Annotated in this window: 38 protein-coding genes, 2 tRNA genes, 3 rRNA genes and 2 pseudogenes (2 of these 45 cut by a window edge); 13 read left to right on the top strand and 32 right to left on the bottom strand. The window is 64.5% G+C overall.

What is annotated here, in order from left to right; genetic code table 11:
* From LU688_RS03245 to LU688_RS03220, 6 genes are all read left to right on the top strand, one after another.
* Positions 1–297 carry the final stretch of a bifunctional alpha/beta hydrolase/class I SAM-dependent methyltransferase gene (locus LU688_RS03245; RefSeq protein WP_094010342.1) on the top strand. Its footprint begins 1,458 nt before the window's first position, so the window shows 297 of its 1,755 coding nt (coding positions 1,459–1,755); the start codon falls outside the window, past its left edge; the stop codon is at positions 295–297.
* Positions 297–1,643, top strand: a complete 1,347-nt coding sequence (locus tag LU688_RS03240) for a phosphatase PAP2/dual specificity phosphatase family protein (RefSeq protein ID WP_094010343.1) — start codon at positions 297–299, stop codon at positions 1,641–1,643. Before LU688_RS03245 ends, LU688_RS03240 begins: the two co-directional genes overlap by 1 nt.
* Entirely contained in the window at positions 1,640–2,059 is a 420-nt protein-coding gene (locus tag LU688_RS03235; protein WP_094010344.1) for a hypothetical protein, read from the top strand. Before LU688_RS03240 ends, LU688_RS03235 begins: the two co-directional genes overlap by 4 nt.
* Positions 2,060–2,064: 5 nt before the next feature.
* Positions 2,065–2,685, top strand: coding sequence for a lysophospholipid acyltransferase family protein (locus LU688_RS03230; protein WP_094010345.1), 621 nt, complete (start codon positions 2,065–2,067; stop codon positions 2,683–2,685).
* Position 2,686: 1 nt separating this feature from the next.
* On the top strand, positions 2,687–3,619 hold the full coding sequence (locus tag LU688_RS03225) for a phosphatidate cytidylyltransferase (RefSeq protein ID WP_023631694.1): 933 nt from the start codon (positions 2,687–2,689) through the stop codon (positions 3,617–3,619).
* Between the two features lie 130 nt (positions 3,620–3,749).
* Positions 3,750–4,094, top strand: a complete 345-nt coding sequence (locus LU688_RS03220) for a cupin domain-containing protein (protein ID WP_023631693.1) — start codon at positions 3,750–3,752, stop codon at positions 4,092–4,094.
* 100 nt (positions 4,095–4,194) lie between these two features.
* Here the strand turns inward: LU688_RS03220 and mmsB are convergent, their stop codons facing one another.
* Together mmsB and LU688_RS03210 are read right to left on the bottom strand one after the other, a co-directional pair.
* Positions 4,195–5,085, bottom strand: coding sequence for a 3-hydroxyisobutyrate dehydrogenase (gene mmsB / locus LU688_RS03215; protein WP_038707314.1), 891 nt, complete (start codon positions 5,083–5,085; stop codon positions 4,195–4,197).
* Positions 5,086–5,095: 10 nt separating this feature from the next.
* Positions 5,096–6,622, bottom strand: coding sequence for a CoA-acylating methylmalonate-semialdehyde dehydrogenase (locus LU688_RS03210; RefSeq protein WP_038707313.1), 1,527 nt, complete (start codon positions 6,620–6,622; stop codon positions 5,096–5,098).
* A 133-nt stretch (positions 6,623–6,755) separates the two neighbouring features.
* On the opposite strand from LU688_RS03210, the gene LU688_RS03205 reads away from it, so the two are divergent.
* Complete coding sequence (locus LU688_RS03205) at positions 6,756–7,706, top strand: LysR family transcriptional regulator (protein WP_031316500.1); 951 nt, start codon at positions 6,756–6,758, stop codon at positions 7,704–7,706.
* A gap of 40 nt (positions 7,707–7,746) precedes the next feature.
* Here the strand turns inward: LU688_RS03205 and yfiB are convergent, their stop codons facing one another.
* The 12 genes from yfiB to LU688_RS03145 form a co-directional block, all read right to left on the bottom strand.
* A complete protein-coding gene (gene yfiB, locus LU688_RS03200; RefSeq protein ID WP_231867455.1) occupies positions 7,747–8,247 on the bottom strand; it encodes an outer membrane lipoprotein YfiB in 501 nt (166 codons plus the stop codon).
* Between the two features lie 3 nt (positions 8,248–8,250).
* On the bottom strand, positions 8,251–9,522 hold the full coding sequence (gene dgcN / locus LU688_RS03195; protein ID WP_023632751.1) for a diguanylate cyclase DgcN/YfiN: 1,272 nt from the start codon (positions 9,520–9,522) through the stop codon (positions 8,251–8,253).
* Positions 9,519–10,094 (bottom strand): regulatory sequestration protein YfiR, encoded by a 576-nt coding sequence (gene yfiR, locus LU688_RS03190; protein ID WP_031316726.1) that lies wholly within the window; start codon positions 10,092–10,094, stop codon positions 9,519–9,521. Before yfiR ends, dgcN begins: the two co-directional genes overlap by 4 nt.
* Before the next feature lie 69 nt (positions 10,095–10,163).
* A complete protein-coding gene (gene recD / locus LU688_RS03185) occupies positions 10,164–12,239 on the bottom strand; it encodes an exodeoxyribonuclease V subunit alpha (protein ID WP_094010346.1) in 2,076 nt (691 codons plus the stop codon).
* Positions 12,236–15,907: an exodeoxyribonuclease V subunit beta gene (gene recB, locus LU688_RS03180; RefSeq protein WP_094010347.1), complete on the bottom strand. Its 3,672-nt coding sequence runs from the start codon at positions 15,905–15,907 to the stop codon at positions 12,236–12,238. Before recB ends, recD begins: the two co-directional genes overlap by 4 nt.
* Positions 15,904–19,386, bottom strand: coding sequence for an exodeoxyribonuclease V subunit gamma (gene recC / locus LU688_RS03175; protein ID WP_160290878.1), 3,483 nt, complete (start codon positions 19,384–19,386; stop codon positions 15,904–15,906). Before recC ends, recB begins: the two co-directional genes overlap by 4 nt.
* A 155-nt stretch (positions 19,387–19,541) precedes the next feature.
* Positions 19,542–19,657, bottom strand: a 5S ribosomal RNA gene (rrf, locus tag LU688_RS03170).
* Between the two features lie 134 nt (positions 19,658–19,791).
* Positions 19,792–22,685 (bottom strand): 23S ribosomal RNA (locus LU688_RS03165).
* Between the two features lie 245 nt (positions 22,686–22,930).
* Positions 22,931–23,006, bottom strand: a tRNA-Ala gene (locus LU688_RS03160).
* Between the two features lie 24 nt (positions 23,007–23,030).
* A tRNA-Ile gene (locus LU688_RS03155) sits at positions 23,031–23,107 on the bottom strand.
* 86 nt (positions 23,108–23,193) lie between these two features.
* Positions 23,194–24,730, bottom strand: a 16S ribosomal RNA gene (locus LU688_RS03150).
* Together the 16S, 23S and 5S rRNA genes with 2 tRNA genes alongside form the textbook arrangement of a ribosomal RNA operon.
* A 489-nt stretch (positions 24,731–25,219) precedes the next feature.
* A complete protein-coding gene (locus LU688_RS03145) occupies positions 25,220–26,776 on the bottom strand; it encodes an MFS transporter (protein ID WP_232888220.1) in 1,557 nt (518 codons plus the stop codon).
* Positions 26,777–26,927: 151 nt separating this feature from the next.
* On the opposite strand from LU688_RS03145, the gene LU688_RS03140 reads away from it, so the two are divergent.
* The 3 genes from LU688_RS03140 to cysC are packed head-to-tail and all read left to right on the top strand — an operon-like array spanning position 26,928 to position 29,438.
* Positions 26,928–27,800 carry a LysR family transcriptional regulator gene (locus LU688_RS03140; protein ID WP_038707308.1) on the top strand — a complete coding sequence of 291 codons (873 nt, stop codon included), beginning with the start codon at positions 26,928–26,930 and terminating at the stop codon, positions 27,798–27,800.
* Entirely contained in the window at positions 27,790–28,806 is a 1,017-nt protein-coding gene (locus LU688_RS03135; protein WP_232888219.1) for a hypothetical protein, read from the top strand. The genes LU688_RS03140 and LU688_RS03135 overlap by 11 nt, the downstream gene beginning before the upstream one ends.
* A 56-nt stretch (positions 28,807–28,862) precedes the next feature.
* The gene (gene cysC / locus LU688_RS03130) at positions 28,863–29,438 is read left to right on the top strand and encodes an adenylyl-sulfate kinase (RefSeq protein ID WP_023631771.1); all 576 of its coding nucleotides are present in this window, start codon (positions 28,863–28,865) and stop codon (positions 29,436–29,438) included.
* 32 nt (positions 29,439–29,470) lie between these two features.
* Here the strand turns inward: cysC and LU688_RS03125 are convergent, their stop codons facing one another.
* The 15 genes and pseudogenes from LU688_RS03125 to LU688_RS03060 all read right to left on the bottom strand — a co-directional run bounded on the left by LU688_RS03125 (position 29,471) and on the right by LU688_RS03060 (position 50,784).
* Entirely contained in the window at positions 29,471–30,967 is a 1,497-nt protein-coding gene (locus LU688_RS03125; protein ID WP_038707307.1) for a TolC family protein, read from the bottom strand.
* A 63-nt stretch (positions 30,968–31,030) separates the two neighbouring features.
* Positions 31,031–32,506 (bottom strand): annotated as a pseudogene (locus tag LU688_RS27840) (Ig-like domain-containing protein); the annotation flags it as partial.
* Between the two features lie 303 nt (positions 32,507–32,809).
* Positions 32,810–35,659: pseudogene (locus LU688_RS27835) on the bottom strand (beta strand repeat-containing protein); the annotation flags it as partial.
* Positions 35,660–36,213: 554 nt separating this feature from the next.
* Positions 36,214–38,424 carry a DUF4347 domain-containing protein gene (locus LU688_RS03115; protein WP_232888217.1) on the bottom strand — a complete coding sequence of 737 codons (2,211 nt, stop codon included), beginning with the start codon at positions 38,422–38,424 and terminating at the stop codon, positions 36,214–36,216.
* Between the two features lie 138 nt (positions 38,425–38,562).
* Complete coding sequence (locus LU688_RS03110) at positions 38,563–39,153, bottom strand: phage tail protein (RefSeq protein ID WP_028692046.1); 591 nt, start codon at positions 39,151–39,153, stop codon at positions 38,563–38,565.
* 75 nt (positions 39,154–39,228) lie between these two features.
* On the bottom strand, positions 39,229–39,537 hold the full coding sequence (locus LU688_RS03105) for a DUF6916 family protein (RefSeq protein WP_094012599.1): 309 nt from the start codon (positions 39,535–39,537) through the stop codon (positions 39,229–39,231).
* 12 nt (positions 39,538–39,549) lie between these two features.
* Positions 39,550–40,044 carry a GNAT family N-acetyltransferase gene (locus tag LU688_RS03100; protein ID WP_094012598.1) on the bottom strand — a complete coding sequence of 165 codons (495 nt, stop codon included), beginning with the start codon at positions 40,042–40,044 and terminating at the stop codon, positions 39,550–39,552.
* 175 nt (positions 40,045–40,219) lie between these two features.
* Positions 40,220–41,203: a sulfotransferase family protein gene (locus LU688_RS03095; RefSeq protein WP_094012597.1), complete on the bottom strand. Its 984-nt coding sequence runs from the start codon at positions 41,201–41,203 to the stop codon at positions 40,220–40,222.
* Positions 41,191–41,991 (bottom strand): aspartyl/asparaginyl beta-hydroxylase domain-containing protein, encoded by an 801-nt coding sequence (locus LU688_RS03090; RefSeq protein WP_038707305.1) that lies wholly within the window; start codon positions 41,989–41,991, stop codon positions 41,191–41,193. The genes LU688_RS03095 and LU688_RS03090 overlap by 13 nt, the downstream gene beginning before the upstream one ends.
* An 87-nt stretch (positions 41,992–42,078) precedes the next feature.
* Positions 42,079–44,175 carry a site-2 protease family protein gene (locus LU688_RS03085; protein ID WP_094012596.1) on the bottom strand — a complete coding sequence of 699 codons (2,097 nt, stop codon included), beginning with the start codon at positions 44,173–44,175 and terminating at the stop codon, positions 42,079–42,081.
* Positions 44,172–45,491, bottom strand: coding sequence for an efflux RND transporter periplasmic adaptor subunit (locus tag LU688_RS03080; RefSeq protein ID WP_094012595.1), 1,320 nt, complete (start codon positions 45,489–45,491; stop codon positions 44,172–44,174). The genes LU688_RS03085 and LU688_RS03080 overlap by 4 nt, the downstream gene beginning before the upstream one ends.
* Positions 45,488–46,264, bottom strand: a complete 777-nt coding sequence (locus tag LU688_RS03075; RefSeq protein ID WP_038707302.1) for an efflux RND transporter periplasmic adaptor subunit — start codon at positions 46,262–46,264, stop codon at positions 45,488–45,490. The genes LU688_RS03080 and LU688_RS03075 overlap by 4 nt, the downstream gene beginning before the upstream one ends.
* A 156-nt stretch (positions 46,265–46,420) precedes the next feature.
* A complete protein-coding gene (gene gabP / locus LU688_RS03070; protein ID WP_094012594.1) occupies positions 46,421–47,815 on the bottom strand; it encodes a GABA permease in 1,395 nt (464 codons plus the stop codon).
* Between the two features lie 353 nt (positions 47,816–48,168).
* Positions 48,169–49,185, bottom strand: a complete 1,017-nt coding sequence (locus LU688_RS03065) for a magnesium transporter CorA family protein (RefSeq protein WP_160291380.1) — start codon at positions 49,183–49,185, stop codon at positions 48,169–48,171.
* 12 nt (positions 49,186–49,197) lie between these two features.
* Positions 49,198–50,784, bottom strand: a complete 1,587-nt coding sequence (locus LU688_RS03060) for a RimK family ATP-grasp domain-containing protein (protein ID WP_023629757.1) — start codon at positions 50,782–50,784, stop codon at positions 49,198–49,200.
* Between the two features lie 92 nt (positions 50,785–50,876).
* On the opposite strand from LU688_RS03060, the gene LU688_RS03055 reads away from it, so the two are divergent.
* Complete coding sequence (locus LU688_RS03055) at positions 50,877–51,974, top strand: peptidase C39 family protein (protein WP_160291381.1); 1,098 nt, start codon at positions 50,877–50,879, stop codon at positions 51,972–51,974.
* A gap of 104 nt (positions 51,975–52,078) precedes the next feature.
* Here LU688_RS03055 and gudD read toward each other — a convergent pair whose 3' ends face one another.
* Both gudD and LU688_RS03045 read right to left on the bottom strand, forming a co-directional pair.
* Entirely contained in the window at positions 52,079–53,434 is a 1,356-nt protein-coding gene (gene gudD / locus LU688_RS03050; protein ID WP_038707300.1) for a glucarate dehydratase, read from the bottom strand.
* 16 nt (positions 53,435–53,450) lie between these two features.
* On the bottom strand, positions 53,451–54,779 hold the full coding sequence (locus tag LU688_RS03045) for an MFS transporter (RefSeq protein ID WP_160290989.1): 1,329 nt from the start codon (positions 54,777–54,779) through the stop codon (positions 53,451–53,453).
* Between the two features lie 318 nt (positions 54,780–55,097).
* Here LU688_RS03045 and LU688_RS03040 point away from each other — a divergent pair, with 318 nt between their 5' ends.
* Together LU688_RS03040 and LU688_RS03035 are read left to right on the top strand one after the other, a co-directional pair.
* On the top strand, positions 55,098–55,769 hold the full coding sequence (locus LU688_RS03040) for a FadR/GntR family transcriptional regulator (protein ID WP_038707298.1): 672 nt from the start codon (positions 55,098–55,100) through the stop codon (positions 55,767–55,769).
* Positions 55,770–55,861: 92 nt separating this feature from the next.
* A complete protein-coding gene (locus LU688_RS03035) occupies positions 55,862–56,755 on the top strand; it encodes a GNAT family N-acetyltransferase (RefSeq protein ID WP_160290988.1) in 894 nt (297 codons plus the stop codon).
* Positions 56,756–56,809: 54 nt separating this feature from the next.
* On the opposite strand, the gene LU688_RS03030 is transcribed toward LU688_RS03035, so the two are convergent.
* Positions 56,810–57,671, bottom strand: the 3' portion of a protein-coding gene (locus LU688_RS03030; RefSeq protein WP_160290987.1) for a zinc-dependent alcohol dehydrogenase family protein. Its footprint extends 149 nt past the window's final position; only the last 862 of its 1,011 coding nucleotides appear in the window; its start codon lies beyond the right edge, outside the window; its stop codon occupies positions 56,810–56,812.

Below are 57,671 nucleotides of genomic sequence, written 5' to 3'. Positions count from 1 at the left end.
TCGGGGCTCTACGAGCTGTTCGCCAGCAACGAGCTGGTCGGCAATTCACTGGCGGGCTTGGCCGATGCCGTCGAGGACGGCGGCTACCTGGTCTACACCGGCCAGCCCTGGCATCCGCAGCTGGAGATGATCGCCCGCGCCCTGACCAGCCACCGCGGCGGCCAGGCCTGGGTTATGCGCCGACGCAGCCAGGCAGAGATGGATCAGTTGGTCGAGGCCGCAGGGTTCCGCAAGATCACCCAGCGCATCGATGAATGGGGCATCTTCAGCGTCAGCCTAGCGCAGCGGGTGCGCTGATGGCCCGTGAAACCGGGCTGATCCGCCGCGGCGTGCTCTGGCTGTTGCTGCTCGGACCGTTGTTTTTCCTCAGCTACGGCCTGGCCAACTCCTACACGGCCGGACGCGACGATATCGGCAGCCTGGTGTTCGCCTGGGAACGGCACATGCCGCTGTGGCCGTGGACTATCATCCCGTACTGGTCGATCGACCTGCTGTACGGGTTGTCGTTCCTGCTGCCACGTACACGTCGCGAGATGGACCGACATGCCTTGGCATTGCTCACGGCACAGATGATCTGCGTGGCCTGCTTCCTGCTCTGGCCGCTGCGCTTCACCTTCGAGCGTCCCGAGCTGTCAGGGCTGTTCGGCTGGCTGTTCGATGTGCTGATGGGCTTCGACAAGCCCTACAACCAGGCGCCTTCGCTGCATATCGCGCTGTTGGTGATCATCTGGACGATGTTCGCCCGCCATGCGCGGCATCCCGCCTGGCGCTGGCTGGTGCACGGCTGGATGGGGCTGATCGGGCTGTCGGTCCTGAGCACCTGGCAGCATCACTTCATCGATGTGCCGACCGGGGCGTTGGCCGGGTTCGTCTGCCTGTGGCTGTGGCCGCAACAAGGGCCGTTGCCCTGGCAGCAGGCACGCCTGGCACGCGATCCCAAACGCTGGCGGCTGGCGTTGCGTTATGGACTGGGCGCGCTGCTGCTGGCCGTGCTCGGGTTCAAGCTGGGGCACTCCGCCTTGTGGCTGCTCTGGCCTGCGTTTTCACTGCTGCTGGTAGCGTTGAACTACGCACTGTTCGGAGCGCAAGGTTTCCAGAAAAGCAGCGATGGCCGGCTGTCGGTCGCGGCGACGGCATTGCTGGCGCCTTACCTGATTGCTGCCTGGATCAATTCAAGGCTGTGGACCTGGCGCCATCCGCAGGCGGATGAGGTGTGCGAGGGGGTGTACCTCGGGCGTGTGCCGGGCGCGGGTGATACGGTGCAGTTCCCGGCGGTGATCGACCTCAGCGCGGAGCTCGCCTGCCGGGTCCGCATCGCGGGGCAAGCGCGCTGCCACGAGCAGACGCCACAGGCTTCGCAGTCCTACCTGAACCTGCCGTCACTGGACCTGGTCGCCCCTGACACGCAGACCTTGCAGCAAGCTGCCGAGGCTATCGAACACCTGCGCCGGCACGGCCCGGTACTGGTCTGCTGCGCACTGGGCTACTCACGCAGCGCCAGCGCAGTCGCCGCCTGGCTGGTTGTCAGCGGTCGCTGCAAGGCAATCGCGCATGCCGAAACACTGATCCGCCAGGCGCGCCCCGGCGTGGTATTGCATCCAGCCCACCGCCAGGCCCTGCAGCCGCTGGAGACACAGCCATGAACCTGCTCGTCGTCGCCAGCCTGCTCGCCCGTGGCCGCCAACTGGAGCGCTGGTCGGACGGCATCACCTTGCTGGCCCTGGCCTGCAGCCTGGCGCCCATGCTGGGCGTGCCGCTGCCAGCGCTGCCCCGGGTGTTCTGCGCAACGTTGCTGGCGCTTGGCCTGGCGCACAAGTACTGGGCCATACGCGTTGCCCTGGATGCCGAGCTGTTCGCCCGGCTCGCCAGCCGCGACAGCCTGCCCGCTGATACCCAGGCCCTGGACCGTGCCCTGTTCGAACTGCGCCTGAAACCGACCGCCGACGATCCACGCGGCTGGCCTGCACGCAGCGAGGCTGCCCTGGCCCTGCTGCGCCGTCAGGCCTTGTGCCTGGCCGCGCAGGTGCTGCTCGCCGTCACCCTTCCCTTCACCGGATAACCCCGATGCTCGCCAGCCTGACTGCCTTCGTCATCACCTCCGCCGCCCGCCTGATCACCGGTGCCCGCGCCCTGTGGCTGGGCTGCACGCCGCAACCGGTGCAGCGCCTGTACTTCGCCAACCACAGCAGCCACGGTGACTTCGTGCTGCTCTGGGCCGCGCTGCCCGAGCCGCTGCGCCGCCGCACCCGGCCAGTGGCCGGCGCCGACTACTGGTGCAAGCCGGGCATCCGCGACTTCCTGATCCGCCAGGTGTTCAACGGCGTGCTGATCGATCGCCAGCTGGCCTGCGAGGGCAACCCACTGCAACCGGTGCTCGACGCCTTTGCCCAGGGTGACTCGCTGATCTTCTTCCCGGAAGGCACGCGCAACCTCACCGATGACCCGCTGCTGCCGTTCAAGAGCGGCCTGTTCCACCTGGCCTCGGCCAACCCGCAGGTAGAGCTGGTGCCGGTGTGGATCGCCAACCTCAACCGGGTCATGCCCAAAGGACGCGCCCTGCCGCTGCCGCTGTTGTGCACCCTGAGTTTCGGCGAGCCGCTGCACCTGCAGCAGGACGAAGCCAAGCATGCCTTTCTCGAGCGGGCCCGCCAGGCCCTGCTGAACCTGGCCCCGAAGGAAGCCTGAGATGGATCACAACACCCTGTCGCTATTCGCCGGTATCGGCGCCCTGCTGCTGCTCGCCAGCCTCGTCGGCCGCCTGCTCAAGTGGCGTGCCGGCCCCGCGCCACATGCGGTGATCGACAACCTCAACGCGCGCATCAATGCCTGGTGGGTGATGGTGCTGGTGATCGGCATCGCCTTCCTGTTCGGCAAGTACGGCGTCATCGTGCTGTTCTACGGCGTCTCGTTCTACGCCCTGCGCGAGTTCATGACCCTCACCCCGACCCGACGCAGCGACTACCCCGCCCTGGTGGCGGCGTTCTACGTGGCGTTGCCGGTGCAGTACCTGCTGATCGCCATGGACTGGTACGGCCTGTTCAGCATCTTCATCCCGGTGTACCTGTTCCTGCTGCTGCCGATCCTCGCCAGCTTCGGCGGCGACACCACGCGCTTCCTCGAGCGCGCCTCGAAGGTGCAGTGGGGCCTGATGATCGCGGTGTACTGCGTGTCTTCGGTGCCGGCGCTGATGACCCTGGACATCCCCGGCTACGAAGGCCGCAACCTGCTGCTGATCGCCTGGCTGATCCTGGTGGTGCAGATCAGCGACGTGCTGCAGTACGTCTGCGGCAAGCTGTTCGGCAAGCGCAAGGTGGCGCCCAACCTGTCGCCGTCGAAGACCGTCGAAGGCCTGGCCGGCGGCGTGGCCTTGGCGACCCTGGTCGGCGCCCTGCTGTGCTGGATCACCCCGTTCACCTTCTGGCAGGCGGCGCTGATGGCGCTGACGGTCAATGCCATGGGCTTCTTTGGAGGGCTGGTGATGTCGGCGATCAAGCGCGACCGCGGAGTGAAGGACTGGGGCCACATGATCGAAGGCCACGGCGGCATGCTCGACCGCATGGACTCGGTGTGCTTCGCAGCGCCCGTGTTCTTCCACTTCGTGCGTTACTGGTGGGCGTGAAGCCTGGCCGATCGGCAGGCTTGGGTTGAGATAGCGCGCTCTGACAGCTGGACGTCGAGCCCAGGCAACTGCCCGTACTTCGATGGCCCTATGGTGACGCGTCATCTCACCTGTTACCTGGAGCCATGCCATGTCCGACTTCATCACCGTCCTGCGCGAAACCTGTCCGACCCCGGTGGTCGACGCGACCAAATGGAAGCGCATCGGCGGCGACCCGCACACCGTCAACCTGAACGCCTACCTGTCCGCCGACGGCAGCAAGATCATGGGCACCTGGATCTGCACGCCGGGCAAGTTCGAGGTCAACTACGAGAAGTGGGAGTACTGCCATTTCCTCGATGGCTACTGCATCGTCACCCCGGAAGGCGAGGAGCCGAAGCATCTGAAGGCGGGGGATGTGTTCGTGATCGAGCCGGGGATGAAAGGGACCTGGGAAGTGGTCGAGACGGTGCGCAAATACTTCGTGTTTGCCTGAAAGCTCGAAGCAAAAAAATCGCGGAGCACATGCCCCTCCCCCAAGGTGCGCAGTTACAAGGGGGAGGACCATACGATCCGCGATCAAGTCCACTCGCGGGTCAATCCTTCTTGCGGTACCCCTCGACGATCGCCGAGAAATCCTTGCCACCTTCGCCGCGCAGGCTCATGGCCTGGTAAAGTTGCTGGGCCACGGCACCCAGGATCACCGGCTGGTGCGCCTGGCGCGCGGCCTCGGTGGCCAGCCCCAGGTCCTTGAGCATCAGTTCGGCGCCGAAGCCGCCGGTATACCCCCGTGAAGCTGGGGCAGTCTCGATGATGCCTGGCCACGGGTTGTAGGTGTCCGAACTCCAGCAACGTCCGGTCGAGCTGTTGATGATCCCGGCCAGCACCTTGGTGTCGATGCCCAACGCATTGCCCAGGGCCATGGCCTCGGACACGCCGATCATCGAGATACCCAGCAGCAGGTTGTTGCAGATCTTGGCGATCTGCCCGGTGCCGACTTCGCCGCAATGCACGATATTGCGGCCCATCTGCTCCAGCACCGGCTTGAGCGTGGCGAACAGCTCGGCGCTGGCGCCGACCATGAAGGTCAGGGTGCCGGCCGCCGCGCCACCGGTGCCGCCAGAGACCGGCGCATCACCCATGTCGATGCCCTTGGCCGCGGCGGCCTTGGAGACCTCACGGGCGGTCTGCGGATCGATGGTGCTGCAGTCCACGGTCGGAGTGCCGGGGCGAATGCCGGCCAGCACGCCGGTTTCTTCATCCAGGTACACGCCACGCACATGAGCGGCGGCCGGCAGCATGGTGATCACCAGCTCGCTGTTGACGGCGGCGTCCTTCGGTGAGGTGCTGACCTGCCCGCCCAGCTCGGCGAGTTCGGCCAGCACGGTCTTGTTCAGGTCGAACAGGTTGAGCTGGTGCCCGGCCTTGATCAGGTTGCGGGCCATGGGCGCGCCCATGTTGCCCAGGCCGATGAATGCGATACGCATGACGAGCTCCTTAGCGCAGGCTGATGGTGGTGTTCACACCGTCATTGACGCTGTCATCGTCGAACCAGCGGGCGGTGACGGTCTTGGTCTGAGTGTAGAACTGCACCACCTGCTTGCCGTACGGGCCGAGGTCGCCAAGCTTGGAACCGCGCGAACCTGTGAAGCTGAAGAACGGCACCGGTACCGGAATCGGGATGTTGATGCCGACCTGGCCGATGTCGATCTCGCTCTGGAACTTGCGCGCCGCCGCGCCGCTCTGGGTGAACAGGCCGGTGCCGTTGCCGAACGGGTTGGCGTTGACCAGGGCGATGGCCTCGTCGAGGGTATCCACCTCCAAAGTCACCAGCACCGGGCCGAAGATTTCCTGGGTGTAGACCTGCATGTCGGTCTTCACCCCGGAGAACAGGGTCGGACCGACGAAGTTGCCTTGCTCGTAGCCCGGCACCTTCACGTCGCGGCCGTCCAGTTCGAGCTTGGCGCCCTCCTTGATACCGCTTTCGATCAGGCCCAGCACACGCTCCTTGGCGCGCTTGGAGACCACCGGGCCGACATCGGTGCCCGGCTCGTTGCCGGCATTGACCTTGAGCTTGCTCGCCGCGTCCTTGATATCCGGCAGCCATTCGCGGGCCTTGCCCACCAGCACCGCCACCGAGGTGGCCATGCAGCGCTGGCCGGCCGCGCCGAAGGCGGCGCCGACCAGGGCGTTGATGGTCTGGGTGCGGTTGGCGTCGGGCAGCACCACGGCGTGGTTCTTGGCACCCATCATCGACTGCACGCGCTTGCCGTGCTGGCTGCCCAGGTTGTAGACGTGGGTGCCGACTTCGGTCGAGCCGACGAACGAGATCGCCTTGATGTCCGGGTGGGTGCAGATGCCATCGACCACTTGCTTGCCGCCATGCACCACGTTGAGCACGCCGGCCGGCACGCCAGCCTCCAGCGCCAGCTCGACCAGCATCATGGTCGACAGCGGGTCCTGCTCGGACGGCTTGAGCACGAAGGTGTTGCCGCAGACGATGGCCATCGGGAACATCCACAGCGGGATCATCGCCGGGAAGTTGAACGGGGTGATGCCGGCGCACACGCCGATCGGCTGGCGCAGGGTGTAGGTGTCGACGCCGCCGGCGACGTTCTCGGCGAACTCGCCCATCTGCAGGGTGCCAATGGAGGCGGCGTGCTCGACCACTTCCAGGCCACGGAATATATCGCCCTCGGCATCGGCAATGGTCTTGCCCTGCTCGGCGCTGAGGGTCACGGCGATGCGCTTGCTGTGTTCGCGGATCAGCGCCTGCAGCTTGAGCATGATGCGCATGCGCGCGCCGATGGGAGTGTCGCGCCAGGTCTTGAAGGCGCGCTCGGCGGCGGCCACCGCGGCGTTCACTTCCTCGACGGTGGCGAACGGCACACGCGCCAGCACCTGCTGGGTGGCCGGGTTGACGATGTCGCGCCACTCGGTGGTTTTCGACTCGACCCATTGGCCGTCGATCAGCAGCTTGACCTGCTCGACCTTGGTCTGGTCGGGCGTCTGGGGTGCGTTCATCTGCGCTCTCCTTGGAATTATTGTCGGAACGAAGACGCCTACGCCGGCATGGACACGGGGTGGCGTACAGGGGCTGAGATCGAGTATAGATGTGCAAACATCCAACAAGAATGCACAAAAAAACCGGATCATCATGCAAAAAGACCTCACCTCCCTGAGCGCGCTGAACTGGGACGACCTCAAGTTCTTTCTTGAGGTAGCGCGCACCCGCAAGGCCAGCAGTGCGGCCAAGCGCCTGGCCGTGGACTACACCACGGTGTCGCGGCGCATCGGTTCACTGGAAGGGGCGCTGGGCACTTTGCTGTTCGAAAAATCGCGGACCAACGGCTTCGTCCTCACCGCCGAGGGCCAGCGTCTGCTGGGCTATGCCGAGTCGATCGAGAGCACCTTGCACATGGCTTGCGAGCAAGTCTCGGGCTCGGGCGTGGCATTGTCGGGGCATGTGCGCATGGGCTGCACCGAAGGCTTCGGCAGCTTCTTCGTCACCCCGCAGCTGAGCCACTTCGTCGATGCCTGGCCGGCGATCTCTGTGGACATCCTGCCGCTGCCGCACTTCATCAGCCTGTCCAAGCGCGAAGCCGATATCGTCATCGCCCTGGAGCGTCCGGAACATGGCCCTTACGTGTGCTGCAAGCTGTGCGACTACCGCCTGCGCCTGTATGCCACCCAGGATTACCTGGACAGCCATGAACCCATCCGCGAGATTGCCGACCTGGGGCGCCACCCGTTCATCAGCTACGTGGACGACCTGGCCTTCAGCTCGGAGCTACTGTATCTGGCCAACCTGATCCCCAACGCCAACGCGCACCTGCGCAGCACCAGCGTGATCGCCCAGTACACGGCGGCATTGCAGGGGCGTGGGCTGGCGATCCTGCCGTGCTTCCTGGCGGCGCAGGACCCACGGCTGGTGACGGTGCTGCCGGAGCAGATCGAGGTGACGCGGCAGTTCTGGATGTACTGCCGGGAGGACCTGCGCAAGTTGAAGCGGATCACCCTGCTGTGGGATTACATCCGTGAGGTGACCGAGGCCAATGCGCCGTTGTTGATGGGGGAGACGCGGGAGATGAAGTTCGCTCGGGATTGAGGGAAGGCATCATCGCGGGGCAAGCCCCGCGATGTCGGTATCACTCCGACCCCACCACGATCGACACCCGGCGGTTCTCCATGCGCCCTGCGGCGGTGCGGTTGTCCGCCACCGGCTGGCTGCTGCCCATGCCGCGGGTCTGGATGTTCTGCGGCTGCATGCCGATGCCGGCCAAGGCCTTGGCCACGCTCTGCGCGCGGCGCTCGGACAACTGCTGGTTGTAGGCGGCCTTGCCCGAGGCGTCGGCGTGACCGTCGATGCGCACGCGTTGGATATCCACCGACAGCAACGCCTTGCCGATGCGCTCGACGATCGATTCGCTCTGGCTGTTGAGGCTATCCAGGTCGCTGCCAAACAGCACCTTGCCGGACAGGTCGAACGCCCAGCCGTCATCGGTCGGGGCGAAGCCCTCGCGCTTGAGCACGGCGACCTGCTCGGGTGTCAGCCCCTTGGGCGGCACGCTCTGGCAGCCGGTGAGGGCGAACAGCGCCAGCAGCAGGGTGAATAACGGGAAACGCAGTACGGAAAAACGCTTGGTCACGGTTCAGCTCCTGTTCTTTGCATCGTTGGCACAGCGTTCCGTCTGTGCCACTTGCCAATGGCCGCGGCGATTGCGCTTGGCCTGGTACATCGCCGCATCGGCGGCATTGAGCAGACTGGCCGGGTCGCGGCCGTCGTCCGGGTAATAGGCGATACCGACACTCAGCGAGGTGGTCAGACTGGTACCATCCTCCAGTTGCACCGGCAGCTTCATGCTGTCGACGATTTTCTCGGCGATGCGCTTGGCATCCTCTCGCGAGTGCAGCGGCGTCAGCAGCACGGCGAACTCGTCACCGCCCAGGCGCGCCACCAGGTCATGCTCGCGCAGTTGCGCACGCACCCGACTAGCCACGCTGATCAGCACTTCGTCCCCCACCGCATGGCCGAGGCTGTCGTTGATCTGCTTGAAATGGTCGCTGTCCAGGAACAACAGGGCCAGATGATCTTGCGTGCGCGCTGCGTTGCGCAGGCTGCGACTCAGCCGCCCTTCGAAGAAGGCGCGGTTGGGCAGGCCGGTCAGGCTGTCATGGCTGGCCTGGTGGGCGAGGGTTTCGTTCTCGCTTTGCAGGTGGCTCTGCCACACCTCCAGCTCATCGAGCAGGGCATTGAAGTCGTTGCCCAGCTCGTTGAGCTCGGCGATCTGGGTTTCCGGCACGCGGCGGTCGAAACTGCGCTCGCGCCGCGCCGCATGGGCGACGCTGGCCAGGTTGCGCAGGGGCCGGATGATGTCGCTGAACAGGCGCCGTGAAAGATACAGCGCCAGCACCGCGCTGAGCACCGTGCACACCAGGATCCCGGCCAGGCCGCTGAGCAGGAAGCGCACCAGGCTGCCACCCTGCCCGGTCAACTCGATATGCCCGACGCGCTGGCCCATGTGTTGCACCGGCATGTTGATCGGCTCTTCCAGCAGTCCGCGCGCCACCTGGGTCTGCAACTGCGCCATCACGCCGGGCGTATCACGCTGCCAATGGGCGAGCAGTTCGCCGTCGTTGTCATAGACCTTGGCGTCGGCGACCTCCTCGGTGGAGGCGATCAATGCCAGCGCTTCGTTGGCCGCGGCACTGTCGTCGAACACCACGGCCGCCTCGACGGTGTAGTTGATGGAGCGGGCGATCAGGTGCAGGTTGTGATTGGCATAGACGCGCAACGCCGCCACGCCGAGCAGGGTCACCAGCACACCGGCCAGGCCCGCGGCGAGCAGCGCCACGCTCAGGTGACGACGGCCGAGCACAGCACGCAGGGTCGGCCGGCTGAAGCGCTTGGCTGAACGCTTCATGGCTGCCCTGCCCGCCGTCGCGACAGCTGCAGCACGCTGGGGTGGATGCGCACACCGCTGCGCGCCACCGAGTCGAGGTTGACGTCGAACGCCACCTGCTGGTCGCTGACCCGCAGGCAGAACAGGCTACCCACGGTGCACGGGTCATCGGCCTCGCTGATGCTCAGCAATGGGTGGCCATTGACCCGCTGGAACAACCGCTCACGTTCCAGCTTGTCGAGCTTGCCGATATAGATGGCATCACAGGCATTGGCCACGCTCGGGTCGTCGGCCAGCAGACGGCGCACCTGCAGGGGTTGCCCGGAGTTCTGCACATTGCCCTTGATCAGGTCGTCGGCGTACTCGGTAGGGCCGACCAGGCACAGGCGCAAGGGGTTGGGGTCGGCAGGCCAGCGTGCGTAGCTGAGGATCCCCAGTACCACCTGGGTCACGGCCTTGGCCCGTTGCTGCGCCTGCGCATCCGACGCGGCAGTGCCCGCCCAGGCGGGAGCGCCGGTCGACAACAGCGTGGCCATCAGCAGCGAGAGCGCACAACCCGTCACTCGTCTCAAGACCGAGACAGCCACAGTCATGGGGGAAAATCTCACAAAATGTTTGCGGATAATGCCGCAACGATAGCATATCGGCGGCGAACTCCAGAGTCAGACTTGCTCCAGCATCAGCCCCGAGACTCGCCTGACCTTGCGCTCCACCGCTTCCTCGAACACCCCGGCGCGCGGCTCGATCAGGCTGAAGCAATGCTTGGCGCGGGTGATGCCGGTGTACACCAGCTCCTTGGTCAGCACCGGGTTCAAGGCATCGGGCAGCACCAGCGCGGTATGGCTGAATTCCGAGCCCTGGGACTTGTGCACGGTCATGGCGAACACGGTTTCCACTTCGCTGAGCCGGCTGGGCAGGACGAAGCGCACCCCGCCGCTGCCATCGTTGCGCGGGAAGGCCACGCGCAGCAACGCCTCGCCCTGCTCGTCCGGCAGGCGCAGGGCAATGCCGATATCACCGTTCATCAGGCCGAGGCCGTAGTCATTGCGGGTGACCAGTACCGGGCGGCCCTCGTACCAGGGTTGCTGGCTATCGATCAGTCCGGCATTGTGCAGCACCCGGGCCACGCGTTCGTTCAGGCCTTCGACACCCCAGGCGCCCCTGCGCACGGCGCAAAGCAGCTGGAAGGCTTCGAAGCTCTGCAGTACCTCGGCGGCCCAACGCTCCCAGCGCGGATCGTCGCCCGGCGTGCCAGGCGGCGGGCGCAAGCGGCCGATGGTGCGCAGGTAGCCACGGTAACCCTGCGGCCCTTCGCCGCCCTGGCCAAGGCCGTCGAGCAACAGGCGATCGAAGCGCTTGTCGTGTTCGCCGCCCAGGGTCAGGCAATGAACGTCCGCAGGTCGGGTCGCCAGCAGCGCCCGCGCCTCCAGCGCCTGCTGGCGATTGACCAGGCGCGCCAATTGGCCGATGCCGCTGCCTTCGCCGAAACGCCGCGAATGACGCAGCATCACGATCTGCTGGGCCAGCGGATTGCGCTGCCCATCGCCCGGTTTCAGGCCAATGCCCGCCAGCGACTGCCCGCCCACCTGCTCAAGCCAGGCCAGGGTCTGGGGCCAGTAGCAGCCTTCCTCGGCGTCGCGACACAGGTCGCCCAGCACCGCCCCGGCTTCCACCGAGGCCAGTTGGTCCTTGTCGCCCAGCAGCACCAGCCGGGCGGTGGACGGCAGGGCATCGAGCAGGTTGGCCATCATCTCCAGGTCGATCATCGAGGCTTCATCGATCACCAGCACGTCCAGCGGCAACGGGTTGCCGGCATGATGGCGGAAATGCCGAGAGCCTGGGCGGCTGCCCAGCAGGCGGTGCACGGTGCTGACCTCGGTGGGGATCTGCGCCCGTACCTCAACGTCCACCTGCAGGCGCTCGACCTGCTGGCCGATGGACTCGGTCAGGCGCGCCGCGGCCTTGCCGGTCGGTGCCGCCAGGCGGATACGCAGCGGTCGGCCTTGCTCGACCGCCGGCCCCTGCAACAACGCCAGCAGGCGCACCACGGTGGTGGTCTTGCCGGTGCCGGGGCCGCCGGTGATCACACTGAAACCCGCTCGGGTGGCCAGGGCGCATGCCAGCTTCTGCCAGTCCACCTCGCCGGCCGCCGAGCCGCCGTCGAACAGCTGCGCCAGGCGCTGGGCCAGATCGGCGGGCTGAGGCTGACGGCGTGCCAGGCGCTCATGCAGGGCGCCGTCGATCCGCCGCTCGTAAGCCCAGTAGCGGCGCAGGTACAAACGCTCGGCGCTGAGCACCAGTGGCCGGGCGCGCTGTTCGACGCTATCGCCCGCCGCGACCAGCGAGCTCTCGGCGATCCGTTGCAGCCAAGTACCCAGGTCAAGGCTGGCCAGCAGTTGCGAAGGCAGCAGCAGCGGCCCGGCCAGGGCATCGCCTTCCGGAGGCAGCGACAGGGCGAAGTCTGGTTCCGCGAGAGTCTGGCGCAGGTCCAGACAGACATGCCCATGCCCCAGCTGGTGGCTGGCCAGCGCCGCGGCCAGCAGCACCAACGGGTCACTGCCTGGCGCCCGTTCCTCGAGAAAACTCACGAAGGCCCGATCCAGGGCACGCAACCACCCGCGCTCGACCCAGCGATCGAGCAACGCCAGCAGGTCGTGGCTGGCGCTCAGCGGCGCCAGGGCGCTCAGATGCTCCGCCTGCAATGGCGTGGGCAGCAGGTCATCGAGGTTGCGGCTCATGGCGCGGCTCCGGCAAACAGGTCCTGTTGTTCAGGTTCTTGCTCACCCCGGAACATCGCGTCGAGCTGCTCGATCAGCGCCCGGGGTGGCCGCGCATGATACAGCCCGTGGCCTGCCGACGTGACGCCGCGCAGGAAGATGAACACCGCGCCACCGACATGCCGATCGTAGTCGTAGTCAGGCAGGCGGGCGCGCAACTGGCGATGCAGGGCCAGCAGGTAGAGCACGTACTGCAGGTCGTAGCGATGTTCGAGGATCGCCTGCTCCATTGCCAGGGCGCCATAGGCTTCGGCATCGGGGCCAAGCCAGTTGGACTTGTAGTCGGCCACGTAGTAGCGCCCATCGAGCTCGAACGCCAGGTCGATGAAGCCCTTGAACATGCCATTGAGCAAGGTCGGCTGCGCGGCCGGGCGCGCCGCGCCGGCATGGGTATGGCGCGCCACCTGGTAGTCGAGGCGCAGGGCGTCGACCTGGTGGCTGGCGAACCAGAACTCCATTTCGATCTGGTAGTGGTTCAGTTGCGCCAGGGTAAGGGTGGCCCCCTGCAGCGGCATGGGTTGCAGCAGCAATTGCTGCAGCCACTGCGTCAGCGTGGGGATCCAGCCGGTCCAGTCGCGTCGATTGCAGCGCCGCCCCACGGTGCGCTCGATCACCTCGGCCTGGCTGCTGATCTCGGCGAAACCTTCGCGACCCGCCCATTCGAGCAGGCCATGGAGGAAGGTCCCCGGGTTCGGCCCACGGGGGAAGCGGTGGATATCGCCCGCCTCGGCCGGGACCTCGCGCAGCAGCTGGCTGTCCAGCACCTCGTCGTCCAGCAGTTGCTGGGCCTGGGAGCTGTCGGCGATCAGCGTCTGGTCGCCCACCCGCAGGGCACTGTAGGAGGCAATCCACCAGTGTTCCGCGGCGGCGCGCCGTGGCTTGCGCGGCGGCAGGAGTTCGCGCTGGCTGTCCGGCGTGCGATAGCTCTGTGTCTGTACTTCGGGCAGCGCCCCCCGGCTGATGGCCGGGTTGCTCGCTGCCAGTGCCTGGAGCCACTCGCCCAGCTGGCTGGAGGCAGGCAATGGCAGCCCGCCGCCGAGCAGGTAACCCAGTGCCGAACGGTGCAGTTGCGAGCTGCGCTGGGTGCCGCGCTTGAGGTCGGCGACGCCCAGCCAGCAGGCGTATTGGGCGCGGGTCAGGGCGACGTAGAGCAGGCGCAGGTCCTCGGCCAGGCGCTCGTCGTCGGCGCGCTCGATCTGCTCGGCATTCGGCGTCAGAGTCAGGTGCGCCACGCCTTGCTCATCGTGCCAGCCCAGGGGCAGACGCTGGCCATCCACCGGTTTGCTGGTGCAGATGAACGGCAGGTACACCAGCGGGTATTCCAGGCCCTTGGACTTGTGGATGGTCACCACCTTGACCAGTTGTTCGTCGCTTTCCAGGCGCAGGATCTGCTCCTCGCCCGCTTGCCCGGCGTTGGCCAGGTGCTCGGTGAGGTGGCGGATCAGCGCTTGCTCGCCATCCAGTTCGCCCGCCGCCTGCTGCAACAGCTCGGCCAGGTGCAGCAGGTTGGTCAGCACGCGTTCGCCGTCACTGCGGCCCATCAACGCGCGGGGCAGCTGGAAGTCATGCAGCAGGCGGCGCAGCATCGGCAGCACGCCCTGGCGTTGCCAGATGTCGCGGTAGCGGCGAAAACGCATCACCCAGCCCTCCCAGACCCGTTCGTCCTGGTTCAGGCGCTCCAGTTCGACCAGCGGCAGGTCGAGGGTCAGGCTGGCCAGGGCGGCCTTGAGCAGGCGCTCCGAGTCCGGTTCGGCGCAGGCCTTGAGCCAGGCCAGCAGGTCGTGGGCTTCCTGGGCGGCGAACACCGAGTCCTTGTCCGACAGGTACACGCTGCGCACATCGCGGGCGGCCAGCTCGGCGCGGATCAGCTGGGCCTCGCGGCCGTCGCGCACCAGGATGGCGATATCGGAGGGCAGGCAGGGGCGCAGCTTGCCAGCGGCGTCGGCGAAACCACTGATGCCTTGCTGCCCGCCATTGAGCAGCTCGACGATATGGCTCGCGCAACTGGCCGCCAGCTGCTGGCGATACAAGGTACTGGATACCGGCTCATCGCTATCCAGCTGCCAGCAACAGAGGGCCGCGCTCGGTTGCCCGGCCACCAGCAATTGCTCGCCACGGCCCTTGGCGCGTACTTCGACGAAGGGCAGCGGGTTGTCGCCATGGGCCCGGAACAGGAATGCCCCACGGCCCTCGGCACGCTCCTCGGCCTGGAGGAATACCCGGTTCACCGCCGCGACCATGGCTTGGCTCGAGCGGTAGTTGGTGTCCAGGCTGTGCAGGCGCCCGGCGGTGGCGCGGCGCGCGGCCAGGTAAGTGAAGATGTCGGCGCCGCGGAAGGCGTAGATCGCCTGCTTGGGGTCGCCGATCATGAACAGGCCGGTGTCCGGATTGTTCTCGCTGATACGGTAGATACGTTCAAAGATGCCGTACTGAACGGGGTCGGTGTCCTGGAACTCGTCGATCAACGCGACCGGGAACTGCTCGCGGATCAACGCGGCCAGGCGCTCGCCGGCATCGCTGCCCAGGGCATGCTCAAGGCGCAGCAGCATGTCGTCGAAGCCCATTTCGGCGCGTCGACGCTTCTCCACCTCGAAGCGCGCCGAAACCCAGGCGGCGGCATGCTCCAGCAGGCGCGCATCGGGGCTGGCCAGCCCCTGCAACTGTTCACGCAGGGCCGCCATGGCGTGCAGCGCCGGGTGCTGCGGTGGCTCGCCGGCCTTCCACGCCTCGGCCATGCCCGCCGGGGTCAGCCGGGTAAAACCGGTCCCCAGGTCCAGCTCCATGGCCTGCTCATCACCGGCCCAGGCGCGCAGCTTGTCGAACCAGGGCTCGAAGTAGCGTGCCTGCAACTTGCGCCCATCCGCCTGCTTGGCCGCCACGGCATCGCGGCAGATCTGCTGCAGCTCGTCGGCCCAGGCGGCCCAAGGGGCCTTGAGCTGGGCCAGTTGCTCGGTGCGCTGGCGCAGGGTCGCCTCGATCAAGGCTTGCGGCTCCTGATCGTCCGTCTGGCCTCGGACGCGGCCGAACAATGGCCTGATCCTTGGCAACAAAGCATCGGGGCTGCCCCAGTTGCCGCGCACCCAGGCCAGCGACTCGCCACGCATGCCGTAGCAGAAGCGCCGCCAGTAGTCGCGCATGACCTGGCCCAGCAACTCGCTGTGATCGGTTTCCAGGCTCTGGGTGAACAGGCTGCCACTGTCGAACGCATGCTCACGCAACATGCGCTGGCACCAGCCGTGGATGGTCGATACCGCCGCTTCGTCCATCCATTGCACGGCGATTTCCAGGCGGTTGGCACAGCGTGGCCAGTGCGCCTGTGGATAATCCTCGCGCAACAGGTGCAGCAAGGGGTCGGCATCCTCGAGTTCGCCGCGGAAAAAGCGCGCCGCTTCAGCCAGGCGCGCACGGATACGCTCACGCAGTTCCTTGGTTGCCGCATCGGTGAAGGTCACCACCAGGATCTGCGGCGGCAGCAGCTCGCGGGCAAAGCCCTGCTCGCCGCCATGCCCAAGGATCAGGCGCAGGTACAGGGCCGAGATAGTGAAGGTCTTGCCGGTGCCGGCGCTGGCCTCGATCAGTTGGCTGCCGTGCAAAGGAAAGCTCAGCGCCAGGGGGCGGGCTTGGGTCATTGGGCGCTCTCCGGGTTGCCCAGGGTTTGCCAGGGCGCCGCGAACAAGGGGCGATACAGGGTTTCGCACCAACCCTCGAAGGTTTCATCGAGGGCCAGTGCGGCGAAGTCACGGTATTGACGGGCCAGGGCCAGGCTCTCGCTGCGCTCGCCAAAGCTGTTCTGGCCGTCACCTTCGTAGGCCCGGGCTGCTGCAGCCAGCGCCTTGTCCGGATCCTCCTGGGCCAGCCAGGCGAAGGCAGTCTTGGCCGCGACGGGCAAGGGCGCGTTCATTCCCGCCTGGCGTGCCACCAGCAACTCGCCCAGGCGCTGCCTCGCATCGGCCTGCGGCAGTGGTGCCAGCAGCAAGGTCAGGTCGCTGGCCACCAACGCGCTGTGCAGTGGATAGCCCGAGGCGCAGGCGGCAAGGTGCATGACCCAGGCCGGGATCAGGCGATGCCATTTCAGGCTGTTACGCCCGGCACTCAGGGTATTGGGCACGGTGGCGATGCTCAGCAGGCTTTGGTCTTCGCCCTGGTACACACGGCCGAGCCAGCCTTCCAGGCGCTGCGCGCCCTGTTCGAAGTGAATCGGCAGGGCACCCTCGACCAGCGTCGGCCAGCGCTGCAGCAACTGTCGATGGCGTTGCAGCAAGTCCGGCAGCGGCTGGATCAGCTCCGCCTGCAAGGCCTCACCGAACCCGGCCAACGGTAGCAGCCCGCAGGCCTGCAGCCTCCGGGCCTGAGCTTGCAGGGCTCGCTCGGCGTTGTCGGGGTCGGCCAGCGCGGCGCCAAGCAGGCTTTCACTCAGGCCATAGCGCTGCAGGGCATCGAGGACGAAGGGTTCTTCGTCCGGCGTCGGCGCTTCCAACGTTTCGAAGAACACTTTCAGGCGCTGGCTGAAGAAATGCCGTACCGGGTGGCGCAGGAAATCCTGAAGCTGCACCAGGTTCAGCGGTTCATCGCTGACGTAGGGCGACAGCCCGATAGCGGCGGTCGCTGCGCCGTCCTCGGCCTGATGCAAGGCCAGCCACTCATGGGCAAAGCTGAACAGCGGGCTGCCTTTCTGGAAATAGCGCTGGCTAAACGGCTGCAGCGGATGCTCCTGGGTCAACGCATGCAACAACTGCTGCCCAGCGTCATCGCGCAACCCGGCCTTGGCACCGGCGAGCTGCCAGCCGGCGGCCAGGTGATCGCGCAGTTGCCCGATCAGCACCGAGGCCGGACGCTCGCTGTTGTCGCGGATACTGCGCCCGACCCAGCTGACATAGAGCTGGTCACGTGCCGACAGCAAGGCTTCGAGCAACAGGTAACGGTCATCCTCCCGCCGGGAGCGGTCGCCCGGACGATAGTCGCTGGCCATCAGGTCGAAGTCCAGGGGCGGCTGGGCGCGTGGATAGTCACCATCGTTCATGCCCAGCAGGCAGACCACGCGGAACGGGATGGCGCGCATGGGCATCAGGGTGCAGAAGTTCACGGAACCGGCAAGGAAGCGTTGCGACAACTTGCCCTGGTCCAACCCCGACAGCCAGGCTTCGCGCACCACCGTTAGCGGCAGCAGGTCTTGCAGGCCCACCGCCTCGCAAGTCTCCAGCCAGGTGTCGCGCAGATCCTGCAGTTGCACCAGGAGCAGCTCGTCGTGTTCGTTCTCGGCCAGGAAGAAGATCTGCAGCAGGGCGTGCAGCCGGGCGCCCCAGTCTGGCGCCGAGGCCGGCTGGGTCAGGGCCTGGCAAGCGACCTCCAAGGCATCGAGCAAGGCCACCAGCGGCCCGATCAATGCGGCATCGAGGCCGCCAATCTCATCATAAGGCTCGATGCCGTCACAGCTTTCGCCTACCCCGACCGCGTACCCCAGCAACATCCGGCGCAGGCCGAATCGCCAGCTGTTCTGCTCCAGACCTTCCGGCAGCCCCAGGCTGGCGCGCTGTTCGGCACTCAACCCCCAGCGGATGCCCGCCCCTTCGATCCAGCGATGCAGCGTCGGCAGGTCGCCTTCCTGGATGGCGAAACGGGCGCGCACGGCCGGTACGTCCAGCAGGTCGAGCACTTCACTGACGGCAAAGCGGCTGTCGGGCAGCTTGAGCAGATGCTCCAGGGCAATGAGCAGTGGGTCGCGACCACGCTGGCCCTGGTCGGTCAGGGTGAAGGGGATAAAGCGCGGGTCGTTGCGATCGAGCTGGCCGAACACTGCACGGATGTGCGGCGCGTAGGTGTCGATGGCCGGCAGCATGACGATGACGTCGCGGGGGCGCAGCGTCGGGTCGGCGCTGAAGCGGGCGAGTAACTGGTCGTGGAGGATCTCGACTTCGCGCTGCGGGCTATGGGCCAGGTGGAAGCGCACGGAGCGGTCCTTGGCCGGATCGACTGCTGGCCATTGCGTACGCGTCTCGGCCAAAGGCCGCAGCTCGAGGATATCGTCCTGCAGCTGGTTGAGCAGGGTCTCGGGTTGGGCGTCACTGAACAGGTCGATACGGCCTTCGCTGAAGACATTCTGGTAGCTGCCTGGGTCGTCGTAGCTGTCGAGCAGGTTGATGTAGTCGCGCCCCTGCTTGCCCCAGGCCGCCAGCAGCGGATGAGCATGCTGATGCAGCAGTTCGTCGTCCAGCTGCAAAGGCATGCCCTGCTTGCGTTGCTGGCGTTTGTACTGGTGCCGCAGCAGGTCTTTGTCGGCGACGATATCGCCCCAGTGGTGACGACAGGGGTTGTGCACGCACAACAGGACCTGGCTGAAACGGGCAAGACCTGCCAAGGCTTCCAGGATCTGTGCGGGCAGCGACGAAATGCCAAACACGATCAACCGCGCCGGCAGCCCTGGGGGCGCCTGCTCCAGGCTGTTGATCCGCTCGATGAAGCGCTGGTGCACACCAGCTCGGCTCTGGGCCATGCCCTCCGCGCCCACGTCCTCGAGCAGGAGCCGCCACAGCTCGGCCTGCCAGCGATTGCCAGCAGCCAACGGCTTGCGCTCGCCACGGGCGGTATTGAGTACGTGGGCACCATCTGCCCAGTCCTTCAACCAGTCGGCGCGGTAGACCTGGTACTGGTCGAACAGGTCGGCGAGCCGTTCGGCCAGCTGGTAGCGCTTGCGCAGGTCGCTGTCGTCGGTGAGGAAGCGGCGCAGTGGTTCGAAGTGCGGGCGTTCGATCACTTCCGGGAGCAGGCGCATCAGGCGCCAGGTCAGGGGGGCCTTGTCGAGCAGCGAAACCTCGGGGATTTCATCACGGCCCAACACGCGGCGGTACAACTGCCACATGAAGCTGCCCGGGAGCTGCACATCGATGGCAGCGGCGATGCCGCAACCGCCCTGATCGTCGTCTTGCGGGTCCTCGGCCAGCGCCAGTTTCAGCCATTGGGCGATACCGTTGCTCTGTACCAGCGCAATCTCGTTCTCCAGCGGCGCCAGGGGGTAGCGGCGCATCACGCTCACCACCAGATTGCGCAGCTCGTCCAGGCGATTGCCCTGGACGATCATGAAACCTGGGTGGAGTGAGGTGGTCTGCGGCATAGGAGCTCTCGGGAATGCGGTTGATGCTGACGGGAAACCTTATCACGGAGACAGCAGGCGGGGGCTCGCGATGCTGCCCGGTCAGGCCATGAGTTTTCCGGGCACAAAGACAAAACCCCTACCTGCTCGCGCAGATAGGGGTTTTGCGAAATGAATCTTGACGATGACCTACTCTCACATGGGGAAACCCCACACTACCATCGGCGATGCATCGTTTCACTGCTGAGTTCGGGATGGGATCAGGTGGTTCCAATGCTCTATGGTCGTCAAGAAATTCGGTTGCCAGTACGTCCTTGCAGACATGCCAGCCAATTCGGATATGTGATCTTTGTGGTTCGTCGCGAACTTTCGGTTCGTTTCGTCTTCACCACCGCAATCTGCGTGAGCAAATTGCTTGGGTGTTATATGGTCAAGCCTCACGGGCAATTAGTATTGGTTAGCTCAACGCCTCACAGCGCTTACACACCCAACCTATCAACGTCGTAGTCTTCGACGGCCCTTCAGGGAGCTCAAGGCTCCAGTGAGATCTCATCTTGAGGCAAGTTTCCCGCTTAGATGCTTTCAGCGGTTATCTCTTCCGAACATAGCTACCCGGCAATGCCACTGGCGTGACAACCGGAACACCAGAGGTTCGTCCACTCCGGTCCTCTCGTACTAGGAGCAGCCCCTCTCAAATCTCAAACGTCCACGGCAGATAGGGACCGAACTGTCTCACGACGTTCTAAACCCAGCTCGCGTACCACTTTAAATGGCGAACAGCCATACCCTTGGGACCGGCTTCAGCCCCAGGATGTGATGAGCCGACATCGAGGTGCCAAACACCGCCGTCGATATGAACTCTTGGGCGGTATCAGCCTGTTATCCCCGGAGTACCTTTTATCCGTTGAGCGATGGCCCTTCCATACAGAACCACCGGATCACTAAGACCTACTTTCGTACCTGCTCGACGTGTGTGTCTCGCAGTCAAGCGCGCTTTTGCCTTTATACTCTACGACCGATTTCCGACCGGTCTGAGCGCACCTTCGTACTCCTCCGTTACTCTTTGGGAGGAGACCGCCCCAGTCAAACTACCCACCATACACTGTCCTCGATCCGGATAACGGACCTGAGTTAGAACCTCAAGGTTGCCAGGGTGGTATTTCAAGGATGGCTCCATGAGAACTGGCGTCCCCACTTCAAAGCCTCCCACCTATCCTACACAAGCAAGCTCAAAGTCCAGTGCAAAGCTATAGTAAAGGTTCACGGGGTCTTTCCGTCTAGCCGCGGATACACTGCATCTTCACAGCGATTTCAATTTCACTGAGTCTCGGGTGGAGACAGCGCCGCCATCGTTACGCCATTCGTGCAGGTCGGAACTTACCCGACAAGGAATTTCGCTACCTTAGGACCGTTATAGTTACGGCCGCCGTTTACCGGGGCTTCGATCAAGAGCTTCGCTTGCGCTAACCCCATCAATTAACCTTCCGGCACCGGGCAGGCGTCACACCCTATACGTCCACTTTCGTGTTTGCAGAGTGCTGTGTTTTTAATAAACAGTCGCAGCGGCCTGGTATCTTCGACCGGCGTGGGCTTACGCAGCAAGTGCTTCACCCTCACCGGCGCACCTTCTCCCGAAGTTACGGTGCCATTTTGCCTAGTTCCTTCACCCGAGTTCTCTCAAGCGCCTTGGTATTCTCTACCTAACCACCTGTGTCGGTTTGGGGTACGGTTCCCAGTTATCTGAAGCTTAGGAGCTTTTCTTGGAAGCATGGCATCAACCACTTCGCGCTCTAATGAGCACTCGTCATCAGCTCTCGGCCTTGAGATCCCGGATTTGCCTAAGATCTCAGCCTACCACCTTAAACTTGGACAACCAACGCCAAGCTGGCCTAGCCTTCTCCGTCCCTCCATCGCAATAACTGGAAGTACAGGAATATTAACCTGTTTTCCATCGACTACGCTTTTCAGCCTCGCCTTAGGGACCGACTAACCCTGCGTCGATTAACGTTGCGCAGGAAACCTTGGTCTTTCGGCGTGCGAGTTTTTCACTCGCATTGTCGTTACTCATGTCAGCATTCGCACTTCTGATACCTCCAGCAAGCTTCTCAACTCACCTTCACAGGCTTACAGAACGCTCCTCTACCGCATCACCTAAAGGTGATACCCGTAGCTTCGGTGCATGGTTTGAGCCCCGTTACATCTTCCGCGCAGGCCGACTCGACTAGTGAGCTATTACGCTTTCTTTAAAGGGTGGCTGCTTCTAAGCCAACCTCCTAGCTGTCTAAGCCTTCCCACATCGTTTCCCACTTAACCATGACTTTGGGACCTTAGCTGACGGTCTGGGTTGTTTCCCTTTTCACGACGGACGTTAGCACCCGCCGTGTGTCTCCCATGCTCGGCACTTGTAGGTATTCGGAGTTTGCATCGGTTTGGTAAGTCGGGATGACCCCCTAGCCGAAACAGTGCTCTACCCCCTACAGTGATACATGAGGCGCTACCTAAATAGCTTTCGAGGAGAACCAGCTATCTCCGAGCTTGATTAGCCTTTCACTCCGATCCACAGGTCATCCGCTAACTTTTCAACGGTAGTCGGTTCGGTCCTCCAGTCAGTGTTACCTAACCTTCAACCTGCCCATGGATAGATCGCCCGGTTTCGGGTCTATACCCAGCGACTAAAGCGCCCTATTAAGACTCGCTTTCGCTACGCCTCCCCTATTCGGTTAAGCTCGCCACTGAATATAAGTCGCTGACCCATTATACAAAAGGTACGCAGTCACCTAACAAAGTAGGCTCCCACTGCTTGTACGCATACGGTTTCAGGTTCTATTTCACTCCCCTCTCCGGGGTTCTTTTCGCCTTTCCCTCACGGTACTGGTTCACTATCGGTCAGTCAGTAGTATTTAGCCTTGGAGGATGGTCCCCCCATGTTCAGACAAAGTTTCTCGTGCTCCGTCCTACTCGATTTCACTGGCAAGAGATTTTCGTGTACGGGGCTATCACCCACTATGGCCGCACTTTCCAGAGCGTTCCACTAATCTCAAACCAGCTTAAGGGCTGGTCCCCGTTCGCTCGCCACTACTAAGGGAATCTCGGTTGATTTCTTTTCCTCAGGGTACTTAGATGTTTCAGTTCCCCTGGTTCGCCTCTTGCACCTATGTATTCAGTACAAGATAACCAGCTTGTGCTGGCTGGGTTCCCCCATTCAGAGATCTCTGGATCACAGTCTGTTTGCCGACTCCCCAAAGCTTATCGCAGGCTACCACGTCTTTCATCGCCTCTGACTGCCAAGGCATCCACCGTATGCGCTTCTTCACTTGACCATATAACCCCAAGCAATCTGGTTATACTGTGAAGACGACATTCGCCGAAAATTCGCACGTCGCTCTTTCGAGCAGAACTCACAAATTTTACCTTAGCCTGATCCACCAGCAGTGAAACTGGTGTTCAGTCTATTTCTATCACATATCCGAATTTTTAAAGAACGATCTGACAAAAGTCAGAAATCAACATTCATCACCGAATGTTCATTTCTAAGTTCTGAGCAGTGCTGCGAAACCTGAAAGAGTGGTGGAGCCAAGCGGGATCGAACCGCTGACCTCCTGCGTGCAAGGCAGGCGCTCTCCCAGCTGAGCTATGGCCCCATTTGACCAGCCGCACCAAGTAATTGGTAGGTCTGGGCAGATTTGAACTGCCGACCTCACCCTTATCAGGGGTGCGCTCTAACCAACTGAGCTACAGACCTATAACAGGGTCGCGTTACAGCATCGTCTTTACACAATGAATCAAGCAATTCGTGTGGGAGCTCATCAGCAGGCTGATGTCTTCGATTAAGGAGGTGATCCAGCCGCAGGTTCCCCTACGGCTACCTTGTTACGACTTCACCCCAGTCATGAATCACACCGTGGTAACCGTCCTCCCGAAGGTTAGACTAGCTACTTCTGGTGCAACCCACTCCCATGGTGTGACGGGCGGTGTGTACAAGGCCCGGGAACGTATTCACCGCAACATTCTGATTTGCGATTACTAGCGATTCCGACTTCACGCAGTCGAGTTGCAGACTGCGATCCGGACTACGATCGGTTTTGTGAGATTAGCTCCACCTCGCGGCTTGGCAACCCTCTGTACCGACCATTGTAGCACGTGTGTAGCCCAGGCCGTAAGGGCCATGATGACTTGACGTCATCCCCACCTTCCTCCGGTTTGTCACCGGCAGTCTCCTTAGAGTGCCCACCATAACGTGCTGGTAACTAAGGACAAGGGTTGCGCTCGTTACGGGACTTAACCCAACATCTCACGACACGAGCTGACGACAGCCATGCAGCACCTGTGTCAGAGTTCCCGAAGGCACCAATCCATCTCTGGAAAGTTCTCTGCATGTCAAGGCCTGGTAAGGTTCTTCGCGTTGCTTCGAATTAAACCACATGCTCCACCGCTTGTGCGGGCCCCCGTCAATTCATTTGAGTTTTAACCTTGCGGCCGTACTCCCCAGGCGGTCAACTTAATGCGTTAGCTGCGCCACTAAAATCTCAAGGATTCCAACGGCTAGTTGACATCGTTTACGGCGTGGACTACCAGGGTATCTAATCCTGTTTGCTCCCCACGCTTTCGCACCTCAGTGTCAGTATCAGTCCAGGTGGTCGCCTTCGCCACTGGTGTTCCTTCCTATATCTACGCATTTCACCGCTACACAGGAAATTCCACCACCCTCTACCATACTCTAGCTCGCCAGTTTTGGATGCAGTTCCCAGGTTGAGCCCGGGGCTTTCACATCCAACTTAACGAACCACCTACGCGCGCTTTACGCCCAGTAATTCCGATTAACGCTTGCACCCTCTGTATTACCGCGGCTGCTGGCACAGAGTTAGCCGGTGCTTATTCTGTCGGTAACGTCAAAATTGCACGGTATTAGCGTACAACCCTTCCTCCCAACTTAAAGTGCTTTACAATCCGAAGACCTTCTTCACACACGCGGCATGGCTGGATCAGGCTTTCGCCCATTGTCCAATATTCCCCACTGCTGCCTCCCGTAGGAGTCTGGACCGTGTCTCAGTTCCAGTGTGACTGATCATCCTCTCAGACCAGTTACGGATCGTCGCCTAGGTGAGCCATTACCTCACCTACTAGCTAATCCGACCTAGGCTCATCTGATAGCGCAAGGCCCGAAGGTCCCCTGCTTTCTCCCGTAGGACGTATGCGGTATTAGCGTTCCTTTCGAAACGTTGTCCCCCACTACCAGGCAGATTCCTAGGCATTACTCACCCGTCCGCCGCTGAATCAAGGAGCAAGCTCCCGTCATCCGCTCGACTTGCATGTGTTAGGCCTGCCGCCAGCGTTCAATCTGAGCCATGATCAAACTCTTCAGTTCAATACTGCTTGGGTTTTTAAGAAACCCTAAACTTGGCTCAGCAATCTCAAATGACTATGTGATTTCTCGCATGGCCACTTGTGATGCTGATAATCTTGGCGACTATCAGTCCATACTCACAAGCACCCACACGAATTGCTTGATTCAATTTGTTAAAGAGCGTTTGGTTAAGAGCTTTTCGCCTCAACCGAGGCGCGCATTCTACGCTTTCCTCATCGGCTGTCAAGCGTTTATTTCGAAGTATTTTGCGAGAAACCCGTTCAACTTCAAACACTTGACTCGCTGCGATCTCTCGTAGCGGGAGGCGAATCATACAGCGTTACAACCTGCTGTCAACTGCCTTTTCCACCGCTGCCGATCTGACGATCGAAGCACTTCCGCAACCTCTCCAAACAATCAACTCATTGATATTCAAGGAGTTTTTCGTTCCGATGTCGCTGGAAGTGGGGCGCATTATAAGGGGATCTGAAACCCCGTCAACCGTTAATTTCATATATTTGCAATGTCCGGTTCAGGCTGATGAAGAGCCTGCCCGATCGGCAAGGGCTTGTTCAGCAGTACCCCCACCAGCAGCGCAAAGATCAGCGCCGCGACACCGGCACTGCACAGCACCGCCTCGAAGCCGCCGATGAGCGCCTGGCGCGCAAGTGGTGCCGCCACCTCTCTCAGCCTTGGGTCGAGCAACGCCAACGCGGCCTGCAGATCCCCCGCCGCCACCCGTATGGCCATCTCCCCCGCCGCCCCCAACGCCTCGGGTGCATGAATCGCCAGAGCATCGCGCAGCAGTTGCCCACTGCGCGCCGCAAGGATGCCGCCGAGAATGCCTATGGCAAGGACGATGGCCCCAAAGCGCGTGGTGGTGCTCAGCCCCGAAGCCATACCAGTGCGCTCACGCGGTACGCAGGCCATGATGTTTTTTTGCGTATCGCCATTGAGCAGCCCGGCTCCGGCGCCCAGCACGACACTGGCCAGGGCGAACGCGGCATAGCTACCCTGGCCGGTGGCCCAGGCGCAGGCCAGGTTGCCCACCCCGACCAGGACCAACCCCAATGCGAATACCTGGGCCGGCGACAGGCGCGCAGCCATGCGCATGCCCAGCCGAGGCGTGAGCAGCATGGCCACGGCGAACGGCAGCATGCCCGCGCCCGCAGCCAAGGCCGACAGCTGCAAACCGCCCTGCAGGTACAAAGGCAGCAAAGTCATCATCACCTGCGCACAGGCGGCATAGGCGAACATCCCCAGCAAGGCACCGATGAAGCGCCCGCTGCGCATCAGGCCGAGGTCGACCATCGGCCGCGCCTGGCTGCGCTCGACCATCACGAACAGGCCAAGCAGGAACGCGGCGATCAGCAGACGCCCCAACGTGGGGGCGCTGTCCCAACCGACCCGATTGGCGTCGATCAAGGCCCAGATCAGGTAGCCCAGGCCACCGGCGAAAGTCAGGCTGCCCAGTGGATCGAACCGCGCCGCCGAACCGTCGCGGGACTCCTCGATGCTGCGTACGACCATGAACGCCAGCACGATCACCAGCGGCAGGTTGATATAGAAGATCCAGCGCCAGCCCAAGGTACTGGCGATCAGCCCACCGAGCAGCGGCGCGAAGGTGATGGTCGCGCCCATGCAGGCGCCCCAGAAGGCCCAGGCCCGCATGCGTTCCTGCGGCGCATGGAAACGGTGGCCGATGGCGGCCAGCGCGGCAGTCAGCAACAACGCGGCACCGATGCCTTTGGCTGCGCGGGCCAGATCAAGGAACAACAGGCTCGGCGCGGCGCCGCATGCCAGCGAGGCAGCGCCGAACAGCGCCAGGCCGAGCAGCAGCATGCTCCGCCTGCCGAAGCGGTCGGCCAGGCTGCCAGCGGGTAGCAGGCAGGCAGCGAACGCCAGCAAGTACGCACTGACCACCCATTCGATGTCGCTGAACGAGCCGGACAGATCGCGGGCAATGCTGGGCAGGCTGACCGCGACGATGTTGGTGTCGAGGATGATCACGGCGCACACCGCCGAGGCAGTGAACAGGGTGAAGCGTGGTGAGGCGGCTGCAGGCATGGCAAGGCTCCATTATAGAGAGCAGGCAGGTCGTCGCCGCTTTACCGCCACGACGCCAGCCTTGTAGTGTTGCCTCAACCATAACGCCGCAGGGCGCCCGGCTTGTTAGCCAGCACGTCCCGCGTCATTAGCGCCTGGCTAACGAGGCCCCATGGAGATACGTCACTTCCGCTACTTCCTTGCCGTCGCCCGCCACGGCCACTTCACCCGCGCTGCCGAGCAACTGGGCATCGCCCCGCCGACCCTGAGCCGGCAGATCCAGGACATGGAGCGTGAGCTGGGCGTGCGGCTGTTCGAACGCAGCCAGCGCGAGGTAAGCCTCACCGCCGCCGGCCAGGCCTTGCTCACCGAGGCCGAACAGGCAGTGCAGCAGTTCGACGCCGCGCAGTTGGGTGCGCAGCGTGCCGGTCGCGGCGACAGTGGGCGGATCGAGCTCGGCTACGTTGCCTCGGCGGCTTACTCCGGTACCCTGCAGCAACAGGTCAGTCGGTTTGCCCAGGCCTGTCCCGGCATACAGCTGAACATTCGCGAAGTGCCCATGCTCGATCTCCCCTCGCTTGTCGAGGAGGGCCAACTCGACCTCGCCTACTTGCGCTCGCCGATGGAGCTGTCGCAGACCCTGAACGCCATCGCCCTGCATCAGGAAGGTTTCGTCCTGGCGCTACCGGCCAGCTCGCGCCTCAACGAACTGAAGACCATCCCGGCCTCACGCCTGGTCGACGAAACCTTCATCTTGCCCGAGCAGATTTCCGGCACCCTGGCAATTGCCAGCCAGGGCAGTTTCACCCCGCGCCTGGGGCCGCAACCGGGCAGCCTGGTGGCGGTGCTCACCCTGGTGTCACTGGACCAGGGCGTGGCCGTGGTACCGGCGTCGGTGGTCCAGCGCATCAGTTTGCCCCAGGTCAACTACCGGCCCATCGCCGACGCCCAGGCAAGTTCATGGCTGAGCCTGGTGCACCGCCGCTTCGAAAAGTCGCCCGCGGTGCTGCGCTATATAGAAGGAGTGCGCCAAGGTGCCGAATGATCACCTACGTGCCGGCTATCGGGCACTGCTGGTGTTGCTCGCCTGCCTGGCCTGGCCCGCGTGGGCCGGCGACACCATGCAGACGGTGACGCTGGGCAAGCCTGTGCCCTACCCTTTCTTCACCTATGCCAATGCCAGGCTCGACACCCGCCTGCCAGTCCAACATGCAGTGATCGTGCTCCATGGCGTGCACCGTGATGCCGACCACTACTATCGCAGCGGCCTGACCCTGCTCGGCAATGCGGGACTCACCCAGGACGACACACTGCTGCTGGCCCCCCGCTTCTTCAGCGAAGACGATCCCCAGGCAACGCCCACTCCGCCCTTGTGGGTGAAAAGCCAATGGTTGCAGGGCCACGAGTCCGTGGCCGGACGTTCCGGCATCTCGGCATTTGCCGTGCTCGACGACCTTCTCGCCTACCTTGCCGATCGTCATCGATTTCCACACCTTGAAGACATCACCTTGATCGGCCATTCCGCCGGTGGCCAACTGTTGCAGCGCTACACGCTGCTCGGCACCGGCGACCAGGCGCTGCGAGCCCTTGGCATCCATGTGCGCTACATTGTCGCCAGCCCCTCCACCTATCTGTACCTGGATGCCAACCGCCCCCTTGGCGAAGGCTTCGACCCTTTACCTGCCGCGCAGTGCGCCGACTACGACCGTTACCGCTATGGCCTGCCAGGCGCACCGGACTACTTCGTCACGCAGCATCTCGATGCCCGCCAGGTGCTGGGCCGCTACGCCGCACGCGACGTGACCTACCTGGTCGGCGAGCGCGACCGCCACCCCCACAGCCGGATCATGGACCGCAGCTGTGCAGCCCAGGCCCAGGGCAGTGACCGGGTCGAGCGGCAACTCAACTACCTGCGCTACGAGGCTTTCCTGGCCCAGCGCTGGTCGATTGCGCTCGCGCATCGTCAGTACGTACTGCCCGGAGTCGGCCATGACCCCGCCCGCCTGCTGAGCGATCCAGGCGTTGCCCAGCTGCTTTTCCCCGGCCACTGACATTCCACCACGCCGCGCAGTACACTCGGGCCCTCCCCCTTTCGGAGACGTCCAAGGTGCATCACGCAGGAAGCGATGAACATCCACCGGCACGTGCCCGAGCTGGCGCGGTCATCTGGCTTACCGGACTCTCAGGTGCGGGAAAGTCGACACTGGCCCAGGCCCTGGCCCGAGAGCTCCATGAGCTGGGACATGGCTGCTACGTGCTCGACGGTGATGTACTGCGCACAGGGCTGAATGCCGACTTGGGTTTCTCGCCCGAGGATCGCCACGAAAACATCCGCCGCACAGCCGAGGTGGCGGCGCTGTTTGCCGATGCCGGGCTGATCTGCATTGCCGCGTTGATCTCGCCCTATCGCGCCGGACGCGCCACCGCGCGCCAGGCCTGCAAGGCGGGCTTCCACGAAGTGCACGTCAAGGCTGATCTGGCCACTTGCGAGGCCCGCGACCCCAAGGGCCTGTATCGCCGCGCCCGAGCGGGAGAGCTGCCGGCCTTCACCGGGATCGATGCGCCCTACGAAGTGCCGGAGCGACCGGAGCTGGTGGTGGAGACGGCAAAAGTGCCGCTGGCGATAGCCACGGCGCAACTGCTGGCGTACGTACAGCAGCGGGTACTGCACCAAGCGCAGTAGGCGCGGGCTGACCCCGCGCCTGCTGGTTGCGCTCAACTGCCCGGGGCGATATCGCCACGCTGCCAGCGTGCCTCGTTGTTGCCCAGGGCCTGGGCAATGTCGGCGAGCTCGCCGGACGGCAGGGTCTGCGGCAGCGGGTCGAGCCCGGCGCTGGCGAACACCTGGCCATAGCTGTTGCGCAGTTCGGCATAGGCCAAGTCGCGGCGCAGGTCGGCCTGCAGCGCATTCAGTTCCCCCTGGATCAGCTCCAGCTCGCCAATGCCCTGCGCCTGGTGGCGATTGCGCAGTTGCTCGACGATCTGCTGGTCAAGGGCGACCAGTTGCTGGCTGGTGGCGAACTGGCGGCGAGCTTCGTTGTAATTGGCATTGGCCACGTAGAGCTGGGCCAGGATGGCCATCGACATCGCCTGGCGACGCGCCTCGACCACCTGCTCGCCGGCCTTGGCCACATCGATGGACGCCGGCCCCGATAGCACGTTGAACAGGTTCCAGGTGACCTTGACGCCATAATCGGCCCAGTGCTGGTTGGTCAGGAAGCTGTTGCTGTCGTAGTGCCCGCCCGCCGAGAACTCCAGCCCCGGCAGCATGCGCAGCATCGACTTGCGTACCTCGGCGGCGCTGATGCGGGCCTGGTAGTCCTGCTCGCGCAATTCGGGGCGCGTGGCCAGGGCCTGCTGCTCCAGCGCTTCGAGGCCTACCTTGAGCTCCGGTACACTGTAGTCATCGGTGGCGGCGAGGGTCAGCTCGCTACCCGGCGGCAGGTTGATCAGCGCCCCCAGTTCAGTCTTGGCCAGCGACAGCGCGCGACGCTGTTCCTCCAACTGGCGGGTGGCCTCGATCAACGAGCGCTGGTAGTTGAGCGCCTGGATCGGGTCGCCGATGCGCTGGTCACCCATGCGCTGGCTGTTGTCCCGGGCCTGCTCGACCCGCACCATCAGCGCGTCGATCTGCTTGAGCAGGCGCTCGGCGGCGACCGCACGCCAGTAGGCCGAGCGCACGTCCTGGATGATGGTCTGCACCACCTTGCGCCGGCGTTCCTGGACGATCAGGCGCTGATCGCCCTGTTGCTTGGCGCTGACATAGCTGACACCGAAGTCGAGCACGTTCCACACCATGGTCAGGTCGGCCACGTCGCGGTCGCGGTCCTGGGAGGTCGATGGCTCCAGGGACTGGGTATTGGTCAGTACGCTCTGGCTGCTGGATGCGCTGACGTTGCTGCGCCCGGCGTAACCGGCAGACAGGGCCATGCGCGGCAGCATGTCGAAGGTGGCCAGGTCGACCTGGCGCTGGGCCAGGGCTTCCTCCATGATCTTGAGGCGTGCCTCCAGGTTGTACTTGACCGCACGGGCCATGGCCTGGTGCAGGGTCAGCGGCCCGTGCAAGGCCTCCTGGCCCTTGAACATGCTGGCAAGGTCAGCCCGCGCCCGCTGCTCGCTGACGCTGCGGTCGATGGGCTGGGTCTTGACCGCGCACCCTGTTACCGCCAGTGCCAGTACGCTTACCGCAAAAATCCTCGATGCTCTGCTCATCCCTGTCCGCCCCCTTGGTACGGCACTGCTTTTCTTCTAATTGGATTGCTCGCGTGCGCAGGCTCAGGCCTGCGGCACGGGTACCTCGACCTGGCCCAACGCCTGCGCCAGTTGCCTGGCCTGGTGTTGTTCCCCCTCCCGGAAGGCCTGCAACTGCTGCCCGAGGGTCGGTGCCCCGGTCAGGCCCTTGCCCGCCCCCGCCTCTGCCCCCTGGCGGAATGGCTTGCCACCGCTCAGTTCATACTGGCCACCGTCATCCGGCAGCGTCTTGTCGAAGATGTTGGCCAGGCTGCTGGCCCCGAAGACATTGGCGTCACCGCCACCAAAGCCGAGGAAACCGGCCCCCGAACCGTTGCCGATAGCGCTGTCGGCGTGCTGGCCGGCGAATACCTGGGACAGGTAGCTGGGCGCCAGCGCACCGTTCTGGATGAACAGATTGCCCAAGGTCGGCAGACCGCCGCCCACTGTCGGCACTTCGAACAACGGCTGTGGCAGCAGCGGCGACTGGAACGGTGCCGTTGCCGGCAACGGTGCGATCACCACTGGCGTGCCTGGGCTGGCCTGGCCCGGGCGCGCCGGTGGATAAGCGCGGAATTCCGGATCACCGTCGGTAGACTGCAATGTCACGCGTTGGCCGGCGAAGCCGCCGACCAGGTCGTTGCCTGCACCATCGCGAATGCCGGTGCCACTGGCCTTGAGCCCAAGGGCCAGGCCACCACTACCCGCTACCCCTGCGACATTGACCTGCCAGGTATGACCGTCGAGGCGTACCAGCGACTGCAGCGTGCCGCTGGCGTTGCCGCTGGTCAGCAGTTCGAAGTCGCCCAAGTCCACACCGCTGACATCCTCGCTGAAGGTCACGGTAAAGGACTGGCTGCCCGGCGTCGGCGACGGATTCGCCACGATCGAGACCACGCTGGGTAGCGTGCCGTCGACGATGACTCCATGGGTATCGCCAATATTGTTCAGCCCCGGTGTCAGTTGGTTGCCGGCCGCATCGTGCAGACTCGCGCCATTGGCCGACAGGCCGAGCACCTGGATGCCGTCGGCATCGTTGTCGCCGGCCTGGATCTGGTACTGGAACACCAGCGTCGGCGTGCCTGAACCGGCCACGAAATCGGCGTAAACCGTGCGCCCGCCGACATCCAGGGCAAGCCGCGGCACACCGTCGACCAGCACCGCTTCGCTGGTGTTGACCACGAAGGTGAGCACATCGCCCGTGTTATAGGGGACGCCGACCGGCACGCCGACACTGCTCACCGTGGGGGCGTCGCGGTCGATGTTGTATGTGGCGCCGGTCAGGCCACCGACCAGTGCGTTACCGGCCACATCAGTGATACCCGTGGCACTGCCATTGAGGTTCAGGCCCAGGGTGCCGGTGCCGTGCACGCCACTGACGGTGATCACATAGACTCCCCCGCCCAGCGCTTGCAGGCCGCTGAGCGCACCGCCGGCCGAGCCGGTGCCGACCAGGCTGAAATCGCTGAGGTCGACGCCATTGACCTGCTCGTTGAAGGTCACGGTGAAGCGCACGCTCTGGGCGTTGCTCGGCGACGGGTCGAGGGTGACGATGCCGACCGCGCTCGGCGCCTGGGTATCGACCAACACCTGGTGGGTATCGGCCACGCCATTCAGGGTCAGGTCCATGGCGTTGCCCGCGGCGTCGACAAGGGTCGCGCCATTGGCGGCAAGGCCAGTCACGGTGATGCCGTCAGCGTCGTTGTCACCGGCCTGGACGACGTACTGGAACACCAGGGTCGAGGTGCCGGCGCCCGCCACCAGTTCGGCAAACACCGCGTGCCCGCCGATATCCAGAGCCAGGCGCGGCGCCCCCGTGACCTGGACCGCTTCGCTGGTGTTGACCACGAACACCAGCGAGTCGCCGGCGTTGTAGGAAACCCCCGCCGGGCCACCGACGCTGGTCACGCTGGGAACGCGGGTATCGATGACATAGTTGTTGGAGTCGGTACTGCCCACCCCGGCGTTGCCGGAAGACACCCCGACCACACCGCTGTTGTCCAGGGTGATCAGGTTACTGGTGTCCTCAACCTGACTGCCAGGTGTCAGGGTCGCGGTCCAGGTGATGCCGCCGTCGCTGCTGCTCAACCCGCTGAGGGTGCCGTTGGCCACCGTCAGGTCGGCCAGGGTGAAGCCACTGACCGCCTCGCTGAAGGTGATCGTCACCAGGCTCGACTCGCCCGTGCGCAGGGCCGTGTCGGCAACCACGACAGTGGCGGTGGGGACGACGGTGTTGACCGTGTAGTTGGCCGATGAGGTAGTGCCGACTCCGCTGTTGCCGGCCAGGTCGGTGTAGCCGGTGTTGTTCAGTACGATCAGGTTGGTGCCGTCCTGCACACCGGTGCTTGGCGTGAAGATGGCGGTCCAGGTGATACCGCCGTCGGCGCTGGAGAGCGCGCTCAAGGTGCCGTTGGCCACGGTCAGGTCGGCGTTGCTGAAGCCGGTTACCGCCTCGCTGAACGTGATGGTCACCAACGAGGTTTCACCGACACGCAGATCGCTGTCGGCCATGACGATGGTGGCGGTCGGGCGCTGGCTGTCGATGGCGTAGTTGTTCGAGTCGGTGCTGCCGGAACCGGCGTTGCCAGCGGTGTCCGTCACCCCGCTGTTGTCCAGGGTGATCAGGTTGGAGGTGTCGGTAATGCCGGCGGTCGGCGTCAGGGTCGCAGTCCAGGTGATACCGCCGTCGTTGCTGCTCAGTCCGCTCAGGGTGCCGTTGGCCACGGTCAGGTCGGCGGTGGTGAAGCCGCTAACCGCCTCGCTGAAGGTGATGGTCACCAGCGACGTCTCGCCAATCGCGAGGCTGCTGTCGGCCACCACGATGGTTGCGGTCGGGCGTTGGGTGTCGATGGCGTAGTTGTTCGAGTCGGTGGTGCCGGAGCCGGCGTTACCGCTGCTCGTCCCGACCACGCCACTGTTATCTAGGGTGATCAGGTTGCTCGCATCCTGGATATTGCTGGTTGGCGTGAAGGTGGCGGTCCAGGTGATGCCGCCGTCGGCGCTGGACACCGCGCTCAGGGTGCCATTGGCCACCGTCAGGTCGGCATTGGTGAAACCGCTCACCGCCTCGCTGAACGTGATGGTCACCAGCGAGGTTTCACCGATACGCAGCGCCGCATCGCTTACCACCACAGTGGCCGTGGGTTGCAAGGTGCTGACGCCGTAGTTGTTGGAGTTGGTGGTACCGCTGCCGGCGTTGCCGGCCAGGTCGGCCACCCCGCTGTTGCTCAGGGCGATCACGTTGGTGGCGTCCTGCACGTTCACCGAAGGGGTGAAGGTCGCCGTCCAGGTGATGCCGCCGTCACTGCTGGAAAGCCCGCTCAAGTTGCCATTCGGCGCCGTCAGATCGGCCAGGGTGAAGCCAGTGACCGCCTCGCTGAAGGTAATGGTCACCGTGGTGGTCTCGCCGACGGTGAGATTGTTGTCGGCGACCACGATGGTGGCCGTCGGCCGCTGGGTGTCGATGGTGTAGTTGTTCGAGTCGGTGCTGCCGCTACCGGCGTTGCCGGCCAGGTCGGCCACCCCGCTGTTATCCAGGGTGATGAGGTTGCTGGTGTCGGTGATATTGCTCGACGGGGTGAAGGTGGCCGTCCAGGTGATCCCGCCGTCGCTGCTGGACACCGCGCTCAAGTTGCCGTTGGCCACGGTCACGTCGGCATTGCTGAAGCCAACTACTGCCTCGCTGAAGGTGAAGGTCACCAGCGACGTCTGGCCGATGGCCAGGGTGGGGTTGGCCACCACGATGGTCGCGGTCGGGCGCACGGTGTCGATGGCATAGTTGTTCGAGTTGGTGGTGCCGCTGCCGGCGTTGCCGGCGGCATCGCTCACCCCGGTGTTGTCCAGGGTGATGAGGTTGGTCGCGTCGCTGATGGCGCTGCTCGGAGTGAACGTCGCGGTCCAGGTGATCCCGCCGTCGCTGCTGGAGACAGCGCTCAGGGTGCCGTTGGCCACCGTCAGGTCGGCATTGGTGAAACCGGTCACGGCCTCGCTGAAGGTGATGGTCACCTGCGACGTTTCACCGATGCTCAGGCTGCTGTCGGCCACCACGATGGTCGCCGTCGGGCGCTGGGTGTCGATGGCATAGTTGTTCGAGTTGGTGGTGCCGCTGCCGGCGTTGCCAGCGGCATCGCTCACCCCGGTGTTGTCCAGGGTAATGAGGTTGGTCGCGTCGCTGATGGCGCTGTTCGGGGTTAGCGTCGCGGTCCAGGTGATCCCGCCATCACTGCTGGACACGGCGCTCAGGGTGCCGTTGGCCACCGTCAGGTCAGCATTGGTGAAGCCGGTCACGGCCTCGCTGAACGTGATGGTCACCTGCGACGTTTCACCGATGCTCAGGTTGCTGTCGGCCACCACGATGGTCGCCGTCGGGCGCTGGGTGTCGATGCTGTAGTTGGCCGAACTGGTGGTGCCAGCACCAGCGTTGCCGGCCAGGTCGGTGACGCCGGCGTTGTTCAGGGTGATGACGTTGCTGGCGCTGGTGATGTTGCTGGTCGGGGTGAAGGTGGCGGTCCAGGTCTTGCCGCCATCGCTGCTGGCCACCGCGCTCAGGGTGCCGTTGGTCACCGTCAGGTCGGCATTGGTGAAGCCGCTCACCACCTCGCTGAAGGTGATGGTCACCGTCGCCGTCTCACCCACTTTCAGGGCCGTGTCGCTGAGGCTGATGGTGGCGGTTGGCGGAACCGTCTCGTGTATGGCCACCGTGACCGACGCCGCGCTGGAAGTGGCACCGTCGCCATCGTTGATGGTGACCGACAGGGTACGGGTGGCCTGGCCGATGCTGTTGGCGGCATTGCTGTTGTCGTAGGTGAGGTTGCGCACCACCGCCTGGACCGCCGCCGCCGTGGCATTGCCGTTGAATGTCAGCACCAGGTTTGCGCCCCCCGTGCCTCCGGTGTAGGTGCCGATGGCCACGCCGCCGTAGCTGACCGTGTTGCCGCTGACGCCGATCTGCCCGACGCCATTGCCCTGGTTGCGAATGCCCAGCACATCTTCGCCGGCTACGCCGTTGGCGCTCACCGCCACGGTCAGGTTGCCGCCGGAGAAGTCGGCCGAGTCGCTGTCGGTAACGGTGGCATTGCCGCCGCTGTCGAGCAGCACCGAGCCAGCGCCTTGGGTGAAGGTCTGGCTGTCGCCGTTGAGGTTGGCGATCACCGGCGCGGCGTTGAGTGGCTGGACCACCACCGAAGCGGTGCGGGTGGTGCTGCCCATGTCGTCATTGACGCTGACCGTCACGCTGCGGGTGCCGCTGGTGTATGCCCCGGTGCTGTTGCCGTAGGCCACCACGGCGAGGATCGAGCGGTACTGGGCCAGGGTGGCCACACCGCTGAGCGACAGCACCGTGGTGCCGGAGCCGCTGATGGTGATGCCGTGCTGGCCGCGGTGGCGATCTGCCCGGCGCTGAGCGACAGGGTTTCGTTGCCGCCGTCGAGCACGCCACCGAGGGTCAAGGTCGCGCCGCTGACCTGGGTGTCGCCGTCGGTCTGAGTGAGGCTGATATTCGGCACGATGGCCACCGGCGTGCCGGCGAAGTTGACCGTGCTGTCGTTGCCGCCGGTGCCGGTGTCCAGGTCGACCACCGGCGGCGCCGAATACAGCACCTCGTAGGCGCCGATATCAACGCCACCGCCACGGGGCCGGTCGAAGCCGCGCAGGTCGGTGAGCGGTGCGCCGGCGAGGGTGCCCTGGTCGATGGCGTTGCTGGCGGTGCTGGCCAAGCGGTAGTCACCGGTGGCGGTGTTGACGAAGTTGACCGCGGTACCGATCAAGTTGGTGGTGCTGGTGTAGCCGCCGCCAACGCCACCATTGGTGGCCGCATCGAGCTGGGTGCCGTTCACGGTATTGCCGGTGAGAATGCTGTTCTGCACCGTCACCGTGCCGGCCTGGCCGCTGACCCAGCCGAGGCCGCCCGAGGTGATGCTACCGGTACTGGTGTTGAGGAACACGTTGTTGGCGATGGTGCTGTTGGTGATGCGCACCGTGCCGCCGCTGTTGCTCAGCACGATGATCGAGCCGGCCGCCACCGTGCCGGTGGCGCCGTAGGTGCCGGTGTTGTTGTAGATGGCGACGTTTTCCAGCACGTGGTTGTTGGCGCCGCCCAGGCGCACGAGCGTCGACATGGCGGTGCCGCCGACAATGCTGGCGCTGTTGTCGTGGATCGTGGTGTTGCGCACCACCACGGTGGATCCTGCGGTGGTCGCCGAGTTGATCACCGTGCCGGCGTTGCTCTCGAAGTTGGAGTCCTCGACGGTGATCGAGCCGCCGTTGGCGCGGATCGCGCCGCCAGCAATGTTGCTGGAGAAATGGCGGAAATCCAGGTTGCGCACGGTCAGCACGCCCCCGCCGTTGCTTTGCAGGCCCGAGGCTTCGAGGGTATCGCGGGTACCGTTGTTGTTGACGTCACCGCTCAAGATGATGTCGCCCTTGCCGTCGCCGTCGACATCACCGTTGATAGTGATGTTGCTGGTCACCGCCAGTGCCGTGGCCGAGGACCAGCGGATGGTCTGCCCTTTCAGGTTCTGGTGGAACACGATGATGTCGCTGCCGCTGCCTGCGGCCGAGCCGTCCACCGAGGTGTCGGTGTTCGCGGCCTGGATGGCCTCGGCCAGGGACACCTGGCCATCGTTGGTGATGGCCGACGCATCGGTGGTGGTGACGGTGATGGTCGCAAGCGAAGTGTTGAAAGCCGACAGGTTGCCACGCTGCACGCCGACGTCCGTGGCAACCACCCCGGAGACGGTCTCCAGCGCCCAGTCCTCGCCGGCGCGGTTACCGGTGGCGTCGGACGAAGCGCCTACATCCGCACCGCTGAGCCGCGCCACTTCGTTGACGAACAGCTGGCCGTCGCTGCCGGCCCCGGTGTTGCAGGCAAAGAACCGGATGTCACCGCCCGGCGCCAGGCTGTTGCCAATACGCGCAAGGTCCGCGCCGTGGCTGGCCAGCTGGTTGGCCCAGATGGCGTTGCCGGCCAGGTAGACATAGCCCTTGTCACCGTGGCTGATGATATCGATCGAGGTCACGTCGTTGCGGCCATCGAGGTAATCGGCGATCTGCTTGAAACCATCCTTGCCGTTCTCCAGCACCACCACTTCGACCCCGGCGGGCAGGCCGGCAATGAGCTTCTGGTAGTCGCTGACGGCGGAGTCGACGAATACTACTTCGTGGTTGCCCGAAGCTGCCGTGACCGGCGCGGTGGCGGGCGCCGCCTCGTGGACGGGCTCGTGGGTGGCGCTGTCGCGGGTGCTGGCCGCATCGCTCGCGGCGCTGGTGTCCTTGGCCACGCTGGCGGCTGCGACTGCTTCGACCGCCTGGGCGCCCTGGTCGGCGACCACGCCCACCGAGGCGTCGAACATCATGCGCGGCTCCAGGGCCTGGATGAGGCTCGGGCGGCTCGTGGAAACGTTGGGTGTGTGGGTGTCCTTGCCGCGTTTCCAGAATGCCATGATGCCCTCGCTCAGCCCTGGGGCTGGTTGTGCGTGCCGCCCTTACGGGTGAGGACGGCCTGTCCTTGTTGGAAAATCCTGAACGGACGACGGGGCGCCGATGTGCGCCCCGCAGCCCTGCTTGTTGCCTATCCGGCCTCAGTTGCGGGACGGGAACAGCCCTTCCACTGCAATGATGAAGTTGATACCCAGGTAGGGGTTTCGGATCGAGAAGGGCTGGCTTTGCCCCGTGGTCGCACCGGTGCTGGCCGGAATGGTGAGGTTGAACGGTTTGAGCGTCGTGTCGCTGGCGGTCGAGGCATAGATGTCGATCGCAGCACCGGAGCCCGTGGTGTCCTTGGGCTTGGCCAGCACGCCACTGGTCGAAGGTGCGGGCAGGTCAGCATCGCCTTCCGCTGCGGGGATGGCGACCGACACCGTGCTGGCCGGGATGATCACGGGTTGCGAGGCCATGTTCAGTGACGTCAGGCTGGCCGTTGGGGCACCTGCCACCTCCCCTAGCACGACATTCGGCAACCCCGGCCCCGTCCCTTGCTGGATAGGCGCCCGGCCACGCAGGTCAGGCAGTGCGAAAGTGGTCTGGCCATTGCCACCGTAGGTCGTCCCGAGAATCGAGAACAACGCGGTGTTCTGGGCGATGCTCAGAAGCTGACCTTGGCAGAAGGCCCAGCCCCGAGGGGCGAAGTTGCCTGCGAACAAGGTGATCTGACCGAGGAACGGCTCACTCATTTGCTGCTCTCCTATGACAACACTGCGAAGACGGGCCCCATGGCCCGCCGGACATGACGCGTGTGGCGGACGCCCTCAGAGCGGCCGGTCTACGTGAAAAATCGCTTCCAGCACCGGGCGCCCATCGTCATCGGGGCTCACCGGGGTCATCAACAGCAGCCAACCTTGCTCGCCTGGCGGCGACAGGCGGAACACCGCCTGCGGCAGCTCGGTGCCGGCCGGCAGGGCGAATTCCGCCGCATAACGCTGGTGACGCGGCGACATGGCCGGTCCTTCGGTCACGGCCAGCAGTTGCGCCTGGAGCGCCTGTTCGTCGCTGATCCACAGCTGGAAATGGCTGCCGGTGGCCTGTTGCAGTGCGTCGAACGTGGGCATGGCATGCATGGGTCTGGTCCTTCAGGCGCGTATGGCAGTGGTGAGCGCCGCTCGGCGCATCTTCAGGGACAGGCCGGTCTCGCCGACCACCTCGAACCCGCAGCGCTGGTAAAGCCGCAAGGCCGGGTTATGAGGGGTGACATGCAGGCCGGCGCTGAGGCCGTCGGCATCGGCGTGTGCCAGCCACTGCCCGAGTAACCGGCTGCCGATGCCGCGCCCGCACCAGACGGGCAGCAGGGCCATGTCGATGAACTGCACGTGGCTGTCGGTCCAGTGCAGGTAGACGCGGCCAATGGGCTCGCCCGCCACTTCGATGATGAAGAAGTCGGCGTCGGCGAACTGGGCCTGGTAATAGTCGTGCTGGGCTTGGAACTGCTGGTCGAGGAACACATTGATGGCGGCCTGGGGCCACGGCAGCAGGGCCATTTCGGCGGCACGAGTGGTGCCGTAGAGGGTGCGCAGGAACGCCCGGTCGACGTCCACGATGGGACGGAGGCTCACCTCGGAAATGGACATCGGGTATGGCTTCCCTGCATAAGGTTACCCCATGGTGAGGGGCGCACATCCAAGTGAATTGTCCTACACAATCTGCAGCAGCGTAGCCGAAGATCAAGGCAAATAGCCACTACCCGAACAGGGTCTTTTCAACTTTTTTCTCAAACACCCGTTCGAGGTAGTTTGACGCCATTTCCTAGACGTTTCGCAACCGTATGGATTCCAACGCGTTGTAAGGCGCCTGGGCCCAACGGATGACCGCAGCCCGTATTTCGTCGTCGGCCTCCTCGCGCTTGCGCTGGCTGTCGGCGCTGAAGTTCATGGCCGGCTGCTTGGCGTCGAAGGCCGCGACGGCGCGCAGGTCAGCCACATCGCCTGGCTGGATGCCGAACAGTGGCCCGAGGCGTCCCCAGACGGCGTCGGGCAATTCGCTGTAGTTCACCGCGATGGCACCGTGGCGTTCGCACAACGCTAGGCCAGCCGTGAGGATTTCGCCAATCATCCGGCAGGTGTATTCCACCGTGTCCATGGCTTGGGGGGCGGACAGCAAGTTGTCCAGGCCCGAAGCGCCGAGTAGCCCCGGCACCCGGTGCATGCCCGCCTGGCGCAGTTGCGAGACGACGATTTCCAGCGGGTCACGATAGAGAAACACCCGAGGCACGTCGGGATACAGCGCCGTCAGCAATGATGCGTCGAAGATGTTCCAGGCATCGAGCTTGATCAGCAACTGGCGCTCGTCGCCCCGACGACGCTGACCGTAGGCCGAGCAAAGCGCCCGCAATGCATCGGCCTGCCAGGCGGCGGCGGACGGGTCCTGGCGCGCGGCACGCAACAGGTTGTCCAATGGCGGCGGCTCGGACAGCACGATATTTCGCGCTTGGCTGGCCAGCAATTGGGCGATCAGCGTCGAACCACAGCGTGAAGCGTGAAACACCAAGGCCGAGGGCGTCAGCCCCGGGCTACGGGCGTGCCAATCGAGCAAAGCTGAGACATCGGTGTCGCGGCGCATAGCCTGGTTGAACGGCAGGCGTAACGCCTGGTCGACGTCATCGCGGAAAAACGGGCGGGTCAGGCGCTGTTCGCCGAACCAGCACCAGTCCACCCGCCATCCGGCGTCGCCTTGCCAGAGGCGGATGGGCAGCCAGCCGTGAAAATCCATCGGGGTATTCACACTCGCCATTGATCGCTCCATGCCTGCTTGCCCCGGCGCATCGCGCCCAGGACCTCTGCCTCGGAAAACGCCAGCCCTAGCTCGGCACCAAGGCGCACCGCCTCGGCCACGAAGGCCCGAGGATCCTCCAACGCCTGTAGTTGCGCAGCCAATGCCGGCGCCTCACTCACCTGCTGGCGAAACCGTTCGAATGCCTGCCCGGCCCTGCCGGGTTGCAATGCCGGCGTCTGCGCCAGGCCTTCGTCGATCAGCGCCAGCAGCCAAGGGTCGGCCGCGCAGTCAAGTACCAGGTGGATACGCTCACCGGGCCCGGGGTTGTTGACCCGGTGGGGGCGCGACAGGTCGATGAACCAGCACTCGCCTGGGCGCATCGGCACTTGCAGGCCATCCACAAGAAACTCCACGCCCGGGGGGCTCAGCAGCGGTATATGCAAACGCAGGCAGCCGCCTGGGCGCCCGAGGTCAGGGTCACGGTGCTCGTGGATCCGCGCCCCCGCCCCCAGGCGAAGCAGGCGGGCGGCGCGCAGCGATGCCTGGAAGGGTGCAAGGGCTTGCTGCCAGGCCGGCTCGCCTTGCCACCAGGCCAGGCTTGACGGCGAGCCTGTGCCTGGGGCCAGCGGCAACGGCGCGTCCTCGGCGGCGACCAGCGCCACACCGCTCCAATCACCTTCGTGGTAGCCCCGGTTGAAATGCGCCTGCCAGGCATGAGTGTCCAGCCGGGTCAGGGCCTGCTGCAACGCGGGCAGGTTCGTGGGCAAGGTAAGGCGGGAACACAGTGGCAGAGCGGTCTCGGTCATGCGGGCTCCTTGCGTCGGCATTGTCTTGAACGGCATTCCTGGCGATGGATCGCGTAATTACGACGGGAGCCTGGCGGGAAAGGCCGCCTAAAACCCACTCTCACGAACCCCCAACGCCGCCAACCGTCGCCAGGCGGCCCCCAGCAACGACTCGCGCGCGCCCTCCAGTACCACCAGCCCACGCAACGGCTGCGCCACATCGGGCACTTCGCCCAGCGGGCTCAAATGTACGCCGTACTGGGCCTGCACCGGCTCCGCACGCTGCTGGCCATCACGTCGCACGGCTACCGGGCCATGACGGTCGGAGGCCAGCGCTTCGAGCTCCAGCACGGCAACACCGGTGACATCCACCTGCTCCACGCGCACCGGCAATGCCGGGCGCGCCGGGTCATCGGCGATGAAGCGCCCTTCGCTGCCGGCCGCCACCCGCCACAGGTCGGCCTCGGCCAGGTAGCCGCGCAAACGCAACCCTGGCTCGACCAGCCGGCCCAAGGTCTGTGCCGGACTGACCCATTGCCCCGCTGCCAGGCCGGCCGGCAGGTCACGCAACACACCGTCGCGGGGCGCGCGCAGTTGCAAACGCTCACGCTGGGCGGCCAGGCCGCGGTACTCGGCCACGGCTTCGGCCAGTTGCTGCTCGAGCACGCCAACGTCCGCCGCCGTCTCGCTGCGCCCGGCCTGACGGCGCAATAGCAGCTGCAGGATATCGATCTCGCGGCGCACGATGGACTGGCGCGACGTCAGGTCAGGCGACTCCAGTTCCACCAGCAGCTCGCCCTGGCGAACCGCCTGCCCTTCGCCCACCGGCAAGCTTTTCACCCGTGCCGCCACCGGCGCATGCAGGGCGCTGACGCGGGACGCCTCGAGCATCGCCGGCACGTCCACCGCGCCACGCCAGGGCAGCACCAGCACGGCCAGCAACAACGCCAGCGCGGCCGCCACCCGCAGCGTCTTGCCCGGCGCCGCCTGGCCACGGTGCAGCCACCATTGCCGCAACTCCTTGTACACCGGCAAACCGATGAACCAGGCCAGCTCCACCAGCATCAGGAAGATGCCCAGCACCTTGAAGAACAGGTGATATACCGCCAGGGCAATACCGAAGAACAGCACCGCGCGCCACAGCCAGGCGCCATAGCCCCACACCAGCAAACGACGGCGCATGGTCGGCGACCAGGCTTCCGGGGCCGGCTCGCCATAGCCGAACAGCGCCTCGCGCAGTCGCCAGCGACACAGGGCAAAGGCGCGGTTCTGCAGGTTCTCGACCCGCCACAGGTCGCTGATCAGGAAGTAGCCGTCAAAACGCATGAAGGGGTTGAGGTTGACCAGCAAGGTGGTGATCCAGGTGGCGCTGGCCAGCATGAACGCCGCCGTGCGCGCGGGGCCGTCAGGCAGCAGCGACCAGGCCAGCAGCGCCAGCACCGCCAGCAGCAGCTCGGCGAACACCCCACCGGCATCGATCAGCAGCCGCGCACGGCGGTCGCTGACGCGCCAGGCATCACTGACATCGGTGTAGAACATCGGCAACAGCACCATGAACGCCAAGCCCATGCTCTGCACTCGGCACCCGGCTCGCTTGGCCATGAAGGCGTGGCCGAACTCATGGCAGAGCTTGGCGAACCCCAGCGCCACGCCAAAGGCGAGGATGCCGCCGAGGCTGAACAGGTGCGGGAACGTGGCGATGAAGCGCGACCAGTCGCGAATCACCAGGAACACACCCAACGCCAGCACCAACGGCAGGGCGTAGCGCAAGATCCAGCCGCCATGGCGTTCAAGCACCGGCCATGCGCGGTTGAGGAAGGCATCCGGGCGCCACAGCGGAATCCGGAAGAACAGGTACTGGTGCAGCACACGGGTCCACAGGCTCTGCCGGGTGGCGGCGGCCTTGGTCGCATAGCTTTCGCGCTGGCGGGCATCTTCGGCGCCGATCAGGTCGTGCTGGCCGAGAAACAGCAAGAGCTCTTCCAATGCCTGCTCGTCGACTGCCAGGCCAGGCTCGGCATTGGCGGCAGCCAGCACACGTTGCGGGTCACCCAGGCGCCAGTGCTGCAGCAGCCGCACGGCGCCACCGCCCAGCTTGAAGTAACGCCCGCGCAGCGGGTCGGCCAGGGTCCACTGCGGCGCGCCGTCATGCCCGGCCGCCGCCGGCGAAAGTTGCAGGTCGGCGCGCAGCGCTGGCAGGGTCACAGCCCCAGCCCCTGACGCAACGCAGCCAGCGGGCGACGCAGCAGGTAGTAGACCAGCGGTGCGCGCTCGCCATACACCTTGGCGGTACCGCGCAAGCCGATGCGCGGCGGAGCCTCGTCGAAACCGGCGTCCAGCCGATAGGCCAGTTGCCCGGCGGCGGTGGCCTGGGCCTCGTAGGCCGCGCGCTCCAGGCGGGCGCCATGGCGGTGCAGCGGGTCGCTGTCGAGGAACAACGCCACTTCGGCACCAGGCTGCAAGGCGATGGCATCGCCCACCGGCAGTTCCAGGCGCAGTTCGGCCTGCTGCGGATCGGCCAGTTGCATCAGCCGCTCGCCGGTCTGCACGGGCTTGCCGGTCCAGCGCTCGGCATCGGCGAACACCGCGATCCCCGCACGCTCAGCGCGAATTTCGCTGCGGCCGAGGAGCTGGCGGGCGTAGTCGAGTTCGGCGCGTTTCTGTTCCACACGGGCGGCCAGCAGGTCGAGGCGGGCATTGGATTCGGCATCGCTGAAGGCACGCTGGGTGCTGGCCTTGAGCTCGGCCTCGGCGACCCCGAGGGCGCGCTCGGCGACATCGACCTGGGCCTTGAGGGTGGTGGCGTCGAAGCGCACCAGCAGGTCACCGACAGCGACCGTCTGATTGGGCTTGACCAGGAACTCAGCGATCACACCGTCCAGCGGCGCGGCAACCACCCGCCCCGCCCGCGGCACGACCTCGGCCGGAGCCAGCACCGACTGGCGCACCGGCACCAGCAGCACCAGCAACGACATCCCCAAGGCCACCAGCAGGCGCCGCCGTGGCCAACGCAATCGCCAGGGTTTTGCCGGGCCCAAAGCCAGCCAGGCGTGGGCGTAAGTCTCCCCCAACTGATCGAGCAGGGCTTGCTCGGCGGGGTTGAACGCCTGGTCGCGGGCCAGCCACAGCCCACCGAACACTTTGCCCTGGCGATCGAGCAAGGGCAGCCAGAATGCGTGGGCGGCGGATAACGAGCGCCAGTCTGCCTGGGCCTGGGAGTCCAGCATCGTCGGCTCCACGGCCCCGGCCTGGGCCGCGACGCCGGCAGCCTGTAGCGTGTGAGCGGCACGTTCGACAAACGCCACGAACGGCGCATGGGCCTCGACCACACTGATGCCGGTCAGTGCCCGAACCTTGCCGGCGATCAGCAGGGCGGCATGGCGAAAACCGAACAGTGTCTGGCCATCGTTGACCATGTTGTAGGCCAGTTGCTCGGGACCAGCCGCCTGGCGGGCCTGGCGCTGCAGGCCGAGAAACAGTGCGAAGGCATGCTCGGCCACACCCGTGGCGGCGGCCGTCATGGTTGTGCGGCGAAGTGGGCGGTGCCGCTCATGCCGGCCAGCAGCCCCTGGCTGTCGCGGGGCAGTTCGCCGATCAGCAGCAAGGTCTGGCTGCCCTCGTCGATCCGGGCGCCGACGCGCTTGACCTGTGCTTGCAGCGGCTTGCCGGTTTCATCGGGAACGAACTCGAACGGCTGGCCTTGCTTGAGCTGCCCCAGCCACCGCGAGGGCACCAGCAGGTGGATCTCCAGCGAGCGGTTGTCCACCACCTCGAGCAGCGGCGAGCCACTGGCGACGCTTTCATGGGGCTGGGCCCGGCGCTGCACCACCCGGCCATCGAACGGCGCGCTGACCACGCAGCGCCTGACCTGCACCTGGTACACCTGTGCCTCGGCCTGGGCCTGGGCCTGCTTGGCCTCGGCCAACGACACCTCGAACTGACCGACCGACTTCAACGCGGCCAGTTGGCGGTTGTGGTTGAGCTCTTCACGGGCAGCACGCACGGCAGCCTGGGCGGCGTTGAGCTGGGCTTGGTAAGCGCTGCAATCGAAGCGCGCCAGGATGCTGCCCTGCTTGAAATCCTGGCCATCGGCATAGGGCATCTCGATGATGCGCCCAGCCAGTTCACTGGACAACACGGCCTGGTCGCGGGCCCGCAGTACACCACGGGGGTTCTGCCCGGCGCTGGACGCCACGGGTGCATCGAGCAAAGGGTCGGCGGGAGGGTCGCCGGCGTACGCCTGTGGCAGGTACAACAGACCCAGGGTCAAAGCCAGACGGAAACCGCGAAGCATGTTGCGCACTCCCTTGCGAGCTGATGGCAGGAGTGTAAGACAAAAGATGATGGCACGGATATATCACGCCGATGAAGATCCAGATGGCTCACAGTGCGCAAGGAGCAGGCCTAGGAGCCCGCTCCCACAGAACCCGCGCAGGCTACAGAGTCAGGTTCAGCCAGGCGACCGCGCGGCCACCGCCCGACGCCCATGCCCTCGGGTGGTGATGATGCCGAGGAACGAGATCATGATCGCCAGGCTCAAGGTGGCGCTGACCTCGGCGCGGTGTTCCTCGGTAAACATCATCACGGCCAGTGCGCCGCCGATGAACAGGATCACCGCCCAGGTCAGCCAGGGGAACAACCACATGCGGAACTTGAGGTTGGCGTTCTCGCGCTCCAGCCGCCCACGCATGCGCAGTTGCGAAATGGCGATTACCAGGTACACCAGCAGCGCGATAGCGCCGGAGCTGGCCAGCAGGAACTCGAACACGCCCTTGGGCGCGAAGTAGTTGAGGATGGCGATGGCCGCGCCGATCAGGGTGCTGCCGAACACCGCCGCACGCGGCACGCCAACCCGTGAAGTGTTCTTCAGCAGCGCCGGCGCATCGCCGCGCTTGGCCAGCGAGTACATCATCCGCGAGGCGATGTAGATCGACGAGTTCATGCAACTGGTCACCGCGATCAGCACCACAAAGTCCACCATCAGCGCGGCATTGGGGATATTCATGATTTCCAGCGCGCGCTGGTAGGAGCCCACCACCGCCAGCTGCGGGTCGTTCCAGGGCACCACCGAGATGATCACGAAGATTGACAGGATATAGAACGTACTGATGCGCCAGATCACCGAACGGGTGGCCTTGGCGATGTTGCGCGCCGGATCGCTGGACTCGGAGGCGGCGATGGTCACCGCCTCGGTGCCGATGAAACTGAACATCACGGTGATGAAGGCACCGACCACCGCCGACCAGCCCTTGGGGGCGAAGCCGCCATGCTCGTCGACCAGCGTGCTCAACCCGCTGACCTCGCGCTCCGGCAACCAGCCTGCCAGTGCGGCAAAACCCAGGCCGATGAAGCCGAGAATCGCGGTGACCTTGAGAATGGCGAACCAGAATTCGAACTCTCCGTACTTGGCCACGCTGAACAGGTTGGTGCAGGCCAGCAACAGCACCGAGGCCAGGGCGAAGATCCAGCTGTCTACCTGGGGGAACCAGGCGTTGAGCACATGCCCCGCGGCCAGCGCCTCGATGGGAATCACCAGCACCCAGAACCACCAGTACAGCCAGCCGATGGTGTAGCCGGCCCAACGGCCGATGGCCTGGTCGGCATAGGTGGAGAACGAGCCGGTGTCGGGGTGGGCCACGGCCATTTCGCCGAGCATGCGCATGACCAGCACCACCAGGGTACCGGCCACGAAATAGGACAGAATGGTGGCGGGCCCGGCAGCCGCGATGGCATGCCCGGAGCCGACGAAAAGTCCCGCGCCGATGATGCCGGCGATGGACAGCATCGTTACGTGACGTGGCTTGAAACCTTGAGCAAGGTTGCCATCAGTTCCCACGGTGTTCATTGGTCTTGTTCTCTTTTTACTGACACAAGGAAGGGACGGGCAGGCGTAGGCGAAACGGTCTCCTCGGCTAAGGGCGGAGTACGTTGCGCACGCTCTGTTACGGCCTTCTCATGCGCCCGGGGCAACGCACCATGGGGATGCGGGCTTCACTTTAAGCTGGGCGCGGCGCCAGCAAAATGCTCGAAAACGTCAGACAACTGTTCGATCACGACACCGCGTGCCCATGCACGTCAGTCAAGCCCCCGGACATGCCTGATTGCGTCAGTCGCGGTCACGCAGGTAATCCCGGTAGAAGTTCACCAACGCGAACACCACGACCACCGTGACGATCATCAGGCCGATCTGCAGGTTGCTCATGGCGTTCTCCAATTGGCGATACCAGGGAAAGAAGGGGTCGGCCGCACATCGGGACGCTTGGGTTGCGCAGGCACCACCATGGGACGACGTCCCCGGGCCAGGCGCTTGAGCGCCAGCACCATAAGCACGCCCAGCAACAGCATCGCCAGCACCAGCACGGCATAGGCCAGCCACCAGGGCACACCCGCGGTCATCATGCTGAACTCGGACATGCCGCCAATACTGGCGATCAGGTTCAGTGGCAGGAACACCACGTTGATCAGGGTCAGCTTGCGCAGGGTTTCGTTCATCGCGTTGTTGGCAAGGTTGCCGCGAGCGTCCATCAAGCCGGCGAACACCGTCGAGTAGATCTCGGCCTGCTTGTGGCACTGGTTGTTCTCGATGACCAGGTCGTCGATCAGCGCCAGCACCTCAGGGTTGAAATGGCGCTTCTCGCCATGGGCGCGCAAGCGCGAGAGCACCGCGCCATTGCTGTGGATGGCGTTGATGTAGTGGATCAGGCTCTCGCTGAGGTTGAACATCTGCATCAGGTGATGGTTCTCCAGCGATTGCTCGAAGCGCTGCTGCAGTTCGCGGGCGACCATCTTGATCACTTTCAGGTGCCCCAGGTAGTGGTGCAGGTTGTCCAGCAGGATGGCCAGCAGCACATCCATCGGATCGTGCAGCGCATAGCGCTGCCCGAGGCCGTCGAGCAGGGACGCGTCCGGGGCGATCAGCACCAGGTGGCCGTCGACCATCAGCATGCCAAACGAAGACACCTGGAAGGCGAAACTGTCGCCCCCGGTGTAGCTCTCCGGGCGTTTCCAGATCAGGAACAGGCCATCGCGGTGCAGTTCGAGGCGCGACACCTCGTCCGGGTCGAGTGCCGAAGCCAGGGCATGGGCGTCCAGGTGGAACCACGCCTGCAACAGTTCACGCTCGGCGCTGTCCGGTTCGACGAACAGCAGCACCTCGCAGTCGAGCCCCTTGCGCTTGCGCAACTGGCCATGGGTCAGGCTGTAGCTTTCGATCATGCCAGCACCTCGTTACCAGGCTTGCCCCCGGCGTTTCTGCTCCAGACGGCGGATGAACTCCTCAAGCACCAGGGTGTAGAGGTCGTCGTGCAGGTAGGCGTCCTCTATGCCGGCGTCGAGGTTGGGGTTGTCGTTGACCTCGATCACCACCACCCGGTCATCGACCTGCTTGAGGTCGACGCCGTACAGGCCATCGCCGATCAGGTTGGCTGCCTTCACCGCCAAGTCCACCACCGCCCGCGGCGCCTCGTGCACGGCCAGGGTGCGGCACTCGCCGTTGACCTCGTCGCGCTGAGCCTGGTGGTTGAAGATCTGCCAGTGGCCCTTGGACATGAAGTACTGGCAGGCAAAAATCGGCTTGCGGTTGAGCACGCCGATACGCCAGTCGTACTCGGTGTACAGGTATTCCTGGGCGAGCAGCAGTACCGAATGCTCGAACAGTTCGGCGGTGGCGGCCTGGAGTTCACCGGGGTCCTTGACCTTGATCACGCCTCGGGAGAAACAGCCGTCGGGAATCTTCAGCACCAGCGGAAAGCCCAGCCGCTCGCCGATGCCTTCCAGGGCCTGAGGGTTGTCGCGGTAGAGGATCTCGCTGGCCGGCATTGCCAGGCGATGGCTGCGCAACAGGTCGGTCAGGTAGACCTTGTTGGTGCAGCGCAGGATCGATGCCGGGTCGTCCATTACCACCAGCCCTTCGCTCTCGGCCTTCTTGGCGAAGCGGTAGGTGTGGTTGTCGACGCTGGTGGTCTCGCGGATCAGCAACGCGTCGTATTCGGCCAGGCGTGCGTAGTCCTTCTTGCCGATCAGCTCGACGTCGACCCCCAACTGGCGCCCGGCGCGGATGAAGTGTTCCAGTGCCTTGGGGTTGGAAGGCGGCAACGCTTCGTCAGGGTCATGGAGGATCGCCAGGTCGTAGCGCGCCACCCGCCGCGAGCGTGGCTGGCGCCAGATCCTGCGGCTGAAGCCATCCAGAGCGTTGGCAAACGGGTCCTGCTGGTCTTCACGCAACTTGTGCAGCGCACCAGCCTTGACCCCGGCGATATGCCAGGTACTGGTCTTGCGGAACTCCACCAGCAGGATCGGACACGGGAAACTTTCGAACAGCTGGCGGGCGATGTCCTGCAGCGGTTCCAGATCGGTACGGCCGAAATACAGGGTCAGGGTGAACCCTTCGGTTTCTCCGTAGGGGTGATTGGCCAAGGCACTCTCGAGGCTGCGCGCCATGTCGTCGAGGGCCAATCCGTATAACGACTTTCGGGTCAACTCACTGATACTTCTGACCGAGGGAATAACTTTATGCCCGCGCGCCTCGGCCAACAACGAGCAATAATAACCGTGACCTAGATACTTGTAATTACGGCATAGGTTAATCACTTGTACACGCTTGCCGCTGTCAGCCTCGCGCGGTTCTTCCAAGTACTCCTGGGCCGTCACGACGTCTTCGCTGGGCAGGTAGGAAGCCCAGTCTTCACGCCGCTCCACGATGATTACCAGCTGACTTGACTTGTTATCCAGGGTCAGAGGATAAATAACACCAGCCGTACTTGAGTGCGAACTTTTCCCGGGCCAGCCAGGCAAGGGTTCCTGAAACGATGACATTGTTGAAGCCCTGTGTTGGGTAGACACGGTTTCTATTAAGCACGAAGTTTTTCGGATGTCCCGTTTCATTACGCAACTTTTACGGCGGCCCTATGCACATCGAATTTCGCCTGGCAACTGTTGACGACCTGCCGGCCCTGCTGGCGCTGGAGAATCAGTGCTTTACCCTCGACCGGCTGACCCCGCGCAGCTTCCGCTGGATGCTGTCCCACGCCAACGCCAGCCTGCTGGTGGCGCAACGCGACGGCCAGCTGATGGGCTATGCGTTGCTGCTGTTCCACCGCGGCACCTCGCTGGCCCGGCTGTATTCCATCGCCATTGCCGAACAGGCGCGTGGCCATGGCCTTGGCGCGCGCCTGCTGGAACAGGCCGAACGCTGCGCCCTGGAACACGAGCGCGCCTACCTGCGTCTTGAGGTGCGCACCGACAACCCCAAGGCCATCGCCCTGTACGAACGCCATGGCTACCGACGCTTCGCCCAGGTCGACGACTATTACCAAGACCACACCAGCGCCCTGCGCTACGAAAAGCGCATCCTTCAGCACCCGACGGACGAAACGCGACCGGTCCCCTACTACGCTCAGACCACCGACTTCACCTGCGGCCCGGCCTGCCTGCTGATGGCCATGGCCGCGCTGCGATCGCAGCGCCCGCCAAGCCGCCGCGAGGAACTGCGCCTGTGGCGCGAAGCAACCACCGTGTTCATGACCTCCGGCCACGGCGGCTGCAGCCCCCACGGGCTGGCGCTGGCCGCATGGCGTCGGGGCTTTCGCGTGCGCCTGCTGCTCAATACCGAAGGGCCGCTGTTTCTCGATGGCGTGCGCCAGCCCGGCAAGAAGGAGGTCATGCGCCTGGTTCATGAGGACTTCTGCGCCGAATTGCAGGACAGCGACGTGGTGATCGCCCGGCAGGCCCCCGACCTGCGCCGGGTACTGGCCGAAGGCGGCCTGGCGCTGGTGCTGATCAGCAACTACCGGCTGACCGGCAGCAAGGCGCCACATTGGGTACTGGTCACCGCCTGCGACGACGACTTCGTCTACCTGCACGACCCCGACACCGACCACGCTCGTCACCGACAGGCTCTGGACTGCCAGCACCTGCCGGTCAGCCACCAGGAGTTCCAGCGCATGAGCCTGTTCGGCGGGCGCAAGTTGCGGGCGGCGGTGGTGGTGTACGCAACGGCGGCGTAAACGAAAAAAGCCCCGGCTGGCCGGGGCGGTGCTGCACAGGCGTCTGCCTACGCCCGACCGGCAACGCCGGTGGCAGCAGGAAATGTTTGCCGGTAAGTGCTTGATCAGCGCACCAGGCAAGGCCGCTTGTTATCGAAAGCCCACCCCGGGATCAGATACTGCATGGCCACGCTGTCATCCCGAGCCCCCAGCCCCATGTTGCGATAGCACTCATGGGCCTGGGCCAACTGGTCCTCGTCCAGCTCGACTCCGAGCCCTGGACGCTGCGGCACGCGCACATGACCATCAACGATGCGCAGCGGTTCGCGGGTCAGGCGCTGGCCGTCCTGCCAGATCCAGTGGGTGTCGATCGCGGTGATCTCGCCGGGCGCGGCCGCCGCCACCTGGGTGAACATCGCCAGCGAGATATCGAAGTGATTGTTCGAGTGCGAGCCCCAGGTCAGCCCCCAGTCATGGCACATCTGCGCCACCCGAACCGATCCCTGCAAGGTCCAGAAATGCGGGTCGGCCAAAGGGATGTCCACCGCCTGTGACTGGATCGCATGGCCCATCTGCCGCCAGTCGGTGGCGATCATGTTGGTGGCGGTGGGCAGCCCGGTGGCACGACGGAACTCAGCCATGACCTCACGCCCGGAATAGCCGTTCTCGGCTCCGCAAGGGTCTTCGGCATAGGCCAGCACGGCGTGCATGTCGCGGCACAAGGCGATGGCCTCCTTGAGTGACCAGGCGCCATTGGGGTCGAGGGTGATGCGTGCCTCGGGGAAGCGCTCGGCCAGCGCCGTGACCGCCTCCATCTCCTCCTCGCCGCGCAGCACGCCGCCCTTGAGCTTGAAGTCGTTGAAACCATAGCGGGCCTGGGCCGCCTCGGCCAGGCGCACCACTGCTTCCGGGGTCAGAGCCTGCTCATGGCGCAGCCGGAACCAGTTGTCGTCGGCATCGGCCTCGTTGCGATATGCAAGGTCGGTGCGACGACGATCACCGATGTAGAACAGATACCCCAGCATCTTGACCGCCTCGCGCTGTTGGCCCTCGCCCAACAGCGCGGCCATGGGCACGCCCAGGTACTGTCCGAGCAGGTCGAGCAGGGCCGACTCGATGGCAGTGACGGCGTGCACGGTGATGCGCAGGTCGAAGGTCTGCAACCCGCGCCCACCCGCATCACGGTTGGCAAAAGCCTGGCGCATGGCGTTGAGCACGCGCTGGTGGTGCCCGATGGGCTGGCCGACCACCAGGGCGCGGGCGTCCTCGAGGGTCTGGCGAATCTTCTCGCCGCCGGGCACCTCGCCCAGGCCGGTGTTGCCGGCACTGTCGCGCAATACCACGACGTTGCGGGTGAAGAACGGGCCATGGGCGCCACTGAGGTTGAGCAGCATGCTGTCGTGTCCGGCCACCGGGATCACGCGCAGCTCGGTGACCACTGGCGTGGCGAGGAGAGCCTGCGGGGTTGTCTGCATGTTCATGAAATCTCTCTCGGGGTCAGTTGGCCGAAGCGGCCTTGAGGTCAGGGGAAGCCACGCCCTTGGGGCGCATGCGTACGAAGAACACCGCGATGGCGGCCAGCACCGAGGTCACCGCCAGGCCGTACAGGCCGCCCTGGATCGATCCGGTCTGTTGCTCGAGCAAACCGAAGGTGGTCGGCGCGACGAAGCCGCCGAGGTTGCCCACCGAGTTGATCAGGGCGATCACCGCCGCGGCGATGCGTGCATCCAGGTAGCCCTGGGGGATCGGCCAGAACAGCGACGACGCGGACTTGAAACCGATGGCGGCGAAGCACACCGCGACGAAAGCGAACACCGGCCCGCCGGTGGTGGACATGAACATGCCGCAGGCGGCCACCAGCAATGCCGCGGCGACCCAGGCCTGCTGGAACCGCCAGCGCTTGGCGCAGGCGGCGAAGGCATACATGGCGATGATCGAGATCAACCAGGGAATCGAGTTGAAGAATCCGACCTGCAGGTCGCTCATCTCGCCCATGCGCTTGATGATGCTCGGCAGCCAGAAAGTGGCAGCGTAGATGGTCAGCTGGATGCAGAAGTAGATCAGGCAGAACAGCACAATCTGCCGGTCCTTGAGCAGGCGCCAGGCCGAGACCTTGGCCACGCCGCCGGCCTCGCGTTCGCGCTGCTCCAGGTCGATGGCGGCCACCAGCGCGTCTTGCTCTTCGCGGCTCAACCACTTGGCGTCGTGGGGTTTGGAGTCGAGCCAGAAGAACACGAAGAAGCACAGCATCACCGAGGCCATGCCCTCGATGAACAGCATCCATTGCCAGCCGTGCAGGCCCATGCCCTGGATCTGCATCAGCGCCCCGGCCAAAGGCCCGGAGATCAGCGAGGCGAAGGCCGAACCGCTGAGGAAGATGGCGATGGCCTTGCCACGCTCGGCGGCCGGCAGCCAGCGGGTGAAGTAGTAGATCACTCCGGGGAAGAAGCCGGCCTCGGCGACCCCGAGCAGAAACCGCAGCACGTAGAACTGGGTTTCGGTCTGCACGAAGGCCATGGCCGTGGCCACCAGCCCCCAGGTGAACATGATACGGGTCAGCCACAGGCGCGCGCCGACCCGCTGCAGGAGCATGTTCGACGGTACTTCGAACAGGGCATAGCCGATGAAGAACAGGCCGGCGCCGAAGCCATAGGCCGCCGCGCTGATGCCCAGGTCGCTCTCCAGGTGCGGGCGGACAAAGCCGATATTGACGCGGTCAAGGTAGTTGACGATGAACATGATGACGAACAGTGGCAGGACATGGCGCTTGACCTTGGCCACGGCGCTGGCGAGCGCGTGCGCAGACGGATCTGGGGTGTCGTTCATGGGGGGCTCCCACTCATTGTTTTTATTGGGGAATGGTGAAGGGCAGAGAGTTGTCTGACCTCCAGGTGCGAAGAAGCATATTCCCGAGGCAGTTGTACGACAACGGCAATTTTTCTTATAAATCGCAAAATACAAGCTATTTACTGGATAAAATCGGCAAAAAACTCACAAACCAGGACTCTGAGGCTAGCAATAAGCAGCCAATTTCCAGATCAAAAAAATCTTTGCACGCAACTTGTCATACAAGTAGATTGACGGTGTTCGTGCAGCCTCCATGGCAAAATCGCCAGGCAAGCCCACATCACCTGAGAACCTCTGATGTCCCGCGCCCACGACCTGGTCTCCCGCCTGACCCAGCAGATCCTCCTCGGTACCTACGCACCAGGCGACCGACTTCCCTCGGAAAATACCCTGGTGCGCGATCACGCCATCAGCCGCACCGTGGTCCGCGAGGCGCTGTCGAAACTCCAGGCCTCGGGCCTGGTGGAAACACGCCACGGTATCGGCACCTTCGTCATCGAACGCCAGGCCCAGTCCGGGCTGCGGGTGGCCCCGGAAAGCGCGGCCAGCGTGCGCGACCTGCTGGAGTTGCGCCTCGGCCTGGAGGGCCAGGCTGTCGCCCTCGCCGCCCTGCGCCGCGACGAGCGCCAGCTGGCGCAGATGCGCCAGGCGCTGGACGACTACCAGGACCTGGCCGCCGCCGGCGACAGCTGCATCGAAGCCGACCGGCGCTTTCACCTGCTGATCGCCGAGGCCACCGGGAACCTGTATTTCGGCGAGATGATGGCGCACCTGGGTAAGGCGCTGATCCCCCGCAATCGTATCGCCCAGGCCGAGCGTGCCGGAGCCAGGCTGGCCAGGCACGCGTACCTGGCGAACCTGGAACACGAGGCGATCCTCAATGCCATCCGCCGGCAAGACCCGGACGCGGCGCGGGCAGCCATGTGCCTGCATCTGTCCAACAGCCGGGATCGACTGGTGCCGGACTGACGCCAGGCACCTAAGGGGGTACAAACCCTTACAACTTTTCATCCACGCTACGGTTAACGTTCACCTTCACTACACGGACAGGTATGGACGCCATGGCAATCATCCTCGACGACCCCGCGCTCGCGCAGGTCGAGCGCTACCACGACAACCCGCATCTGCGCGCCGAACTCAACGCCCTCACCCACCAGACCTATGGCTTCGACTTCGAAGCCTGGTACCAGGCCGGTTTCTGGCAGGCCGACAACCAGCCGTGCTCACTGGTTCGCGACGGAAAGATGCTGGCCAACGCCTCGGCCAACCTGCTCGACTTCACCCTCGGTGGCCAACATCTGCGCTGCGTTCAGATCGGCACGGTGATGACTGCGCCCGAAGCACGAGGCCGTGGCTACAGCCGTTATCTGATGGAAGTGCTGGTGGAGCGCTGGGCAGGCCAATGCGACCTGCTGTACCTGTTCGCCAACAGCACCGTAGTCGATCTCTATCCCAAGTTCGGTTTTCGCCGAGTGGTCGAACACGAGTACTACCAACCCTGGGCTGCGCAGCCACGGGCCACGACCTTCCACCCGGTGAACATGGACGATGGCGAACAACGTCAACGCTTCATTGATGCTCTGGAAAAGAGTTGTCCACAGGCACGATTGAGCCTGGTGCCGAATGTGCCGCTGACGATGTTCTATTGCGATGGGCCATACCGGGAGGCGGTGTTGCATTCCTCAGTGCACGAGGCCTATGTGGTGATCGAACATGATGGCGAGCGGATGGTGCTGGTGGATGTGTTCTGCGAACGCGAACTGGTGCTGGCCGATGTGCTGGCTGAACTGGTCACGGCAACGACCCGGGAGGTTGTGTTGGGGTTTGCACCGCTACATAGCGATGGCTTCGCGTCCCGAGTTGTGGATAACGATGATGCGCTGTTCGTCTGGGGCGCGGCATCCACCAGTGTCGATGGGCAGACGCTGATGTTTCCATTGCTGTCCCATACCTGACTGGGTCCCCCGCCAAACAGCGCACCGTCTCTTCACAGGTCCTTGCACAGACCTTCACCAGGTCAGGCAGATCTTGCCGAAATGCCGGTTGCTCTCCTGGTACCGGAACGCCTCGACCATCTGCTCCAGTTCGAAATGCTTGTCCACCACCGGCCGCAGGCCGTTGGCGTCGATGGCGCGAACCATCGCCTGCTGCTGGGCGCGGCTGCCCACCAGCACGCCCTGCAGGCGGATCTGCCGCACCAGCGCCTGCACCAACGGCAACTGCCCGGCCACGCCGGTGAGAATGCCGATCAATGACACGTGGCCACCGATACGCGCCGCGATCATCGACTGCTCCAGGGTGGCCGGGCCGCCGACTTCGATCACATGGTCCACGCCACGGCCGCCGGTGAGTTCACGGACCTTTTCGCCCCAGGCAGGCGTAGCCTTGTAGTTGATCAGGTGATCCGCGCCCAGTGCCTTGAGGCGCTCGAGCTTGGCATCGCTGGACGAGGTGGCAATCACCGTGGCGCCGGCCAGCTTGGCGAACTGCAGGGCGAAGATCGAAACGCCACCGGTGCCCTGCACCAGCACGCTGTCACCGGGCTTGAGGTGGTCGTCGCTCATCAACGCGCGCCAGGCGGTGAGGCCGGCGGTGGTCAGCGTCGCCGACTCGGCATGGCTGTAGCCTTTGGGCGCAAGGGTGAAGGAGGTAGCCCGGGCGGTCACCTGTTCGCGGGCGTAGCCGTCGATGCCATCCCCCGGCACGCTGGCGAAGCCCTCGACCTGGGCCTGGCCGCCGAGCCAGTCGGGGAAGAACGTGCTGACCACGGCATCGCCAACCTGGAACTCACTGACCCCGGCCCCCACCGCGATCACTTCACCAGCGCCGTCGGCCATCGGGATGCGCCGCTCGCTCGGCCCCCACATGCCA

The organism is Pseudomonas soli, assembly GCF_021283165.2.
GTDB classification, from domain to species: Bacteria; Pseudomonadota; Gammaproteobacteria; order Pseudomonadales; family Pseudomonadaceae; genus Aquipseudomonas; species Aquipseudomonas soli.
The sequence above is the reverse complement of the archived record's forward strand: the minus strand, read 5'-3'. Positions and strand labels throughout refer to the sequence as shown.

Excerpts from the sequence above, each read along its gene's own strand:
- gudD (WP_038707300.1), bottom strand. The coding sequence starts at position 53,434 with ATGAACATGCAGACAACCCCGCAGGCTCTCCTCGCCACGCCAGTGGTC.
- gabP (WP_094012594.1), bottom strand. The coding sequence starts at position 47,815 with ATGAACACCGTGGGAACTGATGGCAACCTTGCTCAAGGTTTCAAGCCA.
- LU688_RS03145 (WP_232888220.1), bottom strand. The coding sequence starts at position 26,776 with ATGCCTGCAGCCGCCTCACCACGCTTCACCCTGTTCACTGCCTCGGCG.
- LU688_RS03090 (WP_038707305.1), bottom strand. The coding sequence starts at position 41,991 with ATGACCGAGACCGCTCTGCCACTGTGTTCCCGCCTTACCTTGCCCACG.
- LU688_RS03045 (WP_160290989.1), bottom strand. The coding sequence starts at position 54,779 with ATGAACGACACCCCAGATCCGTCTGCGCACGCGCTCGCCAGCGCCGTG.
- LU688_RS03230 (WP_094010345.1), top strand. The coding sequence starts at position 2,065 with ATGCTCGCCAGCCTGACTGCCTTCGTCATCACCTCCGCCGCCCGCCTG.
- LU688_RS03065 (WP_160291380.1), bottom strand. The coding sequence starts at position 49,185 with ATGATCGAAAGCTACAGCCTGACCCATGGCCAGTTGCGCAAGCGCAAG.
- LU688_RS03140 (WP_038707308.1), top strand. The coding sequence starts at position 26,928 with ATGGAGATACGTCACTTCCGCTACTTCCTTGCCGTCGCCCGCCACGGC.
- LU688_RS03060 (WP_023629757.1), bottom strand. The coding sequence starts at position 50,784 with ATGTCATCGTTTCAGGAACCCTTGCCTGGCTGGCCCGGGAAAAGTTCG.
- LU688_RS03040 (WP_038707298.1), top strand. The coding sequence starts at position 55,098 with ATGTCCCGCGCCCACGACCTGGTCTCCCGCCTGACCCAGCAGATCCTC.
- LU688_RS03035 (WP_160290988.1), top strand. The coding sequence starts at position 55,862 with ATGGCAATCATCCTCGACGACCCCGCGCTCGCGCAGGTCGAGCGCTAC.
- LU688_RS03105 (WP_094012599.1), bottom strand. The coding sequence starts at position 39,537 with ATGCATGCCATGCCCACGTTCGACGCACTGCAACAGGCCACCGGCAGC.
- dgcN (WP_023632751.1), bottom strand. The coding sequence starts at position 9,522 with ATGAAGCGTTCAGCCAAGCGCTTCAGCCGGCCGACCCTGCGTGCTGTG.
- mmsB (WP_038707314.1), bottom strand. The coding sequence starts at position 5,085 with ATGCGTATCGCATTCATCGGCCTGGGCAACATGGGCGCGCCCATGGCC.
- LU688_RS03235 (WP_094010344.1), top strand. The coding sequence starts at position 1,640 with ATGAACCTGCTCGTCGTCGCCAGCCTGCTCGCCCGTGGCCGCCAACTG.
- LU688_RS03125 (WP_038707307.1), bottom strand. The coding sequence starts at position 30,967 with ATGAGCAGAGCATCGAGGATTTTTGCGGTAAGCGTACTGGCACTGGCG.
- LU688_RS03100 (WP_094012598.1), bottom strand. The coding sequence starts at position 40,044 with ATGTCCATTTCCGAGGTGAGCCTCCGTCCCATCGTGGACGTCGACCGG.
- recD (WP_094010346.1), bottom strand. The coding sequence starts at position 12,239 with ATGAGCCGCAACCTCGATGACCTGCTGCCCACGCCATTGCAGGCGGAG.
- LU688_RS03095 (WP_094012597.1), bottom strand. The coding sequence starts at position 41,203 with ATGGCGAGTGTGAATACCCCGATGGATTTTCACGGCTGGCTGCCCATC.
- LU688_RS03220 (WP_023631693.1), top strand. The coding sequence starts at position 3,750 with ATGTCCGACTTCATCACCGTCCTGCGCGAAACCTGTCCGACCCCGGTG.
- LU688_RS03110 (WP_028692046.1), bottom strand. The coding sequence starts at position 39,153 with ATGAGTGAGCCGTTCCTCGGTCAGATCACCTTGTTCGCAGGCAACTTC.
- LU688_RS03240 (WP_094010343.1), top strand. The coding sequence starts at position 297 with ATGGCCCGTGAAACCGGGCTGATCCGCCGCGGCGTGCTCTGGCTGTTG.
- LU688_RS03115 (WP_232888217.1), bottom strand. The coding sequence starts at position 38,424 with ATGGCATTCTGGAAACGCGGCAAGGACACCCACACACCCAACGTTTCC.
- LU688_RS03210 (WP_038707313.1), bottom strand. The coding sequence starts at position 6,622 with ATGAACGCACCCCAGACGCCCGACCAGACCAAGGTCGAGCAGGTCAAG.
- recC (WP_160290878.1), bottom strand. The coding sequence starts at position 19,386 with ATGCCGCAGACCACCTCACTCCACCCAGGTTTCATGATCGTCCAGGGC.
- LU688_RS03055 (WP_160291381.1), top strand. The coding sequence starts at position 50,877 with ATGCACATCGAATTTCGCCTGGCAACTGTTGACGACCTGCCGGCCCTG.
- LU688_RS03205 (WP_031316500.1), top strand. The coding sequence starts at position 6,756 with ATGCAAAAAGACCTCACCTCCCTGAGCGCGCTGAACTGGGACGACCTC.
- LU688_RS03225 (WP_023631694.1), top strand. The coding sequence starts at position 2,687 with ATGGATCACAACACCCTGTCGCTATTCGCCGGTATCGGCGCCCTGCTG.
- LU688_RS03080 (WP_094012595.1), bottom strand. The coding sequence starts at position 45,491 with ATGACGGCCGCCGCCACGGGTGTGGCCGAGCATGCCTTCGCACTGTTT.
- LU688_RS03075 (WP_038707302.1), bottom strand. The coding sequence starts at position 46,264 with ATGCTTCGCGGTTTCCGTCTGGCTTTGACCCTGGGTCTGTTGTACCTG.
- yfiR (WP_031316726.1), bottom strand. The coding sequence starts at position 10,094 with ATGACTGTGGCTGTCTCGGTCTTGAGACGAGTGACGGGTTGTGCGCTC.
- recB (WP_094010347.1), bottom strand. The coding sequence starts at position 15,907 with ATGACCCAAGCCCGCCCCCTGGCGCTGAGCTTTCCTTTGCACGGCAGC.